46 protein-coding genes and 1 tRNA gene (2 of these 47 only partly in view) are annotated in these 57671 nt (G+C 60.9%); 29 read left to right on the top strand and 18 right to left on the bottom strand.

The window, feature by feature from the left end; all coding sequences use genetic code 11:
* The 6 genes from J3P94_RS03410 to J3P94_RS03385 form a co-directional block, all read right to left on the bottom strand.
* Nucleotides 1-150, bottom strand: the start of a protein-coding gene (locus J3P94_RS03410; RefSeq protein WP_305498415.1) for an ABC transporter permease. The gene continues 675 nt to the left of window position 1, outside the view; 150 of the gene's 825 nt are visible here — the first part of the coding sequence; the start codon lies at nucleotides 148-150; its stop codon lies beyond the left edge, outside the window.
* A gap of 12 nt (nucleotides 151-162) precedes the next feature.
* Nucleotides 163-1410, bottom strand: a complete 1248-nt coding sequence (locus J3P94_RS03405; protein WP_434571431.1) for an ABC transporter permease — start codon at nucleotides 1408-1410, stop codon at nucleotides 163-165.
* A 201-nt stretch (nucleotides 1411-1611) separates the two neighbouring features.
* Entirely contained in the window at nucleotides 1612-2655 is a 1044-nt protein-coding gene (locus J3P94_RS03400; protein ID WP_434571427.1) for an ABC transporter substrate-binding protein, read from the bottom strand.
* 49 nt (nucleotides 2656-2704) lie between these two features.
* Nucleotides 2705-3829 carry an ABC transporter ATP-binding protein gene (locus tag J3P94_RS03395; RefSeq protein ID WP_305498413.1) on the bottom strand — a complete coding sequence of 375 codons (1125 nt, stop codon included), beginning with the start codon at nucleotides 3827-3829 and terminating at the stop codon, nucleotides 2705-2707.
* Nucleotides 3830-4174: 345 nt separating this feature from the next.
* Nucleotides 4175-4804 carry a response regulator gene (locus tag J3P94_RS03390; RefSeq protein ID WP_047702279.1) on the bottom strand — a complete coding sequence of 210 codons (630 nt, stop codon included), beginning with the start codon at nucleotides 4802-4804 and terminating at the stop codon, nucleotides 4175-4177.
* Nucleotides 4805-4887: 83 nt separating this feature from the next.
* Nucleotides 4888-7281 carry a PAS domain-containing sensor histidine kinase gene (locus tag J3P94_RS03385; protein WP_434571424.1) on the bottom strand — a complete coding sequence of 798 codons (2394 nt, stop codon included), beginning with the start codon at nucleotides 7279-7281 and terminating at the stop codon, nucleotides 4888-4890.
* Nucleotides 7282-7355: 74 nt separating this feature from the next.
* On the opposite strand from J3P94_RS03385, the gene J3P94_RS03380 reads away from it, so the two are divergent.
* Complete coding sequence (locus J3P94_RS03380) at nucleotides 7356-8345, top strand: alpha/beta hydrolase family protein (RefSeq protein ID WP_434571421.1); 990 nt, start codon at nucleotides 7356-7358, stop codon at nucleotides 8343-8345.
* Nucleotides 8346-8515: 170 nt separating this feature from the next.
* On the opposite strand, the gene J3P94_RS03375 is transcribed toward J3P94_RS03380, so the two are convergent.
* From J3P94_RS03375 to J3P94_RS03365, 3 genes are read right to left on the bottom strand one after another with little or no spacing between them, the layout of a single operon-like run.
* Nucleotides 8516-9283: a DnaJ domain-containing protein gene (locus J3P94_RS03375; RefSeq protein ID WP_434571419.1), complete on the bottom strand. Its 768-nt coding sequence runs from the start codon at nucleotides 9281-9283 to the stop codon at nucleotides 8516-8518.
* A 1-nt stretch (nucleotide 9284) separates the two neighbouring features.
* Nucleotides 9285-9956 carry an N-acetylmuramate alpha-1-phosphate uridylyltransferase MurU gene (murU, locus tag J3P94_RS03370; RefSeq protein WP_434571417.1) on the bottom strand — a complete coding sequence of 224 codons (672 nt, stop codon included), beginning with the start codon at nucleotides 9954-9956 and terminating at the stop codon, nucleotides 9285-9287.
* A complete protein-coding gene (locus J3P94_RS03365; RefSeq protein WP_434571415.1) occupies nucleotides 9953-10978 on the bottom strand; it encodes an aminoglycoside phosphotransferase family protein in 1026 nt (341 codons plus the stop codon). The genes murU and J3P94_RS03365 overlap by 4 nt, the downstream gene beginning before the upstream one ends.
* A gap of 130 nt (nucleotides 10979-11108) precedes the next feature.
* On the opposite strand from J3P94_RS03365, the gene J3P94_RS03360 reads away from it, so the two are divergent.
* From J3P94_RS03360 to J3P94_RS03310, 11 genes are all read left to right on the top strand, one after another.
* On the top strand, nucleotides 11109-13907 hold the full coding sequence (locus tag J3P94_RS03360; RefSeq protein WP_434571413.1) for an LPS-assembly protein LptD: 2799 nt from the start codon (nucleotides 11109-11111) through the stop codon (nucleotides 13905-13907).
* A complete protein-coding gene (gene surA / locus J3P94_RS03355) occupies nucleotides 13888-15204 on the top strand; it encodes a peptidylprolyl isomerase SurA (protein WP_305498405.1) in 1317 nt (438 codons plus the stop codon). The genes J3P94_RS03360 and surA overlap by 20 nt, the downstream gene beginning before the upstream one ends.
* On the top strand, nucleotides 15201-16190 hold the full coding sequence (gene pdxA / locus J3P94_RS03350) for a 4-hydroxythreonine-4-phosphate dehydrogenase PdxA (RefSeq protein WP_434571411.1): 990 nt from the start codon (nucleotides 15201-15203) through the stop codon (nucleotides 16188-16190). Before surA ends, pdxA begins: the two co-directional genes overlap by 4 nt.
* Nucleotides 16187-17005, top strand: coding sequence for a 16S rRNA (adenine(1518)-N(6)/adenine(1519)-N(6))-dimethyltransferase RsmA (gene rsmA, locus J3P94_RS03345; RefSeq protein WP_434571410.1), 819 nt, complete (start codon nucleotides 16187-16189; stop codon nucleotides 17003-17005). The genes pdxA and rsmA overlap by 4 nt, the downstream gene beginning before the upstream one ends.
* A gap of 109 nt (nucleotides 17006-17114) precedes the next feature.
* A complete protein-coding gene (apaG, locus tag J3P94_RS03340; protein ID WP_305498400.1) occupies nucleotides 17115-17495 on the top strand; it encodes a Co2+/Mg2+ efflux protein ApaG in 381 nt (126 codons plus the stop codon).
* A complete protein-coding gene (locus J3P94_RS03335; RefSeq protein ID WP_434571408.1) occupies nucleotides 17495-18370 on the top strand; it encodes a symmetrical bis(5'-nucleosyl)-tetraphosphatase in 876 nt (291 codons plus the stop codon). The genes apaG and J3P94_RS03335 overlap by 1 nt, the downstream gene beginning before the upstream one ends.
* Nucleotides 18371-18403: 33 nt before the next feature.
* Nucleotides 18404-18733: a thiosulfate sulfurtransferase GlpE gene (gene glpE, locus J3P94_RS03330; RefSeq protein ID WP_434571406.1), complete on the top strand. Its 330-nt coding sequence runs from the start codon at nucleotides 18404-18406 to the stop codon at nucleotides 18731-18733.
* Nucleotides 18734-19032: 299 nt separating this feature from the next.
* Nucleotides 19033-20955: a PrkA family serine protein kinase gene (locus J3P94_RS03325; RefSeq protein WP_305498395.1), complete on the top strand. Its 1923-nt coding sequence runs from the start codon at nucleotides 19033-19035 to the stop codon at nucleotides 20953-20955.
* Between the two features lie 117 nt (nucleotides 20956-21072).
* Nucleotides 21073-22344, top strand: coding sequence for a YeaH/YhbH family protein (locus J3P94_RS03320; RefSeq protein WP_305498393.1), 1272 nt, complete (start codon nucleotides 21073-21075; stop codon nucleotides 22342-22344).
* Complete coding sequence (locus J3P94_RS03315) at nucleotides 22341-23906, top strand: SpoVR family protein (RefSeq protein ID WP_305498391.1); 1566 nt, start codon at nucleotides 22341-22343, stop codon at nucleotides 23904-23906. The genes J3P94_RS03320 and J3P94_RS03315 overlap by 4 nt, the downstream gene beginning before the upstream one ends.
* Nucleotides 23907-23970: 64 nt before the next feature.
* The gene (locus J3P94_RS03310) at nucleotides 23971-25203 is read left to right on the top strand and encodes a multifunctional CCA addition/repair protein (protein ID WP_434571404.1); all 1233 of its coding nucleotides are present in this window, start codon (nucleotides 23971-23973) and stop codon (nucleotides 25201-25203) included.
* 147 nt (nucleotides 25204-25350) lie between these two features.
* Here J3P94_RS03310 and folK read toward each other — a convergent pair whose 3' ends face one another.
* Both folK and folB read right to left on the bottom strand, forming a co-directional pair.
* Nucleotides 25351-25869 carry a 2-amino-4-hydroxy-6-hydroxymethyldihydropteridine diphosphokinase gene (gene folK, locus J3P94_RS03305; RefSeq protein WP_434571402.1) on the bottom strand — a complete coding sequence of 173 codons (519 nt, stop codon included), beginning with the start codon at nucleotides 25867-25869 and terminating at the stop codon, nucleotides 25351-25353.
* Nucleotides 25860-26213, bottom strand: a complete 354-nt coding sequence (folB, locus tag J3P94_RS03300) for a dihydroneopterin aldolase (RefSeq protein ID WP_434571400.1) — start codon at nucleotides 26211-26213, stop codon at nucleotides 25860-25862. The genes folK and folB overlap by 10 nt, the downstream gene beginning before the upstream one ends.
* A 75-nt stretch (nucleotides 26214-26288) precedes the next feature.
* Between folB and plsY the strand changes: the two genes are divergently transcribed.
* Complete coding sequence (gene plsY, locus J3P94_RS03295; RefSeq protein WP_305498384.1) at nucleotides 26289-26858, top strand: glycerol-3-phosphate 1-O-acyltransferase PlsY; 570 nt, start codon at nucleotides 26289-26291, stop codon at nucleotides 26856-26858.
* A 7-nt stretch (nucleotides 26859-26865) separates the two neighbouring features.
* Here plsY and tsaD read toward each other — a convergent pair whose 3' ends face one another.
* Nucleotides 26866-27891 (bottom strand): tRNA (adenosine(37)-N6)-threonylcarbamoyltransferase complex transferase subunit TsaD, encoded by a 1026-nt coding sequence (gene tsaD, locus J3P94_RS03290; protein WP_434574078.1) that lies wholly within the window; start codon nucleotides 27889-27891, stop codon nucleotides 26866-26868.
* 198 nt (nucleotides 27892-28089) lie between these two features.
* Between tsaD and rpsU the strand changes: the two genes are divergently transcribed.
* The 5 genes from rpsU to J3P94_RS03265 all read left to right on the top strand — a co-directional run bounded on the left by rpsU (nucleotide 28090) and on the right by J3P94_RS03265 (nucleotide 36614).
* The gene (gene rpsU / locus J3P94_RS03285; protein WP_002551877.1) at nucleotides 28090-28305 is read left to right on the top strand and encodes a 30S ribosomal protein S21; all 216 of its coding nucleotides are present in this window, start codon (nucleotides 28090-28092) and stop codon (nucleotides 28303-28305) included.
* A gap of 478 nt (nucleotides 28306-28783) precedes the next feature.
* Nucleotides 28784-30742 carry a DNA primase gene (gene dnaG, locus J3P94_RS03280; protein WP_434571398.1) on the top strand — a complete coding sequence of 653 codons (1959 nt, stop codon included), beginning with the start codon at nucleotides 28784-28786 and terminating at the stop codon, nucleotides 30740-30742.
* 67 nt (nucleotides 30743-30809) lie between these two features.
* Nucleotides 30810-32657: an RNA polymerase sigma factor RpoD gene (gene rpoD, locus J3P94_RS03275; protein ID WP_434571396.1), complete on the top strand. Its 1848-nt coding sequence runs from the start codon at nucleotides 30810-30812 to the stop codon at nucleotides 32655-32657.
* A 121-nt stretch (nucleotides 32658-32778) separates the two neighbouring features.
* Nucleotides 32779-36522, top strand: a complete 3744-nt coding sequence (locus J3P94_RS03270) for a bifunctional diguanylate cyclase/phosphodiesterase (RefSeq protein WP_434571394.1) — start codon at nucleotides 32779-32781, stop codon at nucleotides 36520-36522.
* A gap of 15 nt (nucleotides 36523-36537) precedes the next feature.
* Nucleotides 36538-36614 (top strand) — tRNA-Ile (locus J3P94_RS03265).
* Nucleotides 36615-36792: 178 nt separating this feature from the next.
* Here the strand turns inward: J3P94_RS03265 and J3P94_RS03260 are convergent.
* Nucleotides 36793-37044: a helix-turn-helix transcriptional regulator gene (locus J3P94_RS03260; protein ID WP_434571392.1), complete on the bottom strand. Its 252-nt coding sequence runs from the start codon at nucleotides 37042-37044 to the stop codon at nucleotides 36793-36795.
* A 140-nt stretch (nucleotides 37045-37184) separates the two neighbouring features.
* Between J3P94_RS03260 and J3P94_RS03255 the strand changes: the two genes are divergently transcribed.
* The 11 genes from J3P94_RS03255 (at nucleotide 37185) to J3P94_RS03205 (ending at nucleotide 50725) form a co-directional block, all read left to right on the top strand.
* Complete coding sequence (locus tag J3P94_RS03255; RefSeq protein ID WP_434574076.1) at nucleotides 37185-39620, top strand: hypothetical protein; 2436 nt, start codon at nucleotides 37185-37187, stop codon at nucleotides 39618-39620.
* A gap of 35 nt (nucleotides 39621-39655) precedes the next feature.
* Entirely contained in the window at nucleotides 39656-40117 is a 462-nt protein-coding gene (locus J3P94_RS03250) for an Lrp/AsnC family transcriptional regulator (protein WP_434571390.1), read from the top strand.
* 272 nt (nucleotides 40118-40389) lie between these two features.
* Nucleotides 40390-42072 carry a flavin monoamine oxidase family protein gene (locus tag J3P94_RS03245; RefSeq protein ID WP_434571388.1) on the top strand — a complete coding sequence of 561 codons (1683 nt, stop codon included), beginning with the start codon at nucleotides 40390-40392 and terminating at the stop codon, nucleotides 42070-42072.
* Nucleotides 42073-42084: 12 nt separating this feature from the next.
* A complete protein-coding gene (locus J3P94_RS03240; protein ID WP_434571387.1) occupies nucleotides 42085-42879 on the top strand; it encodes a carbon-nitrogen hydrolase family protein in 795 nt (264 codons plus the stop codon).
* A 48-nt stretch (nucleotides 42880-42927) separates the two neighbouring features.
* Nucleotides 42928-45366, top strand: coding sequence for a pyrroloquinoline quinone biosynthesis protein PqqF (gene pqqF / locus J3P94_RS03235; protein WP_434571385.1), 2439 nt, complete (start codon nucleotides 42928-42930; stop codon nucleotides 45364-45366).
* Between the two features lie 157 nt (nucleotides 45367-45523).
* Nucleotides 45524-45598: a pyrroloquinoline quinone precursor peptide PqqA gene (gene pqqA, locus J3P94_RS03230; protein WP_003177660.1), complete on the top strand. Its 75-nt coding sequence runs from the start codon at nucleotides 45524-45526 to the stop codon at nucleotides 45596-45598.
* 79 nt (nucleotides 45599-45677) lie between these two features.
* On the top strand, nucleotides 45678-46589 hold the full coding sequence (gene pqqB / locus J3P94_RS03225; protein WP_434571383.1) for a pyrroloquinoline quinone biosynthesis protein PqqB: 912 nt from the start codon (nucleotides 45678-45680) through the stop codon (nucleotides 46587-46589).
* A gap of 196 nt (nucleotides 46590-46785) precedes the next feature.
* Complete coding sequence (gene pqqC / locus J3P94_RS03220; protein ID WP_434571381.1) at nucleotides 46786-47538, top strand: pyrroloquinoline-quinone synthase PqqC; 753 nt, start codon at nucleotides 46786-46788, stop codon at nucleotides 47536-47538.
* A complete protein-coding gene (pqqD, locus tag J3P94_RS03215; RefSeq protein ID WP_434571379.1) occupies nucleotides 47535-47810 on the top strand; it encodes a pyrroloquinoline quinone biosynthesis peptide chaperone PqqD in 276 nt (91 codons plus the stop codon). Before pqqC ends, pqqD begins: the two co-directional genes overlap by 4 nt.
* The gene (gene pqqE / locus J3P94_RS03210) at nucleotides 47803-48933 is read left to right on the top strand and encodes a pyrroloquinoline quinone biosynthesis protein PqqE (RefSeq protein WP_434571378.1); all 1131 of its coding nucleotides are present in this window, start codon (nucleotides 47803-47805) and stop codon (nucleotides 48931-48933) included. Before pqqD ends, pqqE begins: the two co-directional genes overlap by 8 nt.
* A complete protein-coding gene (locus J3P94_RS03205) occupies nucleotides 48899-50725 on the top strand; it encodes an alpha/beta hydrolase family protein (protein ID WP_434571377.1) in 1827 nt (608 codons plus the stop codon). The genes pqqE and J3P94_RS03205 overlap by 35 nt, the downstream gene beginning before the upstream one ends.
* Nucleotides 50726-50857: 132 nt before the next feature.
* Here J3P94_RS03205 and J3P94_RS03200 read toward each other — a convergent pair whose 3' ends face one another.
* The 5 genes from J3P94_RS03200 to J3P94_RS03180 form a co-directional block, all read right to left on the bottom strand.
* Nucleotides 50858-51016: a YqaE/Pmp3 family membrane protein gene (locus tag J3P94_RS03200; protein ID WP_038436734.1), complete on the bottom strand. Its 159-nt coding sequence runs from the start codon at nucleotides 51014-51016 to the stop codon at nucleotides 50858-50860.
* A 338-nt stretch (nucleotides 51017-51354) separates the two neighbouring features.
* Nucleotides 51355-53133 (bottom strand): acyl-CoA dehydrogenase C-terminal domain-containing protein, encoded by a 1779-nt coding sequence (locus J3P94_RS03195; protein WP_434571375.1) that lies wholly within the window; start codon nucleotides 53131-53133, stop codon nucleotides 51355-51357.
* A 254-nt stretch (nucleotides 53134-53387) separates the two neighbouring features.
* Nucleotides 53388-55184, bottom strand: a complete 1797-nt coding sequence (locus J3P94_RS03190; RefSeq protein WP_434571373.1) for an acyl-CoA dehydrogenase C-terminal domain-containing protein — start codon at nucleotides 55182-55184, stop codon at nucleotides 53388-53390.
* A 91-nt stretch (nucleotides 55185-55275) separates the two neighbouring features.
* Complete coding sequence (locus tag J3P94_RS03185; RefSeq protein WP_305498358.1) at nucleotides 55276-56565, bottom strand: GGDEF domain-containing protein; 1290 nt, start codon at nucleotides 56563-56565, stop codon at nucleotides 55276-55278.
* A gap of 330 nt (nucleotides 56566-56895) precedes the next feature.
* Nucleotides 56896-57671, bottom strand: partial view of a phenylacyl-CoA dehydrogenase gene (locus J3P94_RS03180; protein WP_434571371.1) — the final stretch only. Its footprint extends 1030 nt past the window's final position; 776 of the gene's 1806 nt are visible here — the last part of the coding sequence; its start codon lies off the right edge, out of view; the stop codon is at nucleotides 56896-56898.

The following is a 57671-nucleotide window of genomic DNA, read 5'->3' as shown; positions in this document are numbered from 1 at the left end:
CAGCGGATAGACCAGGAAGCTGCCCGAGTTGAACGACAACGGAATGATCACCAGCACCGGCAGGATCAGGAACAACAGGATCAGCCCGCAGAGTATGCGCAAGCTGTAGAACCAAACCCGCTCGACGGGGGACATGTAAGGACTCAGCATTTTGATCTCCCCTTAGCTCAGGCGCAGGCGACTGGCGCCTACCAGCCAGCTGTAAATCAGATAAAGCACGATGGTCGCCAGCAACAGCAGCCCGCCGAGCGCCGTGGCCATGCCCCAGTTGATACTGGTGTTGGTGTAGAACGCGACGAAGTAGCTGACCATCTGGTCGTTCGGGCTGCCCAGCAGTGCCGGGGTGATGTAGTAGCCGATGGCGAGGATGAATACCAACAGGCACCCGGCACCTACGCCGGCGTAGGTCTGCGGGAAATACACCCGCCAGAAACTGGCGAACGGGTGGCAGCCCAGGGAGATCGCCGCCCGCATGTAGGTGGGCGAGATGCCCTTCATCACGCTGTAGATCGGCAGGATCATGAACGGCAGAAGGATGTGGACCATGGAGATGTAGACGCCGGTGCGGTTGAACACCAGCTCCAGCGGTTTATCGATGACGCCCATGGCCATCAGCGCGCTGTTGATCAATCCGCCCGACTGCAGTAGCACGATCCACGCCGCCACCCGCACCAGGATCGAGGTCCAGAACGGCAGCAGCACGAGAATCATCAACAGGTTGCTCTGGCGTGACGGCAGGTTCGCCAGCAGGTAGGCCAATGGATAGGCGAGCACCAGACAGATGGCGGTAATCACCAGGCCCATCCAGAAAGTACGGGTGAAAATATCCAGGTAGATCGCCTGGTCGGGGGTGGCCGGGGCCAGTTCACCGAGATCGTCGATGCGGTGATCGACGGCCGCCAGCAGGTAGTAAGGCGTGACATTGCTGGTGTTGCGCCGGATCACCTGCCAGTACGCGGGGTCGCCCCAGCGTTCGTCGAGGCTTTCCAGTGCTTCTTTATAAGAGGCCGGCTCGGTGGCGAACGGCAGCGCGCGAGCAGTCTTGGTCAGCAGGCTGCGGTAGCCGGCCAGTTCCATGTTCAGGCGCTTGGACAAGTCGCCCAGGGTCTGATTCTTGCGGGCTTCGGCCAGATCTTCACTGGCAGCCTTGTACACCGGCTCGCTTGGCAAACCGCGTCCGTCCCATGCTGCGACGGCAGCGACAGTGCGCGGCATCGCGCCCACCACTTCCGGGTTGCTGACGCTTTTGAACAGCAGCGCCACGATCGGCACCAGGAACACCAGCAGCAAAAACAGCACCAGCGGCGCGATCAAGGCCTGGGCCTTCCAGCGGTTGAGCCGCTCGGCGCGCTTGAGTCGCTGCTTGAGGGTGGGGCTGGTGCCCGCGTTCAGTGGAACGGCGATGGCCATGGCGAACTCCGGAAATCTCTTTGATCGTTACAAGGGCGGCGAGCCGCCTCTGTTGTGTTGGTACCCTTGGACTGTGGAGGAACCTGTGGGAGCGAGCTTGCTCGCGATAGCTTCGGCACATTCAGTATTGATGTGACTGACAGACCGCTATCGCGAGCAAGCTCGCTCCCACATGGATTTCATCCAGCTCAGACCGCCGGGTTACTTCGCCGCCCAGGAGTTGAAGCGCTGCTCCAGTTGCTCGCCGTTGTCAGCCCAGAAGCTGACGTCGATCTGCACCTGGTTGGCGATGTTTTCCGGGGTGGTCGGCATGTCTTTCAGCACATCCTTGGCCAGCAACGGCACGGCCTGGGTATTCGCAGGGCCGTAGGCGATGTTTTCCGAGTAGGTTTTCTGCTGCTGCGGCGCCACCGAGAAGGCGATGAATTTTTTCGCAGCTTCGGCGCGAGTCTTGTCCAGGCCACGCGGGATGGCCCAGGCGTCGAAGTCGTAGATGCCACCGTTCCACACCACCTTCAGGTTGCTCTCTTTCTGTACCGCGGCGATCCGGCCGTTGTACGCAGAGCTCATGACCACGTCACCGGAAGCAAGGTACTGCGGTGGCTGGGCACCGGCTTCCCACCACTGGATGTTCGGCTTGAGCTCATCGAGCTTCTTGAAGGCGCGATCCTGGCCGTCTTTGCCGGCCAGCACCTTGTAGACGTCCTTCGGCGCCACGCCGTCGGCCATCAAGGCGAATTCCAGGGTGTACTTGGCGCCTTTGCGCAGGCCGCGCTTGCCTGGGAATTGCTTGGTGTCCCAGAAGTCCGTCCAACTGGTCGGCGCGGTCTTCAGTTTGTCGGCGTTGTAGGCCAGCACGGTCGACCACACGAAGAAGCCCACGCCGCAAGGCTGGATGGCGCCTTTGACGTAGTTTTCTGCCTTGCCGAACAGGGCCGGATCGAGTTGTTCGAACATGTCTTCGTCGCAGCCACGGGACAATTCCGGCGACTCGACTTCCACCAGGTCCCACGAGACGCTCTTGGTGTCGACCATGGCCTTGACCTTGGCCATTTCGCCGTTGTATTCGCCAGCCACGATCTTGCCGTTGCCAGCCGCTTCCCACGGTGCGTAGAAGGCTTTGACCTGAGCCGCCTTGTTCGCCCCGCCGAAAGACACCACGGTCAGGTCCGGGCCCGCCGCCATCGCGCTTGCCGCACCCATCATGCCCAGTGTCAGGGCTGTGAACTTCAGGGATCTCAACATTTATTGTTCTCTCCACGTGCAGGGTTGGTGTTGGTACAGCAGGGGGCGATCAATTCGCCTCTAGAAGCGGATCGAGCGCGCGTACGTGCTCGACCTGCCAGCCAAGCGGAACCACGTCCCCGACAGCAAGCCCGGGGTCGAGCTCGGCAATCGGTTGTTTCACGAAGAAGTCGTTCTTGCCGCAGACTTCGAGGCGAACCCGGACGTGGTCGCCCAGATAGATGAATTCCGCCACCCTCCCTGAGAAGCGGTTGATACATTGTTCGCTGGCGCCGTTGAGGCTCACCCGCTCCGGGCGGATCGACAAGGTGACGGGTTCGCCGGGCTTGCCGACATTGACCGCCAGGGCCTCGACCTTTTCGCCACGTCCCAGCTCCACCACGCAACGGTCACCGGTGTGACTGTGCAGGCGGCCGTTGAGGCGGTTGTTCTCGCCGATGAAGTTGGCGACGAAGGTGTTCTTTGGCTCTTCATAGAGCGTGCGCGGCGGGGCGATCTGCTGGATCTCGCCCTGGTGGAACACCGCCACGCGGTCGGACATGGTCAGGGCTTCCCCTTGGTCGTGCGTCACGTAGACCACGGTCACGCCCAGGCGCTGGTGCAGGTGTTTGATTTCCATCTGCATGTGTTCGCGCAATTGCTTGTCCAGTGCGCCGAGAGGCTCGTCCATCAGCACCAGTTGCGGCTCGAATACCAGCGCCCGGGCCAGGGCCACGCGCTGTTGCTGGCCGCCGGACAACTGCGCCGGATAACGTTGGGCGAAGGTGTCCAACTGGACCATGCTCAAGACACGCTTGACCCGATCGCCGACGTCGCTTTTGTTCAGGCCGCGGACGGTCAGCGGGAATGCCAGGTTTTCGGCGACGGTCATGTGCGGGAACAAGGCGTAGTTCTGGAACACCATGCCGATATCGCGCTTGTGCGGCGGCACGTTGTTGATGGAGCGCCCGGCCAGCTGGATCTCGCCGGCGGTCGGGGTCTCGAAGCCTGCGAGCATCATCAGGCTGGTGGTCTTGCCGGAGCCGGAAGGCCCGAGCAGGGTCAGGAATTCGCCTTTGCGAATGTCCAGGTTGAGGTCCTTGACGATCAGGTTCTCGCCGTCGTAGCTCTTTTGCACACCACGAAAGCTGACCAGCACATCACTGGCCCCCGCGCTTGAATCCACCTGGCTCATACCCGCACCTTTTGTATTGATGACTGCTTGTGAGTCAAGCCTAGTGGAGCCCGACACCCACGCAAATCGGGCCGCAGGAGAGAATCGCCTCAGCCGGATGGAAGCGTCGGGGTAGGGATCGCCCTACAAGGATGGCGGGATTGGATAAGTGCGGCGGTGAGTTTCAAGCGGCAAGCTGCAAGCAGGGACAAAAGCGCTGTTGGGGTGTGTCGCAAATGGATATGCCAACACGAGACCCTGTGGGAGCGAGCCTGCTCGCGAATACGGTGCGGCATCCAGCATCGATGCTGAATGGTCCGACGCTTTCGCGAGCAGGCTCGCTCCTACCGGGGAATGGGGGGAGGCCTAGAGCAACTTGTGCTCCATCGCGTATTTCACCAGCTCGGCCAACGAGGTGATGTTGAGTTTCTGCATCAGCCGCGCCTTATGGGTGCTGATGGTCTTGCTGCTCAGGGCGAGTTGCTGGGCGATGTCGTTGACGTTGGCGCCTTGGGCCAGGCGTTCGAAAACCGAGAATTCACGCTCCGACAGCAACGAGTGCAGCGGTCGTGTGTCGGTCAGGCCCACTTCGAAGACCATGCGGTCGGCAAGGTCCGGGTCAATGTAGCGTCCGCCCGCCGCGACCTTGCGGATCGCCATGAGCAGCAAAGCCGGATCGCTGTCCTTGGTGGCATAGCCAGCGGCGCCGACTTTCAAGGCCCGGGCGGCCATTTGCGCCTCGTCATGCATCGACAACACCAGGATGGCCGGCGGATTGTTCAGCGCACGGATCCGTGGGATTGCCTCAAGGCCGTTGACGCCCGGCATGGAAATATCCAGCAGTACCACTTCGCAAGGCACGTGTCGCAGGGTCTCGAGCAGCTGTTCGCCATTGCTCGCCTCCCCTGCCACCACCAGATCCTTGGCCAGGCCGATCAATTGCTTGATCCCTTCGCGCACGATGGTGTGGTCTTCAGCTACCAGTACACGGATCACGGCTCTTCTCCAGATTCAGAATCTCATAACCTTGTGGGAGCGAGCCTGCTCGCGATGGCGTCAGCCCAGGCAACAGAAAACCATCAGGCCTCACCCAAAGGCACCCGCACCGACAAGGTCGTCCCCTCCCCCGGCTCACTGTCCAGGGTCAATTGCCCGCCCATGATCAGCACCCGCTCACGCATGCCGACCAGGCCAAAGGATGTTGGCCGGCCCGTATCGGCAATAAATCCTACACCGTCGTCGCTGACCGTCAGACATAAATCAGCGCCTTGTTGAGCCAACGTCAACTCCACAGTATGCGCCTGGGCATGGCGCATCACATTGGTCAGTGCTTCCTGGAGAATCCGGAACAGGCCGATGGCCTTGGCGTCGCTCAACGCCGGCAGGTTGTCTGGCACCTGCACCAGGCACGGAATCTGCGTGCGCGCCTCGAAACGGCGGGCCTGCCATTCGATGGCCGAGGCAATACCGGCATCGAGGATCGGCGGGCGCAACGCCGTCGCCACGTCCCGCACCAACTGAAACAATTGGGCGATCAGGCGCTTCATGCTGTTGAGCCGCTCTTGTAGCCCTGGGTCAAGTTGCGCGTAGGCCAGTTCGCACATGGACGTCTCGAGTTTCAGCACCGTGAGCATTTGCCCCAGTTCGTCGTGGACTTCCCGAGCAATGCGCGCTTTCTCTTCTTCCCGTACGCTTTCCAGGTGCGCCGACAGTTCACGCAACTGCTCCCGGGAACTCGCCAATTCCAGCTCGACACGTTTGCTTTCGGTGATATCCCAGACAATGCCGTCCCAGACATAGGCGCCATCTTCGAGCCGACGCGTGATCGCCTTGATCTCGGCCCAGCGCTCCTGGCCTTCGCGAGTGAGGATACGGCCTTGCCAAGACCAATCGCTGTCGCTGTCCAGCGCCTGGTCCTGGGTGCGGTGGTAATCGGTCTTGTCCTGCGGGTGCACCAGGCTACGCAGCCCGGTATCGCTGCGGGCCAGTACTGCGGGGGAGTAGCCCACCAGGCTTTCGCTGCCTTCGCTGATATAGGCGAAGTCGATCTGGCCGGTCACCGGTGCCCGCTCCAGGCGAAAGACCAGGCCCGGCACATTGGCTGCAATGCCCTGCAGCCGCGCCTCGCTTTCACGCAACGCAGCCAGCGCGCGACGACGCTCGGTCACGTCATTGAGGTAGACCACCAGGTATTCCGCGTCACGAAAACGCAGGAAACTCAAGGAAACGTCCGCCGGCAGGATACTGCCATCGGCCCGCACGCATTCGGTTTCGAAACTCTGCGGCCCGTCTTCGCTGGCACGGGCGCGCTTCCACAGGTTAAGCCAGCGGTCCATGTGCAGGCCTGGCTCGAAGTCGATCAGCGGCCGATCGATGATCGCGCCTGGCGCATAACCCAGCATGGTTTCGGCGGCGCGATTGGCGTAGCGCACATGGCTGTCCCAATTCACCCAGAGGATCCCGACCGTGCTTTGATCGATGGAAAACTGTGTCAGGCGCAAGGCTTCTTCACTGGCCGCGCGCTGGGCGATGTCCTCGCGCGCCGAGCGCAGGCGACGTTCCAGCCCGCGTTGCTGACGGCGTTGCCAGAACACGATGGAGACACTGCTCAGCAGCAAGGCAAGCATCAGCAGGGTCAGGTTCTGCCAGAAGCCAGGCGTCTCGGTCAGGCGTGGATATTTGGGCTTGATCCAGCGGTTGTGCAGTTGCTCCAGCTCCTTGGCGGGAATCGCCTGCAAGCCCTTGTCGACGATTTCGGCCAACTGCGGCCAGTCCCGACGTGTGGCGACCCTGAGCAGTTGCGGCAGGCCGATGTCACCCACCACCACCAACCCGGAAAACTCCGGCTCGACCATCAGGCGCCCCAGCTGCGCCTCGTCGATCACGGCGTAGCGTGCCTGCTGGCTCAATAGAAGCTGCAGAGCCTGGCGCTCCATCGGCACGCCTTGCAGATTCAGCATCGGGTAGTTGCTGCGCAAGTAATCGGCCGTGGCGCTGGGCATGCGTACCACCACCCGGGCCTGGGGGTCGAGCTTCTCCAACTCCACGCCTTCGGCGCCCTTCTGCTCGCCCACGATCAACTGCGGCACACGCATGTAAGGGTCGGAAAACTGCCAGAGCCGCAGGCCCGCCGGGGTCTGCGTCAAGCCCGGCGCGACATCCACTTCTCCGTTGCGCACCGCGGCTTCCAGTTGCGCGACATCTTGGAAGTTGCGCCAGGTCAGCTCGACGTTCAATGCCTTGCCCAGCCATTGCATCAATTCGACGTGAGTGCCGGACAGACGCTGCAAGCGCCGGTCGTACTGTGCGTAGGGCGCCTGCAGCACCAGGCCGACGCGCAACTGCGGATGCTCCGCCAACCATTGGCGCTGGCCCGCGCTCAACTGCACCGCCTGCGCCTGTGGCGCGGGTGCAGCCCACGCCATCAAGGGAAGCCATAGACAGCCGATAACCCACAGGCAAACACGCATCATCGAAATCTCACGCACTGACAAATACTGACCAACCCATTAGGCTGCCGGAAATACTTCTGGTCATGGAATATCCGATGTCCTTTGTTAACCGCCTGACACTGTCTGCATTGTGCCTGTCGCTGATCCTGCCGAGTGCATTTTCTGTACAGGCCGGTGAAACGACGCCCGCCGCGGGCGATCAACCCGCCGAGGCGAAACCGGCCGAGCGCCAGCCGTTGCTCGAGCGTAGCCAGGAAGAAGCGGCGGCGCTCGCACGAAAAGTCCCAGCCCAGGAACAGCAACAGCTGCAAACCGGCAGCGATGCTTTCCTTGCCCTTTGGAAGCCGGCCAACACCAGCGAGCCCAAGGGCGTGGTCATCATCATCCCTGGCGCCGGCGAAACGGCTGACTGGCCGCAAGTCATCAGCCCGCTGCGCAAAAAACTGCCGGATGCCGAATGGAGCAGCCTGAGTATTACGCTGCCGGACATGCAGAGCGACGTTATCGCACCCCGCGCGGCGGAAACACCGCCGGAGACCAAGCCGGCCGACATCGCTGCTGCAGCCCCCGACGCGACCACCGCAGCCCCGATCGAGCAGGTCGCCGGCGGCGAGGCCGACGCGGCTGAGCCGGCCTCCGCCGAAACCGGCGAAGAATCCGACAAGGCCGACGCCGAACGGATTTTCGCCCGTATCGACGCGGCATTGGCCTACGCCGAGCAACAGAGCGCCCGCAGTATCGTCCTGCTGGGCCACGGCACCGGTGCCTATTGGGCGGCGCGCTATCTTGGCGAAAGACAACCCACGCAAATCCAGCGCTTCGTGATGGTCGCGGCCCAGACACCCGTCACCGCCAAGCCCGGCCTCGCCGAGCTGACACCGAACCTGAAGCTGGCAACGGCGGACATCTTTTATATGGACAAACCGACGGACCGCAACGCAGCCCTGGAGCGCCTGCAAGCCAGCAAACGACTGAAAGGGTCGAGCTTCAGCCAGGTTTCCCTCAAGGCGTTGCCCAACGCAACGGCGCAGCAGGAGCAGCTGTTTCGACGGGTTCGGGGGTGGTTGAGTCCGCAGACAGACTGATACCTCAAGTGAACCAGTACTGTGGCGAGGGGATTTATCCCCGCTGGGCTGCGCAGCAGCCCCACAACTTGTCGACGCCAGGGCCAGCCATGCCCCGAGATTGTTTTTGGGAGCGCTTCGCACTCCAGCGGGGATAAATCCCCTCGCCACGGCAGCTGCCATCAAGTGTACTAGCGAAAATCCCTGCGCTCGCGAATCACTCGATAGGCGTTGTGCAGCTCGCGGGTCTTGTCGGTCGCTTCGCGTACCTGCAAGGCTGTCGCCCCGCTGCCAGCGATCTTGTCCGGGTGATGACGACTGATCAGGCGGCGATAAGCGCGCTTGATTTGCGACGGTTCGCTGTTGGCCGAAACCCCCAAGAGCCGCAACGCCTCCTGATACGTCAAGCCACTGCTGGGCAGCCCCGGTTTCTGCGGCTCGTAGTCCATCGCCAAGGCCTGGACCTGCTGCGGCGTCCAACCCAGCCACTTACCCCACTGAGCGAGCAACTCACGTTCGGCTACACCGGCACGGCCGTCGGCCCAGACCATCCGCCAGCAGGCCCGAAGCACGCCTTCAGCCGCATGCGGCTGGGCACTCAGGCGACGCAGGTAACCACGCAGCCGATCGTTTCCCGATTTGCCTCGATTAAAGGCCGCGATAGCCCGACGTTGCGCCGGTTCGCTCAGATCCAGCGCGCGCATTTCCAGACGCGCCTGCTGGATGTGACCATCGACCACGCGCCCGTCGATCTTCGCCAGGCGACCGAGCAACACGAACAACAGTTCATCGTTGCGCAACGCCGGGCGCCCGCCCAGGCGTTCGCGCACCTGGGCCCAGCCGTGCAGATTCAGACGCCGGTCCAGCGCCTGCCCCAACAATGCGCCGAGCATGGCCCCCGGGATGCTGGCAATGGCAAAGCCCGCCCCCGCTCCAATCAGAGTCCCTGGCCACCACATATCAACAGCTCGCTTCTATCAGTTTTTCGACTTGCGACAAACGTTCGTGAGTACCCACATCGACCCAGCGTCCTTCCAGGCGCGAACCGCTGACCTGCCCTGCGGCCATGGCGCGGCGAAACAGCGGGGCCAGCTTGAATGCGCCATCGGCGCAGCCGGCAAACAGCTGTGGATCCAGCACGGCGATACCGCTGTATGTCAGCTTATCGGCACCAGGTTCGCCGTCATTAACCTGGCCGCCAGCCAGAATGAAATCGCCCTCGGGGTGATGCTCCGGATTGTCCACCAGCACCAGGTGCGCCAACCCCGGAATCGGCCGACGCAGGGCGCTGAAATCGTAATCGGTCCAGATATCGCCGTTGACCACCAGAAACGCATCGTTACCCAGCAGCGGCAGCGCGCGGAAAATTCCGCCGCCGGTTTCCAGCGGCTCACCCTCCGGCGAATAGCGGATCTGCACGCCAAACCGCGAACCGTCGCCGAGGTGATCTTCGATCTGCTGGCCGAGCCAGGCATGGTTGATCACGATTTCGGTGAACCCGGCCGCGGCCAATGCCCGCAGGTGGTACTCGATCAACGGGATGCCGCCGACGCGAATCAACGGCTTGGGGGTAGTGAGGGTCAGGGGGCGCATGCGCTCGCCTTTGCCCGCCGCCAGGATCATCGCCTTCATGCGCTCGCTCCATCCGCTTGACGCAGGCTGCGGAGCAACTCGTCCAAGGGTGCCAGTTCCGGACGACGGGCAATGACCGCTTCTATATAGGCAAAGAAACGCGGCACGTCAGCCAGGTAACGTGGCTTGCCATCGCGGTGGCAAATGCGCGCGAAGATGCCGATCACCTTGAGGTGGCGTTGCACGCCCATCAGGTCGCTGGCACGCAGGAAATCCTCGAAATCCGGCTGGACCGGAATGCCGAGCGTGCCGGCCTGCCGCCAATAATCTTCCAGCCAGCCGCGCACGCGCGCTTGCGGCCAACTGAGGAAGGCGTCCTTGAACAGGCACGTCACGTCGTAGGTCACCGGGCCATAGACCGCGTCCTGGAAATCCAGCACGCCTGGGTTGGGTTCGCTGAGCATCAGGTTGCGCGGCATGTAGTCGCGGTGCACCAGTACTTTCGGTTGGGCCAGGGCACTGTTGATCAGCAGGTCGGATGCCTGCTGCCACAGTTGCTGCTGGGCCGTATCGAACTCGACTCCCAGCTCACGCTTGACGTACCACTCGGGAAACAACTCCAACTCGCGACGCAATAACGCGACGTCGTAGCTGGGCAGCGGCGCGACCATCGGCAACTGCTGAAAAGCCAACAAGGCTTGCAGGCCATCGCCGAACAGATCGTCGGCATTTTCGCCGTTGATCACGTCCAGATAGGTCTGGTTGCCCAGGTCATTGAGCAAAAGAAACCCGCGTTCGAGGTCTTCGGCATAAATTTTCGGCACGTTGATCCCGGATTTCGCCAGCAAAAAAGCAATATCCACGAACGGTTTGCAGTTTTCCTGGGGCGGTGGCGCGTCCATCACGATCAGGCTGCGGCCCTCCCCCTGCCAGCGGAAGTACCGCCGGAAACTCGCGTCACTGCTGGCCGCGGTCAATGTGGCCGGGGGTACGGCGCCCCAGCCTTGCTGGGTGAAGAGGATTGGTAGCTGCTCATCGAGCCAAACTTTCAGGTGTTGCAAGCGTACATCTTGGTCAGGCATTGCAAGGGTCTCCGACGGCGCTAGCCGTCAAGCGGGTCATGCTTTATTATCCAGCATCTTTTTCAGACCATCGAGAGGCGTGCGGCCCACACCGCGGGCAGATGGCACGCAGGAAGCCCGGACTAATAAGATGGCATTGAAATCCCCCGCGTTTCGTAAAAAATTTCCGTTGCTGGTCACCGGCAGTCTGCTGGCTCTGCAACCCCTGGCCTCTTCATTCGTCGTCGCGGCGCAGCAGTATGACTGTTCCGTCTCCGCTTCGGGTGCCTGGGACTGTTCACCCAAAGCGCCGGCCGCTGCATTGCCGCCGCGCCCGGTGCATGAAGGCAGTGCGATTGCCGACAGCGGCAGCGCTCCGGCCGACAGCGATTCGGGCGAGGTAGCCGGCGATAAGCCGATGCTCGTTACCGAATCCAAGGGCCGCGGCTTGAAGTCGCGCAGTGCAGACTACAGTCACCTGGACTGGGTTCCGCGCGAGAACCTCACGCCCGCGCAACTGGCTGAAACCGGCCCGTACTGCGCGGGCGCGTACATCGAGCCGTCTCGCCCAGGCATGAACGACAAGACCGCCAAGAGTGACGCTCCGACGTTCCTCGGCGCCAAGGCTTCACGCTACGAGCAGGAACAGCAAGTGGCGACCCTGGCCGGTGACGTGGTCATGCGTCAGGGCAGCATGCAGGTCGAGGCCGACGAGGCCAGCCTGTACCAGGCCGAGAACCGCGGCGAGCTGAGCGGCAACGTGCGAGTCCGCGACAACGGTGCGCTGATTGTCGGCGACCACGCCGATGTGCAGCTGGACACCGGTGAAGCCAAGGTCGACAACGCCGAATACGTGATGCACAAGTCGCGCATCCGCGGTAACGCGCTGTACGCCAAGCGCGCCGAGAACGCGATCATCCGCCTCAAGGACGGTACGTACACCACGTGCGAGCCGGGCAGCAACGCCTGGACCCTCAAGGGCAACAACATCACCCTGAACCCGGCCACCGGCTTCGGCACCGCTACCAACGTGACGCTGCGGGTCAAGGACTTCCCGGTCCTGTATACGCCGTACATCTACTTCCCGATCGACGACCGTCGCCAGTCCGGCTTCCTGCCACCGACCATCGGCAGCGGCAGCGACACCGGCTTCCTGCTGGTCACCCCGTACTACTTCAACCTGGCGCCGAACTACGACGCCACGTTGTACCCACGCTACATGAGCAAGCGCGGCCTGTTGATGGAAGGCGAGTTCCGCTACCTGACCAAGTCCAGCGAAGGCCAGTTCGGCGCGGCGTACCTCAACGACGAAGAAGACGAGCGCGCCAAGCAGACCGACTACAGCAAGACTCGCTACATGTACAACTGGCAGCACAAGGGTGGGCTGGACTCGCGTGTACTGACGGAAGTCGACTACACCAAGATCAGCGATCCGTATTATTTCCAGGATCTGCAGACCGACCAGATCGGTGTTGAGTCCCGGGAGTACGTGAACCAGCAAGGTGCGGTCAGCTATCGCGGTGATACCTATACCGCACGGTTGAATGCTCAGGCATTCCAGATGGCCACGATTTCGGACATCACGCCTTATGACCGCTTGCCGCAGATTACCTTCAACGGTTTTCTGCCACAGCATCCGTATGGACTGGATTTCGCCTATAACACTGAATTCGTGCGGTTTGACAGGGACTTGAGGAACGGCAACTACACGGATGAAAACGGTAATACCGAGCTGTTTCTGGATGAGAACGTTCGCGGCCTGGCCCGCGCTACTGGCGACCGGATAAATCTGGCCCCGGTTGTCAGCCTGCCAATGACTGCAAGCTATGGCTTCATCAAGCCCTCGCTCAAGTACCAGTACACTCAATACGATCTTGACCTGGATAGCCAGGGCAAACAGGACATCGCCGCCCAGACCGCTGAAGGTGATCGCCTGAACGGTACCTACAGTGGCAGCCAGAACCGCGGCGTGCCAATTGCCAGCATCGACAGCGGCCTGTACTTCGACCGTGATACCCAGTGGTTCGGCAAGAATTATCGCCAGACACTGGAGCCGCGCCTGTTCTATCTCTACGTGCCGGAGAAAGATCAGAGTGACATTCCTGTCTTCGACACCAGCGAAAGCACCTTCAACTACGCCTCGCTGTTCCGGGACAATCGCTTCACCGGTTCCGACCGCGTCGGCGACGAGAACAAGCTGTCCCTGGGTGTGACCAACCGCTGGATCCAGGAAGACGGCTTCGAACGCCAACGCATCAGCGTCGGCCAGGCCTTCTATTTCAAGGACCGCGAAGTTCAACTGCCAGGTATCGACGCCAGGACTCGTGAAGACGCGCACTCGAGCGTTTCGCCTTATGCACTGGAATACGAATACCGCTGGAACCGCGACTGGCGCACCACGGCCGACTACAACTGGGACCCGGACACTCATAGCCCGCGCTCGGGTAGTGCCATGTTCCACTACCAGCCAGAGGACAACCCGAACAAGGTTATCAACGCCGGTTATCGTTATCGCAACGACCTCGTGCGCTATGACCAGACTACCGGTCAATGGCAAGTGGGCGGCGGCGACTACGGCACCCCGGGCCAACCTGGCTACGTGAAGGACTACTACAAGATCAAACAGCACGACTTCTCGGTCATCTGGCCGATCGTGCCGCAGTGGAACGCAATCAGCCGCTGGCAGTATGACTACAACCGCAACCGTACCCTGGAAGCCTTCGGTGGTTTCGAATACGACAACTGCTGCTGGAAACTGCGCCTGATCAACCGTTACTGGGTCGACTATGAAGAATTCAGTCAAGCCGCCCCGGAAAACGAAAAAGGCGACCACGGCGTCTTCCTCCAAATTGTTCTGAAGGGACTCGGCGGCCTCACCGGCGCCAAGGTAGAGAGCTTCCTCGACAAAGGCATTCAAGGTTATCGTGAACGTGAAGACCAAGCTTTCTGATTGTCTGCGCCCGCTGATGCTGGGCGCGCTGTTCCTGGGTACCGCGGCGAACGCCGCAGTACAGTCCATCGACAAGGTCGTGGCCATCGTCGACAACGACGTGGTCATGCAGAGCCAGCTGGACCAGCGGGTCCATGAAGTTCAGCAAACCATCGCCAAGCGTGGCGGTGGCTTGCCACCACCGGGTGTGCTGGACCAACAGGTGCTCGAGCGCCTGATCGTCGAAAACCTGCAGTTGCAGATTGGCGAGCGTTCCGGCATCCGCATCACCGATGAAGAACTGAACCAGGCCGTCGGCACCATTGCCCAGCGCAATAACATGACTGTCGACCAGTTTCGCGCTGCCCTGGCGCGCGATGGCCTGTCGTTTGACGACGCCCGCGACCAGATCCGTCGCGAGATGGTCATCAGCCGTGTGCGTCAGCGCCGTGTCGCCGAACGCATCCAGGTTTCCGAGCAGGAAGTGAAGAACTTCCTCGCCTCCGACTTGGGCAAGATGCAGCTTTCGGAAGAACTGCACCTGGCAAACATCCTGATTCCTACGCCGGAAAGCGCCAATTCGGAAGCGATCCAGAGCGCTTATCGCCAGGCAATGGACATTTACCAGCAGCTCAAGCAAGGCGCTGACTTCAGCCAGATGGCGGTAGCCCGTTCGGCCAGTGAAAACGCTCTGGAAGGCGGCGACATGGGCTGGCGCAAGGCCGCCCAGCTGCCGCCTCCGTTCGATCGCGAGCTGAGCACCATGGCCGTGGGCGACATCACCCAGCCAGCCCGCACGCCTGGCGGCTTCATTATCCTGAAGCTGCTGGAAAAACGCGGTGGCGGTACCCAGGTGCGTGACGAAGTACATGTTCGTCATATCCTGATCAAGCCAAGCGAGATCCGCAGCGAAGCCGAGACCAAGCGTCTGGCCGAGAAACTGTACGAACGCATCACCTCCGGCGAAGACTTCGCCGAGCTGGCGAAGAGCTTCTCGGAAGACCCGGGCTCGGCCCTGAACGGCGGCGACTTGAACTGGGTCGACCCGAACGCGCTGGTTCCCGAGTTCCGCCAGGTCATGGCCGAAACACCGCAAGGCCAACTGTCGAAGCCGTTCAAGAGCCCTTATGGCTGGCATGTCCTGGAAGTCCTTGGCCGTCGCGCCACCGACAGCACCACCCAGGCGCGCGAACAACAGGCGTTGACGGTATTGCGTAACCGCAAGTACGACGAAGAGCTGCAAACCTGGCTGCGCCAGATTCGCGACGAAGCCTACGTCGAGATCAAACTCCCTGGTGCAGACCAGGCAGCGCAGTGAAACCCAAGCGTTTCGCGCTGACTCCCGGCGAGCCTGCCGGCATCGGTCCCGACCTGTGCCTGCTGCTCGCCTCGCAAGTCCAACCACACCCCCTGATTGCCATCACCAGCCGCGACCTGCTCCTTGAGCGGGCCGCGCAGTTGGGGGTGGCCGTCGACCTGTTGCCGGTAACGCCGGACGCTTGGCCGGATGCCCCCGCTCCCGCCGGTAGCCTGTATGTATGGGATACACCACTGGGCGCACCTGTCACCGCAGGCCAGTTGGACAAGGCCAACGCAGCATTCGTGCTGCAGACCCTGACCCGCGCCGGTCAAGGCTGCCTGGATGGGGCTTTCGCCGGCATGATCACGGCGCCGGTACACAAGGGTGTGATCAATGAATCCGGCATTCATTTTTCCGGACACACCGAATTCCTGGCCGACCTGACCCATACCCCGCAAGTGGTGATGATGCTCGCCACCCGTGGCCTGCGCGTGGCTCTGGTCACCACTCACCTGCCCCTGCGAGACATCGCCGACGCCATTACCCCGGAACGCCTCGAACGCGTTACGCGGATATTGCACGCCGACCTCCAGGAAAAATTCGGCATCGCCCGGCCCCGCATCCTGGTGTGCGGGCTGAATCCGCATGCCGGCGAAGGCGGGCATCTGGGCCATGAAGAAATCGACATCATCGAACCCACACTGGAGCGCTTGCGCAGCGAGGGCATGGACCTGCGTGGCCCGCTGCCTGCCGACACTCTGTTTACCCCCAAATATCTGGAGCACTGCGACGCGGTGCTGGCGATGTACCACGACCAGGGCCTGCCCGTGCTGAAATACAAAGGTTTCGGTGCGGCGGTCAACGTGACCCTGGGCCTGCCGATCATCCGCACATCCGTGGATCACGGCACCGCCCTGGATTTGGCCGGCAGCGGCAGGATCGACACCGGGAGCCTGCAAGTCGCGCTGGAAACCGCCTACCAGATGGCCGAGACCCATTTATGACCGAGCAATACCAACACCGCGCGCGCAAGCGCTTCGGCCAGAACTTCCTGCATGACGCCGGCGTTATCGACCGTATCCTGCGCTCCATCAATGCCAAGCCTGATGACCGTATGCTCGAGATCGGGCCGGGCCAGGGCGCACTGACCGAAGGGTTGCTTGGCAGCGGCGCGCAACTGGACGTGGTGGAGCTGGACAAGGACCTGGTGCCGATTCTCAACCAGCAGTTCGCCGGCAAGAGCAATTTCAACCTGCATCAGGGCGATGCGCTGAAATTCGACTTCAACAGCCTGAATGCCGCACCGGGCAGCCTTCGAGTCGTGGGCAACCTGCCGTACAACATCTCGACGCCGCTGATTTTTCACCTGCTGAACAATGCCGGCCTGATCCGCGACATGCACTTCATGCTGCAGAAAGAAGTGGTCGAGCGTCTTGCCGCCGGGCCTGGTGGAGGTGACTGGGGTCGTTTGTCGATCATGGTCCAATATCATTGCCGGGTTGATCACCTGTTCAATGTAGGCCCCGGTGCGTTCAACCCGCCGCCGAAAGTCGACTCCGCCATCGTCCGGCTTGTGCCCCATGCGGTCCTGCCGCATCCCGCCAAGGACCATCGCCTGCTGGAGCGTCTGGTACGCGAAGCGTTCAACCAGCGCCGTAAAACCCTGCGCAACACGCTGAAACTGTTGCTCAGCAGCGCCGAAATCGAAGCCGCCGGCGTCGATGGCAGCCTGCGTCCGGAGCAACTGGACCTCGCAGCCTTCGTCCGCCTGGCCGACAAGCTCAGCGAACAGGTCGCACCAAATACCGACGCCATCTGACGTTCAATGGTCGCTATCGGGCAGTACGCCAGTCTGGTCTACTACCCGATACTTGGCCTAGACTGATTCCCTCAGTTACGCCCGCGTCCCGCTTCCAAGGCCCTTTTGCATGTCCGATCCCCGTTACCAGGTCGACGTCAGCGTCGCCACCCGCTTTCTCGCTGAACAGTCGCAACCCGAGCACAACCGCTTCGCCTTTGCCTACACCATCACTGTGCGCAACAACGGCTCGTTGCCAGCCCGACTGCTGTCACGGCACTGGATCATCACCGACGGCGACGGGCACGTCGAAGAAGTCCGTGGCGAGGGTGTAGTCGGTCAGCAACCGTTGATCGACGCAGGCCAAAGCCACAGCTACAGCAGCGGCACCGTGATGACGACCAAGGTCGGCACCATGCAGGGCACCTACCAGATGCTGGCCGAGGACGGCAAACGCTTCGACGCGGTCATCAAGCCCTTTCGCCTGGCGGTGCCAGGAGCGTTGCACTGATGGCCACGTACGCGGTCGGCGACCTGCAAGGCTGCCTCGACCCGCTCAAGTGCCTGCTGGAGCGGGTCGCCTTTGACCCACGCGAAGACACCCTGTGGCTCGTGGGCGACCTGGTCAACCGGGGGCCGCAATCGCTTGAAACCTTGCGCTTCCTCTACGGCATCCGCGATTCGCTGGTTTGCGTGCTGGGTAACCATGACCTGCACCTGCTGGCGGCCTGGCAGAACATCGAGCGCTTGAAGAAGTCCGATACCCTGAAGGAAATTCTCGACGCGCCTGATTGCGTCGAGCTGCTCGAATGGCTGCGCCAGCAGAAGCTCATGCACTACGACGAGGCGCGCAATCTGGCGCTGGTCCATGCCGGCATTCCGCCCCAATGGTCCTTGCGCAAGGCGCTCAAGTGCGCAGGCGAAGTGGAGCAGGCGTTGCGCGATGACAACCTGTTCGGCCCCTACCTGGATGGCATGTACGGCAACGAACCGGTGAAGTGGGACAACGACCTCACCGGCGCCGCCCGACTCAGGGTCATTACCAATTATTTCACCCGGATGCGCTTCTGCACCCGTGATGGCAAGCTTGATCTCAAGGGCAAGGAAGGCATCGAAACCGCTCCGCCCGGCTATGCGCCCTGGTTCAAGCACAAGGAGCGCAAGACCCGCAATCTGAAGATCATCTTCGGCCATTGGGCCGCGCTTGAAGGCCAAAGCGACGAGCCAGGGGTCTTTGCCCTCGATACCGGCTGTGTCTGGGGCAGCGCGCTGACACTGATGAACGTCGACAGCGGCGAGTTGCTGCGCTGCGATTGCGACGAGAAGGGGCATGCCAAACCCCATCAACCGACCACCGCATCATTGCCGGCCGGCACTGCCATTTGATCGGCTTTGCACTCAAGGCCACAGGAGTCCCGTATGACCGAATTCAAACGCATCTCTCCCGAACAAGCCCAGGCCCTGCGTGAACAGGGTGCCGTCGTCGTCGATGTGCGCGACCCAGCCACCTTTGCAGCTTTGCATATCAGCGGCTCCAAGCATCTGGACAACCATTCGCTGGCCGACTTCATCCGTGCCGCCGACCTCGATGCGCCTACCGTTGTGGTCTGCTACCACGGCAACTCCAGCCAGAGCGCAGCGGGTTACCTGGTCAGCCAGGGCTTCAGCAATGTCTACAGCCTGGACGGCGGCTTTGAGCTGTGGCGCACGACTTATCCTGACGAAACAGCGCAAAGCACTCACGAATAATTTTTTATGACAGCCAAGCCCACGAGAACCGCGGGCTTGGGCGATGGCAGACGAACGGTCTGCCATAACTAATTACGTATTCCACCTTTACCTCTCGGATTCCGAACTATCCTTAGCCTCAGGCCATCCAAAACAGGGGAGAGCCGGTACACCGGCGCGCGGGTCATCGGGAGTCAGCTTTCAGGAGCCAGTGTTCTTGAGAGCATTCTGGGGGGTAAACGGCAACTGGGTTCCCAGCGGCTGTCCAGCATCGACTGATTGATCCGACACCGGCTCCACGTATCGAGCGAGGTGACGTCATGAGTATTTTTAGCCACTTCCAGCAACGTTTCGAGTCCACGCGGCAGGAGGAGTACTCGCTGCAGGAATACCTCGAACTCTGCAAGCAGGACCGTAGTGCCTACGCATCGGCCGCGGAGCGTCTGTTGCTGGCAATCGGAGAACCGGAACTGCTGGATACCTCGACCAACTCGAGGCTCTCGCGGATCTTTTCCAACAAGGTAATTCGCCGCTATCCGGCCTTTGCGGACTTCCACGGGATGGAAGAATGCATCGAACAGATCGTTTCCTATTTCCGCCATGCCGCCCAAGGCCTGGAGGAGAAAAAACAAATCCTCTATCTGCTCGGCCCCGTCGGTGGCGGTAAATCGTCCCTGGCCGAGAAGCTCAAGCAACTGATCGAAAAAGTGCCCTTCTATGCTATCAAGGGTTCGCCGGTGTTCGAGTCCCCACTGGGGCTGTTCAACGCTACCGAAGACGGCGCGATTCTCGAGGAAGACTTTGGTATTCCCCGGCGCTATCTCAATACCATCATGTCGCCATGGGCTACCAAGCGCCTGGCCGAGTTCGGCGGCGACATCAGCCAGTTCCGGGTGGTCAAGCTCTACCCCTCGATACTTAACCAGATCGCCGTGGCCAAGACCGAGCCCGGGGATGAGAACAACCAGGATATCTCTGCCCTGGTGGGTAAGGTCGATATTCGCAAACTGGAGGAATTCCCTCAGAACGACGCCGACGCCTATAGCTATTCGGGCGCGCTGTGCCGGGCCAACCAGGGCCTGATGGAATTCGTCGAGATGTTCAAGGCGCCCATCAAGGTGCTGCACCCACTCCTGACTGCCACCCAGGAAGGCAACTACAACAGTACCGAAGGGCTGGGGGCGATTCCGTTCAGCGGCATCCTGCTGGCCCACTCCAACGAGTCGGAATGGCATACCTTCCGCAACAACAAGAACAACGAAGCCTTCATCGACCGGATCTACATCGTCAAGGTGCCGTACTGCCTGCGGGTGACCGATGAGATCAAAATCTACGACAAGCTGTTGTTCAACAGTTCGCTGTCCAAGGCCCATTGCGCCCCCGATACGCTGAAGATGCTGGCCCAGTTCACCGTGCTGTCGCGTCTCAAGGAGCCGGAAAACTCCAACATCTATTCGAAAATGCGCGTCTACGACGGTGAAAACCTCAAGGACACCGATCCGAAGGCCAAGTCGATCCAGGAATACCGCGACAATGCGGGCGTGGACGAAGGCATGAATGGTCTTTCCACGCGGTTCGCATTCAAGATCCTGTCCAAGGTCTTCAACTTCGACCCTCACGAAATTGCCGCCAACCCGGTCCATCTGCTTTATGTACTTGAACAGCAGATCGAGCAGGAACAGTTCCAGGCTGAAACCCGTGAGCGGTACCTGCGCTTCCTCAAGGAATACCTGGCTCCCCGTTATATCGAGTTCATCGGCAAGGAGATCCAGACGGCCTACCTGGAGTCCTACAGCGAGTACGGTCAGAACATCTTCGATCGTTATGTGCTGTATGCGGATTTCTGGATCCAGGACCAGGAATACCGCGACCCGGAAACCGGCGAAATCCTCAATCGCGTGGCACTGAACGAGGAACTGGAAAAAATCGAAAAACCGGCGGGCATCAGCAATCCGAAGGATTTCCGCAACGAAATCGTCAACTTCGTGCTGCGCGCCCGGGCCAACAACAACGGCAAGAACCCGACCTGGCTCAGCTACGAGAAGCTGCGGGTGGTTATCGAGAAAAAAATGTTCTCCAACACCGAAGACCTGCTGCCAGTCATCAGCTTCAATGCCAAGGCCAGCAAGGAGGACCAGCAAAAACACAACGACTTCGTTACACGCATGGTCGAACGTGGCTACACCGACAAACAGGTACGCCTGCTTTCCGAGTGGTACCTGCGGGTCCGTAAATCACAATAGCCAGCAACAAGCCGCAAGCGACAAGCTGCAAGAGGAAAGCGCGTGAACCCTGGAGCAGGGTTACTGCTTCTACTTGCAGCTTGCAGCTCACCACTTGAAGCTGCCCGGAGGGCACCCATGAGCTATGTGATCGACCGACGCCTGAATGGCAAAAACAAGAGCACGGTGAACCGCCAGCGTTTCTTGCGGCGGTACCGTGACCACATCAAGAAAGCCGTCGAAGAGGCGGTCAGCCGTCGCTCCATTACGGACATGGAGCATGGCGAGCAGATCAGCATCCCTGGCCGCGACATCGACGAGCCGGTGCTTCACCACGGCCGTGGTGGCAAGCAGACCGTCGTGCACCCGGGGAACAAGGAATTCACCACTGGCGAGCACATCCCGCGTCCACAGGGGGGAGGCGGCGGCAAGGGGCCCGGCAAGGCCGGCAATTCCGGCGAAGGCATGGACGAGTTCGTATTCCAGATCACCCAGGAGGAATTCCTCGAATTCATGTTCGAGGACCTGGAACTGCCGAACCTGGTCAAGCGCAACCTGACCGGTACCGACACCTTCAAGACCGTACGCGCCGGCATCAGCAACGAGGGTAATCCGTCACGCATCAATATTATTCGCACCCTGCGTTCGGCCCATGCCCGACGCATCGCGCTGTCAGGCAGCAGCCGGGCAAAACTGCGCGAAGCCAAGGAAGAGCTGGCTCGCCTGAAACGTGAAGAGCCCGACAATTTTGGCGATATCCAGGACCTGGAAGCGGAAATCGAGAAACTCAGCGCGCGTATCCATCGTGTGCCGTTCCTCGACACGTTCGACCTCAAATACAACCTCCTGGTGAAACAACCGAATCCCAGTTCGAAGGCCGTGATGTTCTGCCTGATGGACGTTTCCGGCTCCATGACCCAAGCCACCAAGGACATCGCCAAGCGTTTCTTTATCCTGCTGTACCTGTTCCTGAAGAGGAACTACGACAAGATCGATGTGGTGTTCATCCGCCACCACACCAGCGCCAGGGAAGTCGACGAGGAAGAGTTTTTCTATTCCAGGGAAACCGGCGGCACGATCGTGTCGAGCGCGCTGAAACTGATGCAGGAGATCATGGCCGAACGTTACCCCGCCAATGAATGGAACATCTATGCGGCCCAGGCGTCCGACGGCGATAACTGGAACGACGACTCGCCAATCTGTCGTGACATCCTGATCAACCAGATCATGCCGTTCGTCCAGTACTACACCTACGTGGAAATTACTCCACGCGAACACCAGGCCCTGTGGTACGAATACGAACGCATCGCCGAAGCCTTCTCCGACACATTTGCCCAACAGCAACTGGTCTCGGCCGGGGATATCTACCCGGTCTTCCGTGAACTCTTCCAGCGCAGGTTAGTGACATGACCGCCAAAAAAGAGCAGAAGCGCCAGCCCATTTCCACCGGTTCCGAATGGACATTCGAGCTGATCCAGGCCTACGACCGCGAAATCAGCCGTATCGCGGACCGTTACGCCCTGGACACGTACCCCAACCAGATCGAAGTGATCACCGCCGAGCAGATGATGGACGCCTATGCATCCGTAGGGATGCCACTGGGCTACCACCATTGGTCCTACGGCAAGCATTTCCTCAGTACGGAGAAATCCTACAGCCGCGGCCAGATGGGGCTGGCCTATGAGATCGTGATCAACTCCGATCCCTGCATCGCCTACCTGATGGAAGAAAACACCATCTGCATGCAGGCGCTGGTGGTGGCGCATGCCTGCTATGGCCACAACAGTTTCTTCAAGGGCAACTATCTGTTCCGCACCTGGACCGACGCCAGCTCGATCATCGATTACCTGGTGTTCGCCAAGCAGTACATCATGCAGTGCGAGGAACGCCACGGCATTGATGCGGTGGAGGACCTGCTGGATTCCTGCCACGCCCTGATGAACTATGGTGTGGACCGCTACAAGCGGCCGTATCCGATTTCCGCGGAGGAAGAGCGCCGGCGCCAGAAGGACCGTGAAGAACACCTGCAAAAGCAGATCAACGATCTTTGGCGGACCATTCCCAAAGGCGCGGACAAGTACAGCGAGAAAGACAACGCGCGGTTCCCTGCCGAGCCCCAGGAGAACATCCTTTATTTCATCGAGAAACACGCGCCGCTGCTGGAACCCTGGCAGCGTGAAATCGTACGCATCGTGCGCAAGATCGCCCAGTATTTCTACCCTCAGCGCCAGACCCAGGTGATGAACGAGGGCTGGGCAACATTCTGGCACTACACGTTGATGAACGACCTGTACGACGAGGGCCTGGTCACCGATGGCTTCATGATGGAGTTCCTGACCTCCCATACCAGCGTGGTATTCCAGCCAGGGTTCGATAGTCCCTACTACAGCGGTATCAACCCATATGCCCTGGGCTTTGCCATGTACCGCGACATTCGCCGCATGTGTGAAGACCCTACCGAAGAGGATCGCCGCTGGTTTCCGGAAATCGCCGGCTCGGACTGGCTTTCCACGATCAAATTCGCCATGAGCAGCTTCAAGGACGAGAGTTTCATCCTGCAGTACCTTTCGCCCAAGGTGATCCGCGACCTCAAGCTGTTCAGCATCATGGACGATGATCAGAAGGATGACCTGCTGGTGCCCGCCATCCACGACGAGAGCGGTTACCGGGTCATCCGTGAAACCCTGGCAGCGCAATACAATCTCGGTAATCGCGAGCCCAACGTGCAGATCTACAGCATCGACCGTCGGGGTGATCGTTCCCTGACCCTGCGTCACCAGCAGCACAACCGCAAACCGCTGGGCGATTCCACCGACGAGGTCCTCAAGCACCTGCATCGGCTTTGGGGGTTCGACATCCACCTGGAAACCCTGCAGGGCGACCAGGTGATGAAAACCCACCATGTGCCGCCGCGCGGCGAACAAGGCGAAGGAGATTACGGGCGCCTGGACTTGGCCGTCATTCATCTTTGATAGCGTTTTCGCCTCCGAAGGGCCGGCTTAAAGGTTTATCCTGTCGGCCCAACGGAGGTTTTTTATGCAGATCTACAAAGTCGGCGGCGCTGTTCGTGATCGCCTGCTCGGCATCCCCGTCACCGACATCGACCGGGTGGTCGTGGGCGCCACCGCCGAGGAAATGCTGGCCAAGGGATTCCGTCCCGTGGGGGCTGATTTTCCGGTATTCCTTGACCCGAAGACTGGCGAGGAATACGCCCTCGCTCGCACCGAACGCAAGAGCGGCAGGGGTTACGGTGGCTTCGTATTCCATGCCAGCCCCGAGGTGACGCTCGAAGAAGACCTCATCCGCAGGGACCTGACAATCAACGCCATGGCCGAAGACGACCATGGCAACCTCACCGATCCCTACCACGGCCAGCGCGATCTCGAAGATCGCCTGCTGCGGCACGTTTCCCCGGCGTTTGCCGAGGATCCACTGCGAGTTCTGCGAGTTGCCCGCTTTGCCGCACGTTATGCCCCGCTGGGTTTCAAGGTGGCGGACGAAACCCTCGCGTTGATGCGCAAGCTCAGTGAATCTGGCGAGCTGGAAGCTTTGACTGCCGAACGCAGCTGGAAAGAGATCTCCCGCGCCCTGATGGAAGATCAGCCACAAGTATTTATCCAGGTACTGCGCGACTGCGATGCCCTCAAGGTATTGATGCCCGAGGTCAATGCGCTGTTCGGGGTCCCGCAGCCTGAAGCTCATCACCCGGAAATCGACAGCGGCGTCCATACCTTGAGCGTGCTGGAACAGTCGGCGCTGCACAAACAGCCACTGACGGTCCGCTGGGCTTGCCTGTTGCATGACCTCGGCAAAGGTCTGACACCCGAGCATGAATGGCCAAGACACATCGCCCATGAGCACAAGGGCCTGAAGCTGATCAAAGCAGTCAACGAACGCTTCAAAGCGCCCCGTGACTGCCAGGAACTGGCACTTCTGGTGGGTCAATACCACACCCATGGACATCGCGCGCTGGAGCTCCGGGCAACCACTTTGCTTGAGCTGCTGCAGAGCTTTGATGTGTACCGGCGCCCCCAGCGTTTCGAGGAGTTCATTGCCGCATGCGAGATGGATGCGCGAGGGCGCAAGGGGCTTGAGAAACGAAGTTACCCACAGGCTGATTACCTGCGGGGCGCTGCGTCAGCGGCCCGCGGCGTGGCGGTGCAACCTTTGCTGGAGAAGGGTTTCAAGGGGCCGGAACTGGGTGAAGCGATCAAGCGAGAGCGCCTCAGGGCGTTGAAGGCTTACAAGGAGGCGGCGAGCGGACAGTAATTTTTCCGGTCAGCTTACATCTTTGGCGGTTGTACCTCCGCCATCGCGAGCAAGCTCGCTCCCACATTGGTATCTCAGCAGGCACATATTTTGTGTTCAGCCCAGATCACTGTGGGAGCGAGCTTGCTCGCGATGACGGCAGGCGCGTCACAGCAGATCTAGTGGCGTAAGCGGCTGACCTCGCCACTCGAAAGCCACCGGCGCCAGCACCTGATCAATCTGTGCTTCTTCCCACAACGTGGAAAAGCTCTTGCCCACGCCTGGATGAATCCGGTCCGGCGCAATCAACGATAAAGGCCACAAGACAAAAGCATTCTTGAGAATTTCCGCGCGCGGCAGGATCAACCCATCGAAGTTGCCGACCTGCTCGCCATACAGCAGCACGTCGATATCCAACGGCAAACCCTTGCGGTCCGGCGCGTAGCGGCCATTATCGGCCTCGATGAACTTGAGGCGGCGGTCCAGCTCCATCAGTGGAAGATCGGTGAACGCCGACACGACGAAATTGAAGAACGGCCCGCTCTTGATACCCACCGGCTGACTTTCGAATACGGCCGAACAGCGCATATCCACCAGGAAACCGGCCAGAGCCTCAAGCCCCGCGCACAAATGGATTTCGCGCTCGATATTGCTTCCGAGCCCGAGAAAAACCTGAGTCAGCGACATCCGCGCTCGATCTCCACGCCAACGCCGGTAGCGGCCGGCACGGCCCCGGGCTTGGTCACTTTCAGGCGCAGCCAGGTGATCCTGAACTCATCCATGAGCTCTTGGGCCAGTCGCTCGGCAAAGGTTTCGACCAATTGGAACTGCGCCTGCTCGGCAAATGCCTGGATGCGGGCCGATACGCTGGCGTAGTCGAGGGCCAGGTTCAGGTCGTCGCCCGCAGCCGCCGGACGATTATCCCAGGCAAAACTCAGATCAAGCCGCAGGCACTGTCGGATGCCTCGCTCCCAGTCGTAGGCACCAATCACCGTGTCGACTTCCAGGCCTTCGATAAATACTCTGTCCAAGCTCTCTTCTCCGCAGCACGACAAGGGCGCGTTGCGCCGTTAGAATCAGGGGCTTCCTCGCCCGGAATAGCTAGCATGTTTTGGTCATTGGCGATCCTCGCCTACCTGCTCGGCTCACTGTCCTTTGCCATTTTGCTCAGCCGCCTGACCGGTCGCCCGGATCCGCGAATGAGTGGCTCAGGCAATGCCGGCGCCACCAACATGCTGCGCCTGGCCGGACGCAAGCTTGCCGTCCTGACCCTGCTTGGCGACCTCTGCAAAGGCCTCGTGCCGGTTCTGCTCGCCAGCCTCGCAGGGCTTTCGTTGCAGCAACAGGCCTGGGTCGGCGTCTGCGCGGTCATCGGCCATCTGTTCCCGCTGTACTTCCGCTTTCGCGGCGGCAAGGGTGTCGCCACCGCCGCCGGCATGCTGCTGGGCCTGTACCCGCCTGCCGCCCTGCTTGCCGTGTGCGCCTGGCTGCTGACCTTCTACCTGACCCGCACCAGCTCCCTGGCCGCATTGATCGCCACGCCACTGACCCTGCCTTTGCTGGCCTGGCAGGAACCGGCGGCGTTGCTGCCGATGACGACACTCGTTGCGCTGATCGTCTGGCGCCACCGGGGCAATCTACGCGACCTGTTCGCCGGGCGCGAACGGCACTTCTGATAACGCCTCACAGCGGTGAAAGTTGCTCCATGGGCCAGCGCGCCTGAACGCTGATCGCCAGGCTTTCCTGCTGCCCCGCTTGCAGGCGCTGGCAACCGGCAAAAGCGATCATCGCGCCGTTATCTGTACAGAACTCCGGCCGAGCGTAGTAAACGTCGCCCTTCATATCGCCGAGCATTTTCTCCAGGGATACCCGCAAGGCCTTGTTCGCGCTCACCCCGCCGGCAATCACCAGGCGCTTGAGCCCAGCTTGTTTCAGCGCGCGCTTGCACTTGATCGTCAAAGTCTCCACCACGGCCTGCTGGAACGCCAGGGAGATGTCGCAACGGGCTTGCTCACTGTCGTCCCCGGCATTGACGCATTGTTGCCAGGTATTCAGCGCGAAGGTTTTCAGGCCGCTGAAGCTGAAATCCAGTCCAGGCCGGTCGCACATCGGACGCGGGAATAGGAAACGCCCTTCAATGCCTTGAGCGGCAAGTCGTGCGATTTCCGGTCCGCCAGGATAATTGAGCCCCATCATCTTGGCGGTTTTATCAAAAGCCTCGCCCGCGGCGTCGTCGAGCGACTCGCCCATGAGTTGGTATTGGCCGATTCCATCGACCCGCACGAGCTGCGTATGGCCTCCGGATACCAACAAAGCGACGAACGGAAACTCCGGCGGCTGCGGCTCCAGCATCGGCGCCAGCAGGTGGCCCTCCATGTGGTGCACGCCCAAGGCCGGAATGCCCCAGGCAAAGGCCAGCGCCTGGGCACAGGAGGCACCGACCAACAGTGCGCCCACCAGACCCGGCCCGGCCGTGTAGGCGATGGCGTCGATCTCGGTCGGCACGCAGCCGCCTTCGGCCAGGACCTGGCGGATCAAGGGCAGCATGCGCTTGACGTGATCGCGTGACGCAAGCTCCGGCACCACGCCGCCGTACGCGCGGTGCAGGTCGATCTGGCTGAACAGCGCGTCGGCCAGCAGGCCACGTTCACTGTCGTAGAGGGCGACGCCGGTTTCGTCGCAGGACGTTTCTAATCCCAGTACTAGCATGGGTTGCGCCTTGTAGAGGCTGAATTCGAAGGCGCGCATAATAGTCGTCGCGTTGTGCCCCGACCAGCGGTTTTCGATCAGAGGCTTTGCATTCCGAGCGTTGAGGGGTTAACATCCGCAACCCTTAAAAACCGACGTCTTCAAGTGCTCTTTTGCCGCGAGGATGTTGACCCCGGTAATGAATGAAGGTAGCTCTGGATGCCAGCCGTCAAAGTAAAAGAGAACGAACCCTTCGACGTAGCTCTGCGTCGTTTCAAGCGCTCCTGCGAAAAAGCCGGTGTTCTGGCTGAAGTTCGTAGCCGCGAATTCTACGAGAAGCCGACTTCCGAGCGTAAGCGCAAAGCAGCAGCCGCTGTTAAGCGTCACGCCAAGAAAGTTCAGCGCGAACAGCGCCGCGCCGTACGTCTGTACTAATACACAGACGCCCGTCGCAAGCTTCTTGCCAAGCCCGGCCTCCAAGCCGGGCTTATGGCATTTGCGGAACAACGCTTGATGCTTCACCGTCAAAGTCGCAGACGCGACCAAGACGATCTGCTTTATCGCGTCAGACCTGGCTCTTTTGCCAGCGGTGCACGTCTCTTCTGACGAGCCTTCCAAGGCTACTGACGAGCACACCCTGATTCCTCTAACGACGATCAGCCCAAGGCACCGCTGCGTGCCCGCTTCATGAGCTATCCGAGGCCTGACCGGCCGTTACCGGACTCAGCGCAACACATTTCGTACAGTCGAATACTGATAGCCATTAACGTCAGTGGATAATCGGCAGATACACTTCCCGACAGCAATGATGCAGACGACCCGGTCGAGCCACCATTTTCCGTGCCTCAGGACCAGGAACCGACTCCGCAGCTGATTTTGGGCTCCTATTTCGCGCAGTGATGATGAGAACGCCATGGCCGGGCTAATTCCCCAGAGCTTTATTGACGACCTCCTGAACCGCACCGACATCGTCGACGTGGTCAGCTCTCGCCTGCAAATGAAGAAAGCGGGCAAGAACTACACAGCCTGCTGCCCGTTTCACAAAGAAAAAACCCCCTCCTTCAGCGTCAGCCCCGACAAGCAGTTCTACTATTGCTTCGGCTGCGGCGCTGGCGGCAATGCCCTCGGCTTCATCATGGACCACGACAACCTGGATTTCCCCCAGGCCGTCGAGGAACTGGCCAAAGCCGCCGGCATGGAAATTCCTCGCGAGGAAAGCGGACGACAACACAAGCCTCGCCAACCCACCGATTCGCCGCTGTACCCGCTGCTCACGGCAGCAGCCGACTTTTATCGCCAGGCACTAAAAAGCCATCCGGCCCGCAAGGCGGCGGTGGACTATCTCAAGGGCCGCGGCCTGACCGGTGAGATTGCTCGCGACTTCGGCTTGGGCTTCGCCCCGCCGGGCTGGGACAACCTGTACAAACATCTGAGCAGCGATACGCTGCAGCAACGCGCCATGATCGACGCCGGCCTGCTGATCGAGAACGCCGAGACGGGCAAGCGCTACGACCGCTTCCGTGACCGGGTGATGTTCCCGATCCGCGATACCCGCGGGCGGATCATCGCCTTTGGCGGCCGGGTGCTGGGGGACGACAAGCCCAAGTACCTGAACTCCCCGGAGACCCCGGTTTTCCATAAGGGTCAGGAACTCTACGGCCTGTACGAGGCGCGCAAGAACAATCGCAACCTCGATGAAATCATCGTTGTCGAAGGCTACATGGACGTCATCGCCCTGGCCCAGCAAGGCTTGCGCAACGCCGTTGCGACCCTGGGCACGGCCACCAGCGAAGAACACATGAAGCGCCTGTTTCGCGTCGTGCCGAGCGTGCTGTTCTGCTTCGACGGCGACCAGGCCGGACGCAACGCCGCCTGGCGCGCGCTTGAAGCGACGCTGCCCTGCCTGCAGGACGGGCGGCGCGCACGTTTTCTGTTCCTGCCCGAGGGCGAGGACCCGGACACCCTGGTGCGCTCCGAGGGCACCGATGCGTTCCGTGCGCGGATCAACCAGCACGCACAGCCGCTGGCCGACTACTTTTTCCAGCAATTGACCGAAGAAGCCGATCCGCGCTCCCTCGAAGGCAAGGCCCATATGGCCACGCTCGCGGCACCGCTGATCGACAAGGTGCCCGGCGCCAACCTGCGGACCTTGATGCGTCAACGCCTGACGGAAATTACCGGGCTGAACAGCGAAGCGGTCAGCCAGCTGGCCCACAGTGCCCCCCAGGAGGCACCGCCGGCTTACGACCCGGGCATCGACTACGACGCGATACCCGACTTCGCCGACTATCATCAAACCCAGCAGGACTACGCGCCGCAGCAGGAATGGACACCGAAGAAACCCGGTGCCGGCGGCAAGAAATGGGACAAGAAACCCTGGGACAAGACCGGCAAGCGCGGCGATCGCGACCAGCCACGTGCCCCGCGCGTGCCGGCCGCCGTCGAACCACCAACACTGGCTGCCCTGCGCACCCTGCTGCACCACCCGCAGTTGGCTGAAAAGGTAGAGGATGCCGGGCACTTCGCCGCCGAGGACCACAGCAATACACAATTGCTGGTCGCGCTCCTTGAAGCTGTGCAGAAGAACCCCAAGCTAAACTCATTCCAGTTGATCGCGCGGTGGCACGGCACCGAGCAGGGGCGCCTTTTGAAGGCATTGGCCGAGAAGGAATGGCTGATAGAGGGAGATAACCTTGAACAACAGTTTTTCGACACCATTACTAGCTTGTCCGCCCGCCAACGCGAGCGAAACCTGGAACAACTTCTGCGCAAAGCTCGCCAGAGCGAGTTGACCAGCGAAGAGAAAAACCAATTGCGTGACTTACTCAGCCGCAATGTTTGCGCATCAAACCCGACCTCAACTGGCGCGTGAGGTCACAGCTCAGGTATAATCCTCGGCTTGTTTTTTGCCCGCCAAGACCTTCAGTGGATAGGGTGTTATGTCCGGAAAAGCGCAACAGCAGTCTCGTATCAAAGAGTTGATCCTATTGGGTCGTGAGCAGGGCTACCTGACTTACGCGGAGGTCAACGACCACCTGCCGGAGGATATTTCAGATCCGGAACAGGTGGAAGACATCATCCGCATGATCAACGACATGGGGATCAACGTATTCGAGGTTGCTCCAGATAAGGATGCCCTTATGCTGGCCGACGCCGATACCGACGAGGCGGCCGCTGAAGAAGCGGCCGCAGCGTTGGCAGCGGTCGAGACCGACATTGGTCGCACCACCGATCCCGTGCGCATGTACATGCGTGAGATGGGTACGGTAGAGCTCCTCACGCGTGAAGGCGAAATTGAAATCGCCAAGCGTATTGAAGAAGGCATCCGTGAAGTGATGGGCGCAATCGCGCACTTCCCTGGCACGGTCGACCATATTCTCTCCGAATACACCCGCGTCACCACCGAAGGTGGGCGCCTGTCTGACGTCCTGAGCGGTTACATCGACCCGGACGACGGCATCGCGCCGCCTGCCGCCGAGGTGCCGCCGCTGGTCGACCCGAAAGCCGTCAAGGCCGACGATGAGACCGACGATGACGACGCCGAAGCCAGCGACGACGAAGAAGAAGCCGAAAGCGGTCCGGACCCGGTCATCGCCGCCCAGCGTTTTGGCGCCGTGGCCGACCAGATGGAGATCACCCGCAAGGCGCTGAAAAAGCATGGTCGCAACAACAAGCAGGCAATTGCCGAACTGTTGGCGCTGGCTGAGCTGTTCATGCCGATCAAGCTGGTGCCCAAGCAGTTCGAAGGCCTGGTCGAGCGTGTTCGCAGTGCCCTGGATCGTCTGCGTCAGCAAGAGCGCGCGATCATGCAACTGTGTGTGCGTGACGCCCGCATGCCGCGTGCAGATTTCCTGCGCCAGTTCCCTGGCCATGAAGTCGACGAAAGCTGGACCGATGCACTGGCCAAAGGCAAGAGCAAATACGCCGAAGCGATTGGCCGCCTGCAACCGGACATCATTCGTTGCCAGCAGAAGCTGAGCGCGCTGGAGGCCGAGACTGGCCTGAGCATCGCTGAAATCAAGGACATCAACCGTCGCATGTCGATCGGCGAGGCCAAGGCCCGTCGCGCGAAGAAAGAGATGGTCGAAGCGAACTTGCGCCTGGTGATCTCGATTGCCAAGAAGTACACCAACCGTGGCCTGCAATTCCTCGATCTGATCCAGGAAGGCAACATCGGCCTGATGAAGGCGGTGGACAAGTTCGAATACCGTCGCGGCTACAAGTTCTCGACTTATGCAACCTGGTGGATTCGTCAGGCGATCACTCGCTCGATCGCGGACCAGGCCCGCACCATCCGTATCCCGGTGCACATGATCGAGACGATCAACAAGCTCAACCGTATTTCCCGGCAGATGTTGCAGGAAATGGGTCGCGAACCGACGCCGGAAGAGCTGGGCGAACGCATGGAAATGCCTGAGGACAAGATCCGCAAGGTATTGAAGATCGCCAAAGAGCCGATCTCCATGGAAACCCCGATCGGTGATGACGAAGACTCTCATCTGGGTGACTTCATCGAAGACTCCACCATGCAGTCGCCGATTGATGTCGCCACCGTTGAGAGCCTCAAGGAAGCGACTCGCGAAGTCCTTTCCGGCCTCACTGCCCGTGAAGCCAAGGTACTGCGGATGCGCTTCGGCATCGACATGAACACCGACCACACCCTCGAGGAAGTCGGTAAACAGTTCGATGTGACTCGTGAGCGGATTCGTCAGATCGAAGCCAAGGCGTTGCGCAAACTGCGCCACCCGACGCGAAGCGAGCATCTGCGTTCGTTCCTCGACGAGTGACCTTCAAACCCCCGGCCCTGCCGGGGGTTTTGTTATGTGCAGATAACTCTTCCTTCTTGCTCCCCCGCCCTGTTGTCCGTCTACACTCGAATCATCCTTTCCCAGCCATGACGAGACCGTGATGCCCAGACTGACGGCCGTGCTTTTGCTGTCACTGATGACCTGGACCGCAACGGCCGGCGCGTTGACGCTCACGGAGGAAGAACGCCGTTGGCTCAAGGACCACCCCGACCTGCGCCTGGGTGTCGATGCGTCATGGCCGCCGTTCGAATTTCGCGACGACAACGGCCGCTACCAAGGCCTGGCCGCCGACTATGTCGACATCATCCGCGAGAAACTGGCCGTCACGCTCACCCCCATCGAACCCGTCAGTTGGACGGAGGTGCTGGAACAGGTCGTGCAGGGCAAGATCGACCTTCTACCGGGCATCATGTCCACCCCCGAACGCCAGAACTACCTGTCGTTCACTCGCCCCTACCTCGATTTTCCGATTGTCATCCTGGCCCATAAAGGCGGGCCCCGACCCCATAAGCTCGAAGACCTTTACGGGCTGAAAATTGCCGTGGTGGAGAACTATGCCCCCCACGAACTGTTGCGCAACCACCACCCCGACCTGAACCTGGTCGCGCTGCCCAACGTCAGTTCGGCGCTACAGGCCTTGGCGACCGATGAAGTCGATGCGGTGGTGGGCGATCTTGCTTCCAGCGTGTGGAGCTTGCGCCAGCTCAAGCTTGACGGGCTCTACGTCAGCGGAGAAACGCCTTATCGCTATCAGTTGGCGATGGCCGTCCCACGGGAAAACAAGATATTGGTGGGCATCCTCGACAAGGTCCTGGCGGACATGACGCCGATGGAGATCAGCGAAATCCAGGAAAAATGGGTTGGCAACGTGCGGGACCATCGCCAGCTCTGGTCAGACCTGCTGCTTTACGGCCTGCCCGGGCTGCTGCTGTTGATCGCCATCCTGGCGGTGGTGATTCGCATCAACCGTCGCCTGAGTTCGGAAATAGCCCGACGCGTCGACCTGGAACAGGAGTTGCGCAGCAGCGAGTACCATTATCGCGGGCTGGTAGAGAGCCTTTCGGCGATTGCCTGGGAGGCCAGGGTCAGCGACTTTACCTACAGCTATGTATCGCCTCACGCCGAAGAATTGCTCGGCTACCCCCTCGCCCATTGGCTCATCCCCGGATTCTGGCGCAACATCATTCACCCGGCGGACCTGATCCGCGCGCAGACATATTGTGATCACGAAGTCCTTGCCGGCCGCGACCATTGCATCGATTACCGGGTGATCACCGCCGACGGTCGCTGCCTGTGGGTGCGGGACATCGTCAGCCTGATCAAGCATGGCCATGAACCGTTGATGCGCGGACTGATGATCGACATCAGTGAAGCCAAGCACACTGAGGAAGCGCTGCGCCTTTCCGAACAGAAGTTCGGCTCGGTGTTTCGCCAGTGCCCGGACATCCTGGTGATTGCCCGCCTGCTGGACGGTTGCCTGCTGGAGGTCAACAAAGCCTTCGAAGAGCAGATCGGCCTCAGCGCCGCGGAGGTGGTCGGCAAAAGCGCTACCGACCTGGATATCTGGGGCATACAGGGCGTCGGCCCGAGCCTGCTCCAGCGGTTGCAGGCCGGGAGCATTCGCAATCTGGAAATGCCTTTCCAACGCAGCAACGGCGAAGTGTTCACCGGGCTGATATCTGCCGAACCCTTTGATCTGGACACCACGCCCGCGCTGGTCGTGGTGGTGCGGGACATCAGCCAGCTCAAGGAGACCCAGCAACAATTGCAGACCTCCGAAGAAAAGTTCGCCAAGGCTTTTCATGCCTCGCCCGACGGCTTGCTGCTATCCAGGCAGAGCGATGGTTTGCTGATTGAAGTCAACGACGGTTTCAGCCGCATTACCGGTTTCAACAGCGCCCTGTCGGTTGATCGTTCGACTCTGGACCTGGGAATCTGGGTCAATCTCAACGAGCGCAAGCAGATGCTCGACCTGCTGCAGCGGGACGGTTTCGTAAAGGACTTCAGCTGCCATATCCGCCGTAACGACGGGCAGATACGGCTCTGCGAGGTGTCCAGCCGTCCGCTGCCCATCGGCAACGAGGACTGCATGCTGACTATCGCCCGGGACATCACCGAACGCCACTTCATGCAGGAGAAACTGCAGCAGGCCGCCACCGTATTCGAAAGCACCGCCGAAGGCGTACTGATCACCGATACGCAACAGCACATCAGCGCCGTGAACCGAGCCTTTACCGAAATCACCGGCTATAGCGAAACCGAAGCCCTGGGCCATACGCCTCGGCTGCTTGCTTCCGGGCTGCACGACAGCGCGTTTTATGCCGCGATGTGGCATCAGTTGACGGCGGAGGGCCACTGGCAGGGTGAGATCTCCAACCGACGCAAGAATGGCGAGCTGTATCCCAGTTGGCTGACCATCAGCGCCGTGCGCAACCAGGAACAACAGACCACCCATTTCGTCGCGGTCTTTGCCGACATTTCAAGCCTCAAGCACGCCCAGGCCCGACTCGACTACCAGGCGCATCACGACCCGCTCACGGGCCTGCCGAATCGCACCCTGTTCGAAAGCCGTTTGCTCTCGGCGCTCAATAGTCAGCAAGAAAATGGCGGCCAAGGCGCGGTGTTGTTCCTGGACCTGGACCGTTTCAAACACATCAACGACAGCCTCGGGCACCCGGTCGGCGATCTGCTGCTCAAGGGCATTGCCGTGCGCCTGCGCGAGCAACTGCGTGATATCGACACCGTGGCGCGCCTGGGCGGTGACGAATTCATCATCCTGCTGCCCGGCCTGCAGCAGCCCAGCGATGCCGAGCACATTGCGCAGAAGCTATTGAACTGTTTCTGCGCGCCGTTCCAGGCCGGCGAGCATGAGTTTTTCATCAGTGCCAGCATCGGCACCAGCCTCTATCCGCAGGATGGCTGCGATGTCGCCACGCTGGTCAAAAACGCCGACGCGGCGATGTACCGCTCCAAGGCCAAGGGCCGCAACCGGGTGGAAAGCTACACTCGCGACCTCACGGCCCAGGCCAGCGAGCGCGTGGCACTGGAACACGAGCTGCGTCGGGCGATCGAACGCAACGAACTGTCGTTGTCGTTCCAGCCGAAAATCAGCCTCATCGACAACCGGCTGGTGGGCGCCGAGGCATTGATTCGCTGGACCCATCCGACCTTTGGCGACGTACCACCGGAGCATTTCATCCCCCTGGCCGAAGAAAACGGCATGATCCTGCAAATCGGCGATTGGGTACTGGAAAACGCCTGCCGGCAACTGCACGCATGGAACAGCTGTCACGAAAGCCTCGGGCCATTGTCAGTCAACCTGGCCGGCGCCCAACTGCGTCAGCCCAACCTGCTGAATCGGATCGAACAATTGCTGCGGGAAAACCACCTTGAGCCTGGTTTGTTGCAACTGGAGATTACCGAAAACTTCATCATGAGCCAGGCCGAAGAGGCCCTGACGGTACTGTATCAACTGAAAAAACTCGGCGTGCAACTGGCCATCGACGACTTCGGCACCGGCTATTCCTCGCTGAGCTACCTCAAGCGCCTGCCGCTGGACATCCTGAAAATCGACCAGTCTTTCGTCCGCGGCCTGCCCGACGACCCCCACGATGTGGCCATCGTGCGGGCAATCATCGCCCTGGGCCGGAGCATGCAATTCAGCATCATCGCCGAGGGCGTCGAAACCCTCGCCCAACAGCAATTTCTCGCCGAGGAAGGCTGCGAGCAGATCCAGGGCTACATCGTCAGCCTGCCCCTGTGCGCCGAAGAATTTGCCGCGACGTTTCTGCATGTGACCGTATCGGATTTTTCGGATAGCACAGCCGAGAAACCGTCGCTATAATCCGCGGCCTACTGAGGGCCTATAGCTCAGTTGGTTAGAGCAGAGGACTCATAATCCTTTGGTCCACGGTTCGAGTCCGTGTGGGCCCACCAAATTGAAAGCCGCGCATTGCGCGGCTTTTGTGTTTCTTGGCGCAAGCGCTGCACCTATCCAAAGGTTCTCAAGAACGGCTCCGCACACTGCTTGATCGACGCCACCACATGCGGGGCCTGCTCACCAAGCCCGGTTGAGCGAGCCACTACTCGTTCCAGCGCTTGCAAACAGCTGCCATCAGTCGAATACCCCTTCAATTTCATCCAGTGTCGGCATCGCGGCCGGTATCACGGCCAACTCGCAATCCAGTGCTCCCAGGACTCGCGCATAAGCGGCCATGCTTACCGACACGTCACCCTTCTCGATCGCAATCACCTTCTGCCGGGGGATGCCGGCCAAGGCGGCCAGACTAGCTTGGGTCAGCCCGCGATTTGAACGGCGTTGCCTGATCTGTACGCCGAGGCGGGTAGTAATGAGGGAGTAATCCATGTCTCGTATACGCGACAAAATGATTGAGATGTAACGTATACCAAACACGCCAAATAATCAAAACAACGAGCGGCGGGACTTTGTCTTTTTTAACGTCCGCTCACTTACAATCAGATTTCCAATACCCCGCCGAGACGCCCATCATCGCCAGCCCCAGCCTTCCCCGCCTGTTCCTCGAACTCTTCTGGCAACTCGGCATCCTGGTGGTGCCAGCCTTTTTCATCACCATACTGCCGCCGCCGCTGGCCTTGCTGGCGGTGGTATTGCTTGGTTTGCTGATGGGTCTTGCCGCGCGGTTGGGCTTTTTGGGGGTGGGCCGGGGTATCGCCCGGCTGACTGTCGGCGCGGTGTTTGGCCTGGGTTTCAGTCTGGGGCGGGCATTGCCTGAGTGGTGGGGTATTCTGGTGGCGATCGTCGCCATTGGCGGCGGGCTCGCCTGCGTGAGCAAGTGGGAGCGCCGCCTTGGGTTGGCGCCGGCCCCCGCCCAGGGCCAGGGGCCGAGTGCGTGGGGCACAAACGAGCCGCTGCTGACGCCCGAGGGCGAGCCGATCCGGGTGTTCAACCACAGCGAAATTGCCATGGGCGGCCCCGTTCATTGCGATTATCTGTTTCCTGATGGCGTGCTCTTGCAAGGCCTTGGCTCCTCGGCGGTGTTCTCCAGCGACGGTCGCTATTTCGCCGCGCCGGTACCGTCCCGCCAGGAATGGGGACTGGTCGTTCTCGACCGGGAGCAACGCAAGCTGTACCGCTGTGCCGAAAGCGAGTTCTGGGAGCTGGATGCCCTGGACCTGGATCAACTGAGCGGCCGCCATAGCCCCTTGGTTGACAACAGCGTTCGTCAGGCCCGACTGGATGAACTGTTGCAGGCCGCCGAAGTAGCCGAGCTGATCCCGTTTGCGGACCTTTGGCTGGAGCCTGGCTGGAATCCTGACAGTGTTGCGCGCAGCTTCGAACGGACTTCCATTGATGGGGGGCAAATCCTGCAGGGCGACATCTTGTTGCCCAAGACCTTTCGCGATCTGGCCCAGCCATTGGAGCCACTGTATTCGCCGCGCTACGCCATCAGCCTCAATGGTCAACCATCGGGCCTGGTCATGGCAGCCGATGCGCCACTGGTCTGGAGCGGCGATAACCGCGCCCTGGTCTGTCTGGCCCGGGAGCAGGCCAACGAGGCGGATGGCAATCAGTACTGGTTGTGGCAAGTGGATCATGGCTGGCGAGCCCTGCCCTCGCCGTGGGTGAGGAGCGACGCGGAGCCGTCCTTTTATTGGCACGAATTATTGAGCCTTGATGCGAGCCATGTCCGTATCGGCTCGTATCTCGATTATCCGCGACCAGGCGCCGGCCGTTATGGCTACCGCCTGGAGAGTATCCACGGCGATACCGAGACCCAAACCGGTCATGACGCTCAAGGTCGCGTGCAGGTCGGTGAGTTCAAGCTGACCCGCATGGCGATCATGCTGCCGCTGGACAGCACGGGTCGGCGAGGCGACTCGTGCATCGAGACGCAACCATTGCAAGGCGATGTGCGCGCTGTCCTGACCTGGCTCGGTGACAATCGCCAAGGCCTGGGTGGCTATCGCTGCCGGATCGGCGACTGGTCGTTGCCGGGGGCTTGGCTGCTGGACCATCGGGTTTCCGATTGTGGACGCTATCTGGCGCTGCTGCCCTTTGAAAACTCAACGACAGTCACCAGCCATGCGCTGGTGGCGGATGTGCAGGAGCAACGCCTGCTGGAAGGGCCGCCCATGTGGGTGGAACGGATACTGGATTTGCGCGATGGTCGATTGAATCTGGCAGTGATCCAGGGCCGCCTTGATCAAGATAGGGAAAGCAGCCCGTTGCAACGTTTCAACATCGCCGCGCCAGAGGTTGGCGGCGACGCGTCGTTCTTCCGTCCCAACGAGCAATCCCGGCTGTTCTACAACACTGTGCAGTTGCAGCCGACAGACTCGCAGCTCAAAGCCGTCCCGCCTTGGCGTCTGGTGGCTGGCCCGCAAGCGGCCACTGCCGAGGGAGATTTCATCCAGCCCGCGCCGAATGATCAGGATGCCGCCTGGCTGTTCGGCAGTGAGACGGAATACGCCGACAGCTGGGTGCGTACCGGTACGCCCCGTCTCGGCGGGCATTTGCTGACAGCCTCAGGCTGCGCGTTGGTTGATCTGGCGCCCTCGATGATCTGGTCGGCAGACAGCCGCTACCTGGCCCTGACCTGCATGGCGATCGATGTCACGGAACTGTGTGGCAGTTACCGCGGTTGGCAACTGCAGCTCCTTGATGTTGAGGCGCGTACGCTGCGTATACATCCGCAATGGCTGGGCAATCGGCCGCTATTTGAAAGCTTCGAAGAAGAGCAACTACGCCTGCGAAGCTTCCAGCGCGACTGGGAGACCGAAGCCGACGAGGATCAGGGTTCGGCGCAGTCGTTCTCACTGGACGCTCTGCTGCAGTTGCCCACTGAGCAACTGATCTGCCAGGAAGGCGTCTGGCTCAGGTCTTCCCAGGCGCACCTGGCAGCCGCCTGGCGGGCGTTGGCTTTACCTGCCACTGGCTATTTCGAGCGAGGGAACCTGTAACATGCCCGCCATTGATGCCCGCGCCGGAGCCAACCTTGACTGAGATCCGCCCTCCCGTCCTCGACGAAATCGACCGCCAGTTGATCGCGGCCCTGCAAATCAACGCGCGGGAAAGCGTCGCCATGCTTGCCCGACAACTGGGGATTGCCCGCACCACCGTGACCTCGCGCCTGGCTCGGCTGGAGAAAGCCAAGGTGATCACCGGGTACGGCGTGCGTCTCGGCCAGCGGGTGATCGATGGCGGCCTGCAGGCCTATGTCGGCATCAAGGTGCAGCCACGCTCCGGTAAAGAGGTACTGCGACGCTTGAGCGCCATGGCCCAGGTCCAGCAGTTGTGCGCGGTCAGCGGCGAATTTGATTATGTGGCGTGGCTGCGCACCGATTCGCCGGAGCAGCTGGATCAGCTGCTCGACCAGATCGGCAGCGTGGACGGGGTGGAGAAAACGACTACGTCGATCATTCTCAGCAGCAAGATCGATCGGGGCCAGCCGGTCTGAAGCCTTGCACCTTATCCTGTGGGAGCGAGCCTGCTCGCGAATGCGGAGGGCCAGTTGGGGTAGTTCTTTCTGACAACCGCTTCGCGAGCAGGCTCGCTCCCACAGGATCATACTTCGTCATTACGACTCGACCAGATTACAAAATGACTTGTAACCACGCAAAACGACGACACATTGCGTCTTATTAACGTGTTTCACCCTCTCTAGAATGGCTGGCATCTTTCCTATACTCAGACGCGAACGCCGCGTCGAGTCGCCCACCAAGGTCAGCCATGAACAAGCACAATCGCCACCCAGCAGACGGTAAGAAGCCCATCACCATTTTCGGGCCGGACTTTCCTTTCGCCTTTGACGACTGGATCGAGCACCCGGCCGGCCTGGGGGTCATTCCCGAGCACAACCACGGGGCTGAAGTGGCGATCGTCGGCGCGGGGATCGCCGGTCTCGTAGCCGCCTACGAATTGATGAAGCTGGGCCTCAAACCGGTGGTGTACGAGGCGTCGAAGATGGGCGGACGTCTGCGCTCCCAAGCGTTCAACGGCGCCGAAGGCATCGTTGCCGAGCTCGGTGGCATGCGTTTTCCGGTGTCGTCCACGGCGTTCTACCACTACGTCGACAAACTGGGCCTGGAGACCAAACCGTTCCCCAACCCACTGACCTCGGCCTCGGGCAGCACCGTCATCGACCTGGAAGGGCAGACTTACTACGCCGAAAAAATGGCCGACCTCCCTGCGCTGTTCCAGGAAGTCGCTGACGCCTGGGCCGATGCCCTGGAGGATGGCTCGCGTTTCAGCGAGATCCAGCAGGCGATCCGCGAGCGCGACGTGCCGCGACTCAAGTCGCTGTGGAACACCCTGGTACCGCTGTGGGATGACCGCACGTTCTACGATTTCGTCGCCACCTCCAAGGCGTTCGCCAAGCTGTCTTTCCAGCACCGCGAAGTGTTCGGCCAGGTCGGCTTCGGCACGGGCGGCTGGGACTCGGACTTCCCCAACTCGATGCTGGAAATCTTTCGCGTGGTGATGACCAATTGCGACGACCATCAGCATTTGGTGGTCGGCGGCGTGGAACAGGTACCGCAGGGAATCTGGAGACACGTGCCGGAGCGTTGTGTGCATTGGCCGGAGGGCACCAGCCTGAATTCATTGCACCTGGGCGCGCCACGCAGCGGGGTGAAGCGTATCGCTCGCGCCGACGACGGCCGATTCAGCGTGACCGACGTCTGGGGCGACACGCGCGAATACGCCGCCGTGCTGGTCACCTGCCAGACCTGGCTGCTGACCACCCAGATCGAGTGTGAAGAAGCGCTGTTCTCGCAAAAAATGTGGATGGCCCTGGATCGCACCCGCTACATGCAATCGTCAAAGACCTTCGTGATGGTCGACCGGCCGTTCTGGAAGGATAAGGACCCGGAAACCGGCCGCGACCTGATGAGCATGACCCTCACCGATCGCCTGACCCGAGGCACCTACCTGTTCGACAATGGCGACAACAAGCCGGGGGTCATCTGCCTGTCGTATTCCTGGATGAGCGATGCACTGAAAATGCTCCCGTACCCGGTGGAAAAACGCGTCAAGCTGGCCCTGGATGCCCTGAAAAAAATCTACCCGAAGGTGGACATCGCCGCGCGGATCATTGGCGAACCGATCACCGTGTCCTGGGAAGCCGACCCGTATTTCCTCGGTGCCTTCAAGGGCGCGCTACCCGGCCACTATCGTTACAACCAGCGCATGTACGCGCATTTCATGCAGGACGACATGCCGGCCGAACAAAAAGGGATCTTTATCGCCGGCGACGACGTCTCATGGACACCCGCCTGGGTTGAAGGCGCGGTGCAGACCTCGCTCAATGCCGTGTGGGGAATCATGAAACACTTCGGCGGTAAAACCCATGCCGAGAACCCGGGTCCAGGGGATGTGTTCGACGAAATCGGTCCGATCGCCCTGCCCGAATAAAAGGAGTTGTCGATGCGCGTAGCCCTCTACCAATGTCCACCGCTGCCAATGGATCCGGCCGGCAACCTGCAGCGCCTGCACCAAGTCGCGCTGGAGGCCCGAGGCGCTGACATATTGGTGCTGCCGGAGATGTTCCTGACCGGCTATAACATCGGCGTCGATGCGGTGAATGTACTGGCCGAGGTCTACAACGGCGAATGGGCCCAGCAGATTGGCCGCATCGCCAAGGCGGCCGGCCTGGCGATTCTCTATGGCTACCCCGAACGCAGCGAAGACGGACAGATCTACAACGCCGTGCAACTGATCGATGCCCAAGGCGAACGCCTCGCCAACTATCGCAAGAGCCACCTGTTCGGCGACCTCGACCATACGATGTTCAGCGCCGGGAATGCGACGCTGCCCATTGTCGAGCTCAACGGCTGGAAGCTCGGTTTCCTGATCTGCTATGACCTGGAATTCCCGGAAAACGCCCGGCGGCTGGCCTTGGCCGGTGCCGAGCTGATCCTGGTGCCGACCGCCAACATGCAGCCCTACGAGTTCATCGCCGACGTCACCGTGCGGGCACGAGCCATTGAAAACCAGTGTTTCGTGGCCTACGCCAACTACTGTGGCCACGAAGGTGAATTGCGCTATTGCGGCCAGAGCAGCATCGCCGCGCCGGACGGCAGCCGCCCGGCCCTGGCGGGGCTGGACGAGGCGTTGATCGTCGGCGAACTGGATCGACAGTTGATGAATGACTCACGCGCGGCCTACAACTACCTGCATGACCGTCGCCCGGCGTTATACGGCGACTTGCATAAACACTGATCCGGGCTAATCCGCTAGCATGAGCACATCCTTGTCCTGGAAGCGCTCATGCCGGCCCCCGATTCCCTCCGCCCCCATACCGAAACCCTGGCCAACGGCCTGCAAGTGACGTTGCGCCATGCACCCGGCCTCAAGCGCAGCGCTGCGGTGTTGCGGGTGGCGGCCGGCAGCCATGATGCGCCCGAGGCCTGGCCGGGCCTCGCGCATTTTCTCGAACATCTTTTCTTCCTCGGGACAGAACGTTTTCCCAGCGGGCAGAACCTGATGGCCTACGTCCGGGACCACGGTGGGCAAGTCAACGCGCGTACCAGCGAGCGCACCACGGACTTTTTCATCGAGCTGCCGCCTGCCGCCCTGGCCGACGGGTTGGAGCGTCTGGCAGACATGCTCGCTCATCCCCGACTGGATGAAGCCGACCAGTTACGCGAGCGGGAAGTGCTGCACGCCGAATTCATCGCCTGGTCCCGGGACACCGCCGCCCAGCGCCAGGTTGCCCTGTATGACGGATTATCGGCGGCTCATCCGCTGCGAGGTTTTCACGCCGGCAACCGCGACAGCCTCGGCGTATCACAACCTGAATTTCAAACGGCGCTGCGCGGTTTTCATCAGCGTTTCTACCAGAGCGGTGAGATGACCTTGAGCCTCGCCGGCCCGCAAAGCCTCGAAACAATGAAGGCGCTGGCCGATCAATTCGCTACAAGCATGCCCATCGGAAAAGCGGCGACCAGGCAATCGCCGCCGAGGCTAATGACGTCGCCAAGCATCGCTTATCAACAGGTCCGGGAAGGCTGCCTCGACTTGCTCTTCGCCCTCGAACACTTGCCTGGCGCCTCGCCTCAAGCATTGGCCTTCCTGTGTCACTGGCTGAACTCCAGCAAACCGGGCGGCTTGCTTGCGACGTTGCGCCAACGCGGTCTCGCCGACAGCCTCAAGGCTTCGCCGCTGTATGAATTTGCCGGTCAGGCACTGCTGCACATCGAGCTCAAGCTCGACAGCGGCCAGGTACCTTCGGCTATCGAGCCGTTGCTGCGCGACTGGCTGGGGTTCTTTGCCGCCCATGACGACTGGGCTCCCTTGCGCCAGGAATTCAACGCGCTACTGCAGCGCCGTCAGGAAACGGCAACCGCCCTGCAACTGGCGCGTTGGGACGGCGATGGATGTGCCGGGGCTCTAGCGGAAAACGACTTGATGCGGGTTCGAGAAATCCTCAAACAATTGCACCCTGCGAATCAGGTCGCCGAACAATGGCAACTGCCCTCGCCCAACCCGTTCCTGCAAGCGCCAAGCGAGCCGCCCCGCGCCGGTTTGATACGCGGCCAGACCAGCGCCCACCGTGGTCTGCGCACGTTCGCACAAGACCGCAGCCGGGGCCGGCGGGAACGCTCGCCCATGCAGTTCAGCCAGGCATTGCCGGACTCCCGGGAAAGTGCGGTGTATGTGCGCTGGCAACTGGAGACCCGGGTACCGCTCGATTTTCAACCCAGACTCGATCGGCACCTGGCGGATGTGCGCGAGGACGCCCGGCAGGCAGGCGTGGACATCACTTTCGAAGCCTGTAGTGATCGATGGCTGTTGAAGCTGGTCGGTTTGCAAGCACCGATGCCGTTGGTGCTTGAGCACCTGCTGACGAAGCTGGAGGAGCCGCTGCCACCCGTTCAGGCCAGGAGCGAAACGCCCCTGATGCCGATTCGACATTTGCTGCGGGAATTGCCGGATTACTATCAGCAAAACCTGCGGCATGCAGAGCTGCCACCGCCCGACAGCGAACAAGACGTCTGGGCAAGCGCCCGCTGGGACGGCCTGGCCATCGGTCTGTCGGCTGCTTCCCAAGCGGCTGTGGGCCCGTTGTTGGCCCGAATTCCTGGCGTGGCCCGCGAGGCGACGGCGCCAGCGGTGACGCCTTCACCAGGACGGATCTGGCGCACCCTCGAGACCCATGGCGACGAGCACGCCGTGTTGCTGTTTTGCCCCTCGCCCACGTTGGACTTGCCCGACGAAGCTGCCTGGCGATTGCTGGCTCATTTGTGCCAGACCCCGTATTACCAGCGCTTGAGGGTCGAGCTGCAGTTAGGTTATGCGGTGTTCAGTGGTTTGAAACAAATCGATGGGTGGACCGGCTTGTTGCTGGGTGCGCAATCGCCCGAGACGTCGGCCGCACAGTTGGTCAGCCATATGGAGCAGTTCCTGACCGAGCTCCCCGCAGTGGTCGAGAAAACCGACGATGCAACCCTGGCCAGCCAACAACAAGCCCTGGCCAGCCAGATGCAAATCGCGGCGTTGCCCTGCGCCCAGGCGGCCGAGCTACTCTGGCAAGGAAAACTGGCCGGCCACCCGGCGGACTTCCCTGAGCGACTGGCCGATGCCATCCTGGGCATGCAGCGCATAGACCTGGTGAATGCCGCCCGCCGCTTGATCGATGCGCAGGGAGGACGTTATTGCCTCAGCAACGCGCCGAGCCCGGGCGCCCCTTGGCGAGCGGCCGAATGATCATTACAGGCGCTGCAATGAGCTTTCTCAGAGAATCGCAGCGAACCAAATTGTCAGATTTAGTAACATAGTCACCTGAGCATCTGAACATCTCCGGACGGAGGTGGACTATATGTATAGCTTTAAACCGATCCACCCCAACCAAAGGAGTATTCCCATGTCCTGGTCCAAACCCGCATATATCGACCTGCGTATCGGCTTCGAAGTCACCATGTACTTCGCCAGCCGTTGATGATTGCAGGCAGTTAGTACGCGACACAACGCCTCGGCCATCCGGGGCGTTTTTATTTCGGTTTGCAGATGGAGCGAGCATGTTCGTCCAGATTCTAGGTTCCGCCGCCGGCGGGGGCTTTCCCCAGTGGAACTGCAACTGCGCCAATTGCGCGGGTTTTCGCGACGGCAGTCTCCGAGCGCAGGCGCGCACCCAGTCGTCCATTGCAATTTCCGATGATGGCGTGAGCTGGGTCCTGTGCAACGCCTCGCCGGACATCCGCGCGCAACTCCAGGGTTTCGCCCCGATGCAGCCTGGCCGGGCGCTACGGGACACTGGCATCGGCGCGATCATCCTGATGGACAGCCAGATCGATCACACCACCGGCTTGCTCAGCCTGCGCGAAGGCTGCCCGCATCAGGTCTGGTGCACCGACATGGTCCATGAAGACCTGAGCACCGGTTTCCCGCTATTCAACATGCTGACCCACTGGAACGGCGGCCTGAGCTGGAACCGCATCGAGCTGGACCAGAGCTTCACCGTCCCGGCCTGCCCGAACCTGCGCTTCACCCCGCTGCCGTTGCGCAGCGCCGCGCCGCCCTATTCACCGCACCGCTTCGATCCGCACCCGGGCGACAACATCGGGCTGATCGTTGAAGACCTGCGCAGCGGCGGCAAACTGTTCTATGCGCCGGGCCTGGGCAAGGTCGACGAACCGTTGCTGCAGATCATGGCCGACAGCGACTGCCTGCTGGTGGACGGCACGATGTGGGACGACGACGAAATGCAACGCCGTGGCGTCGGCACTCGCACCGGTCGGGAAATGGGCCACCTGGCGCAGAATGGCCCTGGCGGCATGCTGGAGGTGCTGGAGCAATTGCCCGAGCAGCGCAAGGTGCTTATCCATATCAACAACACCAACCCGATCCTGGACGAAGACTCGCCCGAGCGGGCCGAGCTGGTGCGACGCAAGATTGAAGTGGCTTACGATGGCATGAGCATCGAACTGTAGGAAGGTCTGATAACCGGGAGCGAGCCAGTGCTTGTATCGGCTGACAGGCCGTCTTCGCGAGCAAGCTCGCTCCCACAGTGGCCTGAGTGGTATCGGATATCTGATCCGCAGCAAAACCAGTGTGGGAGCGAGCTTGCTCGCGATAGGGCCAGCCCCGACGCCACGGAACCCAACGGTTATTCTCCGGAGAACCGAAATGACTGACACCCCCCTGTCCATCGCCGAGTTCGAGGCGGCCCTGCGTGCCAAAGGCGCGTACTACCACATTCATCATCCCTATCACGTGGCGATGTATGAAGGCCGTGCCACGCGCGAGCAGATCCAGGGCTGGGTCGCGAACCGCTTCTACTACCAAGTGAATATTCCGCTCAAGGACGCCGCGATCCTGGCCAACTGCCCGGACCGGGAAATCCGTCGTGAGTGGATCCAGCGCCTGCTCGACCATGACGGCGCCCCCGGCGAAGACGGCGGCATCGAAGCCTGGCTGCGACTGGGCCAGGCAGTGGGCCTGGACCCCGATCAGCTGCGCTCACAAGAGTTGGTGCTACCCGGCGTACGCTTCGCCGTGGATGCCTACGTCAACTTCGCCCGCCGGGCCTCCTGGCAGGAAGCCGCCAGCAGCTCATTGACCGAACTGTTCGCCCCGCAGATCCACCAGTCGCGCCTGGACAGCTGGCCGCAGCACTACCCCTGGATCGACCCGGCCGGCTATGAATATTTCCGCACCCGCCTGGGCCAGGCTCGGCGTGATGTGGAGCATGGTCTCGCGATCACCTTGCAGCACTACACCACCCGCGCAGGCCAGGAGCGCATGCTGGAAATTCTCCAGTTCAAATTGGACATTCTCTGGAGCATGCTCGACGCCATGAGCATGGCTTACGAACTAAAACGCCCGCCCTATCACAGCGTGACCGATCAACGGGTGTGGCATAAAGGGATTACCTTATGAGCTTCGACCGCAGCAAAACCCCTCAGTGGCGTCCCGGCTATCGCTTCCAATACGAACCGGCCCAGAAAGGCCATGTGCTGCTTTATCCTGAAGGCATGATCAAGCTCAACGACAGCGCTTCGCTGATCGGCGGCCTGATCGATGGTGAACGGGATGTCGCGGCGATCATCGGCGAGCTGGAGAAGCAATTCCCGGACGTGCCGGAACTCGGTGACGACATCGAGCAATTCATGGAGGTCGCCCGTGCACAGCACTGGATCACCCTTGCCTGAGAAGCCCGCCGTCGGCTTGCCGCTGTGGCTGCTGGCCGAGCTGACCTATCGCTGCCCGTTGCAATGCCCGTACTGCTCCAACCCGCTGGACTTTGCCGAGCAAGGCAAGGAGCTGAGCACCGAGCAGTGGTTCAAGGTCTTTCGCGAGGCCCGGGAAATGGGCGCCGCGCAACTGGGCTTTTCCGGTGGCGAGCCGTTGGTGCGCCAGGACCTCGCCGAGCTGATCGGCGAGGCGCGCAAGCTAGGCTTCTACACCAATCTGATCACCTCGGGCATCGGCTTGACCGAACAGAAAATCAGCGATTTCAAGAAGGCCGGCCTCGACCACATCCAGATCAGTTTCCAGGCCAGCGACGAGCAGGTGAACAATCTGCTGGCCGGTTCGAAAAAAGCTTTCGCGCAAAAACTGGAGATGGCCCGAGCGGTGAAAGCCCATGGTTATCCGATGGTGCTGAACTTCGTCACCCATCGGCACAACATCGACAAGATCGACCGCATCATCGAGCTGTGCATCGCCCTGGAAGCCGACTTTGTCGAACTCGCCACGTGCCAGTTCTATGGCTGGGCACACCTCAACCGCGTCGGCCTGCTGCCCACGCGGGAACAACTGGTGCGTGCCGAGCGCATCACCAATGAATACCGGGCCAGGCTCGAGGCCGAAGGTAACCCGTGCAAGTTGATCTTCGTGACCCCGGATTACTACGAAGAACGTCCCAAGGCCTGCATGAACGGCTGGGGCAGCATCTTCCTGACCGTTACCCCGGATGGCACGGCATTGCCTTGCCATGGCGCCCGGCAGATGCCGGTGCAGTTCCCGAATGTGCGTGACCACAGCATGCAACACATCTGGTACGACTCTTTCGGCTTCAACCGTTTTCGAGGTTATGACTGGATGCCCGAGCCCTGCCGCTCGTGCGATGAAAAAGAAAAGGACTTTGGCGGCTGTCGTTGCCAGGCGTTCATGCTCACCGGTGACGCCAGCAATGCCGATCCGGTGTGCAGCAAATCCGCGCACCACGGGATGATTCTCCAGGCTCGCGAAGACGCCGAGCATGCCACGCAAACCATTGGACAACTGGCCTTCCGCAATGAACGAAACTCGCGCCTCATCGTTAAAGGCTGAACCTTTCAGCGCCGCCCAGGCCGTCGCGGCAGGCGTCGACTTTGCCGAGCTGCAACTCGGCCCCCAGGGTCTTTTCTGGAACGAATACCGCCCCGAAGATGGCGCTTGCCGGATCTGGCATTGGCGAGACGGCAAGGCGCGTTGCCTGACCCCGGACGGTTTCAGTGTGCGCAGCCGGGTGTATGAATACGGCGGCGGGTCGTTCTGCCTGAGCGACGACGGCGTGCTGTTCGTCAACGAAAGCGACCAACAGCTGTATCACCAATCGCTGGGCGACCAGTGCCCGGTAGCGCTGACCGCAGGCGATTGTCGATACGGCGATCTGCACTTCGCCACAGGGCACGTGCTGGCCGTGGAGGAACAGGCCGACCAGCATCGATTGGTATCGATCGGACTGGCGGATCACCAGCGGCGCGTATTGGCCGAAGGCGCGGACTTCTATGCCGCGCCGATCTTGAGCCCCGACGGAAAACGTCTCGCCTGGATTGAATGGAGTCGCCCCCACCAGCCATGGACAGCGACGCGGCTGATGCTCGCCGAACGCAACGATTCAACCTGGGCAGCGCCATGCTGCGTGGCCGGCGATGATGGCGAAGAATCCATCCAGCAACCTCGCTTCGATGCTTGCAGTCGCCTTTATTGCCTGACCGACCGAGACGGTTACTGGCAGCCCTGGAGTGAACGGGCCGGCGTCCTGAAGCCAATGGACGCCGCCGAAGCCGATCACGCCCCGGCGCCTTGGCAACTGGGGGGGTGTACATGGTTGCCGGTGGATCAAAGCACTTACCTGGCAAGCTGGACCGAGGCCGGCTTCGGGCGGTTGGGGCTGCGCAGCGGCGGCGTGCTCGAAGATTTCACCGGCACTTACAGCCGCTTCCGCAGCCTCGCGCTGGATGAGCAATTCATCTATGCCATTGCCGCCTCGCCAGCCAGCCCCTCGGCGGTCATTGCGATCGAGCGGCGCAGTCATGAAGCGCTGGTGCTGGCCGGAGGCATCGCGCCGTTGCCTCCCGAGCAAATCAGCCGCCCCCGGACTCTGCGCTATCCCTCTGCTTCCAGCGAAGCCCACGGTTTTTTTTATCCAGCCATGAACACCGACGCGAAACCGCCGCTGGTGGTGTTCATCCACGGCGGGCCCACTTCGGCTTGCTACCCGATGTTCGACCCGCGCATCCAGTATTGGACCCAGCGCGGCTTCGCCGTTGCCGACCTCAACTACCGTGGCAGCAGCGGCTATGGCCGCGCCTATCGGCAAGCGCTGCATTTGAGTTGGGGCGTGGTGGATGTCGAGGATGCCTGCGCCGTGGTTGCTTACCTGGATGAGCAAGGCTTGGTCGATGGCCGCTGCGCCTTCATCCGTGGCGGCAGCGCGGGAGGCTATACCAGCCTCTGCGCCCTGGCGTTCCGGGACGTGTTCCGCGCTGGCGCCAGCCTCTACGGCGTCAGTGATCCCGTTGCCCTGGCCCGCGCTACGCACAAATTCGAAGGTGACTATCTGGACTGGCTGATCGGCGACCCGCAACTGGACGCCGAACGCTACCGGGCCCGCACCCCGTTACTGCATGCCGAGAGGATTCGCGCGCCGGTGATTTTTTTCCAAGGGGAACTGGACGCCGTGGTCGTGCCTCAGCAGACCCGCGACATGGTCAAGGCGCTGGAAGACAACGGTGTTGCGGTCGAGGCTCATTACTACCCTGATGAGCGCCATGGCTTTCGCAAGGCTGCGAACCAGGCACACGCGCTGGAGCATGAGTGGTTGTTCTATCGCAGGGTGATGGATGCTCGCCTCTAGAAACGGCAAGTACTTGTGGCGAGGGAGCTTGCTCCCGCTGGGTCGCGGAGCGGCCCCAGGCTTTTGCGATTGCTGCGCAATCGAGCGGGAGCAAGCTCCCTCGCCACAGAGGTCGTAGTCATTACATTAACTTCAGCGCTTGGCGATGATGTACACCGCATGCACGATGCCGGGGATATAACCCAACAGCGTCAGCAGAATGTTCAGCCAGAAAGCCCCGCCGAACCCGACTTGCAGGAACACACCCAGCGGTGGCAACAGAATGGCGATGATGATTCGAATGATATCCATGGACAGCTCCTGATGGTCGATGGCCACATTGCCATATAGCTCATGGACAGCTGACCGCTCGTCAGGGTTCAGTGCGCGTCCAAAGAGGCGGGCCGCAGGGAGAAGATACGCAGGCAAAAACGCGGGCAAAAGAAAACCCCGCCGAAGCGGGGCTTTGCAGACTGTTTCCCTGACATCCATTTCACTCCGCCTTCCTGGCAGAATCCTACGTGTCCGTGTTGTAACTTTGCGCGTCCTGCGCTACGTCCATGGAAGCTAGATTAGCCGTGGATCCAATCGGCCGATAGAGGGAAATCGCCAGCACGTCATGTAAGCATTTTCCTACATGACGTCTTCCATCAGAACTGGCCGGGGTCCAGCAGGAACAGCGACTCGCTGCCCGCCCTTACCGAAGCGCTCAAGGAATGGATTCGTGGCAACAGGCGGGCGAAATAGAAACGTGCCGTGCCCAGTTTGCTCGCGTAGAAATCGTCCTGCTTTTCCTTGCCCAGGGCCGCCCGGGCCATGAGCGCCCACATGTAGGCATATGCGGTGTAGCCGAACGCCTGCAGGTACTCCACCGAAGCCGCGCCAATTTCATGGGGATTGTTTTTCGCCCGGTCCAGCAGCCACTCGGTCAGCTCGTCCAGCGTGCCGACGGCATCGTTCAACGGCTGGGTGAACTCTGCCAGGTCGCTGCCAGCGGTAGCGGTGAAATGACGAATCTCGTCGGCGAACAGTTTGTAGAACGCCCCGCCGTTGCCGACGATCTTGCGCCCCACCAGGTCCAGTGCCTGGATGCCGTTGGTGCCTTCGTAGATCTGGGTGATGCGCACGTCGCGCACCAACTGCTCCTGGCCCCATTCTCGAATGTAGCCGTGGCCGCCGAAAACCTGCTGGCCGTGAATGGTGGTTTCCAGGCCCAGGTCGGTCAGGAAAGCTTTCGCTACTGGCGTCAGCAACGCCACCAAGTCTTCGGCGCGCTTGCGAGTCGTCGGGTCTTCGCTGAACTTGGCGGTGTCCAGTTGCATCGCCACGTAGGTGGAGAATGCCCGGCCACCTTCGTTCGACGCTTTCATGGTCAGCAACATCCGGCGCACATCCGGGTGGACGATGATCGGGTCGGCGATCTTGTCCTTGTTCTGCGCGCCGGTTGGCGAACGGCTTTGCAGGCGATCACGGGCGTACTCGACAGCGTTCTGGTACGAACGCTCGCCGGAGGCCAGGCCCTGGATCCCCACGCCCAGGCGTTCGTAATTCATCATAGTGAACATCGCCGCCAGGCCTTTGTTCGGCTCGCCGACCAGGTAACCCACTGCTTCGTCGAAGTTCATCACGCAGGTGGCGGACGCCTGGATGCCCATCTTGTGCTCGATCGAACCGCAGTTGGCCGCGTTGCGTGCGCCCAGGCTGCCGTCGGCGTTGACCATGAATTTCGGCACCAGGAACAGCGAAATGCCTTTCGGGCCCGCCGGTGCGTCGGGGAGCTTCGCCAGCACCAGGTGAATGATGTTTTCGGTGAGGTCGTGTTCGCCACCGGTAATGAAAATCTTCGTGCCGCTGACCTTGTAGGTGCCGTCAGCCTGGGGCTCAGCCTTGGTCCGGATAATCCCCAGGTCGGTGCCGGCATGGGGTTCGGTCAGGCACATGGAGCCGGCCCAGACGCCGGCGTACATGTTTGGCAGGTACGCGGCTTTCAATTCGTCGCTGGCGTGGGCGTTGATCGACAGGCAGGCTCCTGCGGTAAGCATCGGGTACAGACCGAAAGACAGGCTGGCGGAGTTGACCATTTCCTCGACCTGGGCCGAAACCGCCTTGGGCATGCCCATGCCACCGTACGTTGGATCACCGCCGACGCCGACCCAACCGCCTTCAGCGAAGGTCCTGTAGGCTTCAGGGAAACCCGCCGGGGTGGTCACGGCGCCGTCAGCCCAGTGGCAACCCTCTTCGTCAGCTGCACGGCTGAGGGGCGCGATGCTTTTACCGGTGACCTTGCCCGCCTCTTCGAGGATCGCTTCGACGGTTTCAGCGTCTACGGTTTCGGCCAACGCCGGCAGTTGAGCCCAGAGTTTCGCGACCTCGAACACTTCATTGAGGACGAAGCGCATATCGCGCAGGGGCGCTTTGTAGTCAGCCATGGCAAACCTCGCAGGATCTAAACAATTGGTTCGTAGGAAAGCGGTTCTCGCAATGGCCCAGAGTGTACCTCAACAACTTTTGAGACACATAGGGTCAACCTGTGACTGTTTTGTTGTTTTTAGTCAAACCCAAAGCTCTGTTTTTCCGTGGCGAGGGAGCTTGCTCCCGCTTGAGTGCGCAGCGCTCACTAGAAGGGCTGCTGCACACCCCAGCGGGAGCGAGCTCCCTCGCCACTGAGAAATGTTTCAGCCTGTCAGAGCGCAAACAACTCCGCCGGCAACCTCATCAGGCAATCGCTCCCGGCCTCTATAGCAGCCCGATGGGCGGCCGTACGCGGCAGCAGGCGCTTGAAGTAAAACTCGCACGTCACCAGCTTGGCCCGGCAGAAGTCGCTATCTCCAGTGCCGCTGTCGAGTTGCGCCTGGGCCACCAACGCCATGCGCAACCACAGATAGGCCAGAATGATATAGCCGCTGTACATCAGGTAATCCACCGAAGCGGCGCCCACCTCATCCGGATTTTTCATGGCGGCCATGCCGACCTGCGTCGTCAGTTCGCCCCATTGCTGGTTGAGCCCGTCCAGTTGCGCAATGAAAGCCTGGAGCTGCGGATGCCCGGCATTGGCAGCGCAGAATTTGTGAACGATTCTGGTGAAACCGCGCAGCAACTTGCCCTGGCTACCCAGCACTTTGCGCCCCAGCAGGTCCAGGGCCTGGATGCCGTTGGTGCCTTCATAGATCGGCGCGATCCGGCAATCACGTACTAGCTGCTCCATGCCCCACTCGCGAATGAAACCATGACCGCCAAAGACCTGCATGCCGTGGTTGGTCACTTCCAGACCCGTGTCGGTCATGAAGGCCTTGCAGATCGGGGTGAGGAAGGCCAGCAGGTCTTCGGCTTCCTGGCGGGCGTTTTCGTCGCGGCTCAAATGCGCGGTATCGAGCAGTTGCGCAGTGAAATACGTCAGCGCCCGGTTGCCTTCGTTGAAGGCTTTCATGGTCAGCAGCATCCGGCGTACATCGGGATGGACAATGATCGGATCGGCGACTTTTTCCGGCGCCTTGGGGCCGGTCAAAGAGCGCATCTGCAGGCGATCGTTGGCGTATTTGATCGCACCCTGGAAGCTCGCTTCGCCGAGGCAGAGGCCCTGCATACCGGTGCCGAGGCGGGCATGGTTCATCATGGTGAACATGCAGTTGAGGCCCTTGTTCGGTTCACCGATCAGGAAACCCTTGGCCCCATCGAAGTTCAGCACGCATGTGGCCGACGCCTTGATGCCCATCTTGTGCTCGATCGAACCGCAGGAAACACCATTACGCTCACCGGCCTCGCCCGCTGCATCGGGCAGGAACTTGGGCACGATGAACAACGAGATGCCCTTGGTCCCGGCGGGAGCATCCGGCAATTTGGCGAGCACCAAGTGAATGATGTTGTCGCTCATGTCGTGCTCGCCGGCACTGATGAAGATTTTGCTGCCGGTCACCGCGTAGCTGCCATCAGCCTGAGGCACGGCGCGGGTCTTGATGATGCCCAGGTCAGTGCCGCAGTGGGCTTCGGTCAGGCACATGGTGCCGGTCCACTGGCCGGCGGTGAGTTTGTTGAGGTAGGTCTGTTTCTGCTGTTCGGTGCCGTGAGCGTGGATGGCCGACATGGCGCCGTGGGTCAGGCCGGGGTACATGCCCCAGGAGGTATTGCTCGACCCGATCATCTCGCTGATCACCAGCCCCAGCGAGCTGGGCAGGCCTTGGCCACCATAAGCCGGATCCGCTGCCAGGCCGTGCCAGCCGCCTTCCACATACTGTGCGAAAGCTTGCTTGAAGCCCGTAGGTGTAGTGACCACGCCGTTATCGAAATGGCAGCCCTCTTCGTCACCCGGACGATTAAGCGGAGCCAGCACGTTCTCACAGAATCGGGCACCTTCTTCGAGGATGGCGCTGACCATGTCCGGACTGGCGTCGCTGGCCCCCAACTCGGCATAGCGACCGTGGAAATCAAAGACGTTGTCGATCAGGAAACGCATATCGCGCAGCGGGGCTTTGTACTCGGGCATGGTGGTTTTCTCCGGTAGCAGATCATCCCAACCTACTGCCGGCCGCCAAGGCCCACAATCAATCTCCAGACGCTGAATGCGCCGTCATCACTCAACCCGCGGCGGCTTCCATGCGCACTGCGCCGCGACGATTCTGGCCGAAGGCAATCACACAATTGCGCCCTGCCCCCTTGGCGTTGTAGAGCGCCTGGTCGGCGGACTTGAGCACTTCCTCGGGCGTGCGCTGGTCCACGCGTTCGGCCACGCCGATGCTGACGGTCACCGATACGCTGGTGGCGCCGCTGCCGGAGCGACGCTGGCGCCCTTGCTGATCGTCCTGGGGGCGATTGTCGGGATTACGCAGTTGAATGGCGTACGTCTCGATGGACTGGCGGATGACTTCCAGATGAGGCATGCATTCATCAATGGTCTTGCCGGCAAACACCAGAGCAAACTCCTCGCCGCCGTAACGATAAGCCCTGCCGCCACCACCGATTTTCGACAGCTTGCTGGCCACCAGGCGCAGCACCTGATCGCCGACATCGTGACCGTGGGTGTCGTTGAATTTCTTGAAGTGATCCACGTCGCTCATCGCCAGCACGTAGTTGCGACCCAGGCGCTGCATGCGTTCATTCAGCGCCCGGCGCCCCGGCAGGCCGGTGAGCTCATCGCGGAAGGCCATCTGGTAGGCCTCGTGAGCAACCGCGGCGGCGATCATCAGCATCACCTGGCTGCACATGATGTTCAGGGTGAACGGCAAGATGAACGTCTTCGGCAGCATCCAGAACAACCCGACCAACCCCACCAGCTGCGCCGCATGCAAGGGCCGCGGGTTACGCCAGTATTGCCAGGCCAGCAGCACGAACGCAGCGGCAAACACCGGGTATGACAATTGGATCAGGCTCATCCAGGCACCATGCAGCGCCGGCCAGCGTATTTCCGAAAGCCACAGCAGCAGGGCCTGGGGAAAGCTTTGCTCCAGGGCCAGGGCCACGCCACCGAAGGCCAGCAGCACCGCGAAACGCGCCACCATGTCCTGGAACAGATGCGTGCGCTCCTGCCATGCCGCGAACAGCCCGAACAACAGCGGCAGCAGCAGGCAGACCAGATGGAAAACCACCGCCGCGTCTTCGCGCACCTTGCCGTTATCGCGATAGAAGTCGGTCTGGGTATCCAGCAGGAAATAAGCGATGTACACCGTGACCATCAGAAACAGTTCGCGCTGACGTCGATAAACGGAGCAGTACGCCCCGCCCAACAACAACACCAGCGTAGGAAGCACGTTGAACAATGATGTGAAGAAGACGTTCAGGTCCTTGACGTAAGCAGCCGCGAGCCCCGCCAGTAAAAGCACTGTCGACGGTAGGAAATGGCTGAAGCGCATTACGGAAAGACGCGGCAAGGGTAAAGCTCCGACCCGGCTGATCAAAGATGGCATTGTGCCTGCAACTGGAGCAGTAAGGCACGCGAGAGGTGACAGATGTCACACTGCCATCGCTGTAACGGCAGGGCAGGAAGTTTTCTTAGGGTCCGGTTCGATGAATATTGTTTCAGGATCGCCATCGATCCTTGTGGGAGCGAGCTTGCTCGCGATAGCGGTGTGTCAGCCATGACAGTGCTGACTGAACCAACGCCATCGCGAGCAAGCTCGCTCCCACAAAGGAATGGTGACAAACATGAAAAAGCCGCTGCTCCCGAAGAAGCAGCGGCTTTTTGAAGAAACGCTTAAGGCTTAGTAGCCCAGCGCGAAGTCTTCTTCTTTCATGTCCATCAGGTTGTTGGCGCCCGACAACATGGTCGCCACATGGGTGCGGGTACGCGGCAGGATGCGCTGGAAGTAGAAGCGCGCGGTCTGCAGCTTGGCGGTGTAGAACGCTTCTTCGGTCGTGCCGGCCGCCAGTTTTTCCGCAGCCAGGCGCGCCATGTCGGCCCAGAAGTAAGCCAGGCAGGCGTAACCGGAGTACATCAGGTAGTCCACCGAGGCCGCGCCGACTTCTTCGCGATCCTTCATGGCGGCCATGCCGACCTTCATGGTCAGTTCGCCCCATTCCTTGTTCAGTGCAGCCAACGGCTCGACGAATTCCTTGACGGCTTCGTTGCCTTCGTTGCCCTGGCAGAACTTGTGGACAATCTTGGTGAAGCCCTTGAGCGCCTCGCCCTGGGTCATCAGCACTTTACGGCCCAGCAGGTCGAGCGCCTGGATGCCCGTGGTACCTTCGTAAAGCATCGAGATGCGGCTGTCACGCACGTTCTGCTCCATGCCCCACTCGGCGATAAAGCCGTGGCCGCCGTAGATCTGCACGCCGTGGTTGGCCGATTCGAAGCCGACTTCGGTCATGAACGCCTTGGCGATCGGGGTCATGAACGCCAGCAGGGCGTCAGCCTTCTTCTTCTCTTCTTCATCCACGCCGTACTTGACGATGTCGACCTGCTTGGCGGTGAAGTACACCATCGCCCGGTTGCCCTCGGCGAAGGCTTTCATGGTCAGCAACATGCGACGCACGTCAG

This window comes from Pseudomonas sp. Z3-8 (assembly GCF_051131975.1).
Lineage (GTDB): Bacteria > Pseudomonadota > Gammaproteobacteria > Pseudomonadales > Pseudomonadaceae > Aquipseudomonas.
The sequence above is the reverse complement of the archived record's forward strand: the minus strand, read 5'-3'. Positions and strand labels throughout refer to the sequence as shown.

Coding starts and splice junctions, on each gene's coding strand:
- J3P94_RS03240 (WP_434571387.1), top strand. CDS start 42,085: ATGCGCGTAGCCCTCTACCAATGTCCACCGCTGCCAATGGATCCGGCC.
- pqqF (WP_434571385.1), top strand. CDS start 42,928: ATGCCGGCCCCCGATTCCCTCCGCCCCCATACCGAAACCCTGGCCAAC.
- J3P94_RS03380 (WP_434571421.1), top strand. CDS start 7,356: ATGTCCTTTGTTAACCGCCTGACACTGTCTGCATTGTGCCTGTCGCTG.
- J3P94_RS03320 (WP_305498393.1), top strand. CDS start 21,073: ATGAGCTATGTGATCGACCGACGCCTGAATGGCAAAAACAAGAGCACG.
- plsY (WP_305498384.1), top strand. CDS start 26,289: ATGTTTTGGTCATTGGCGATCCTCGCCTACCTGCTCGGCTCACTGTCC.
- J3P94_RS03400 (WP_434571427.1), bottom strand. CDS start 2,655: ATGTTGAGATCCCTGAAGTTCACAGCCCTGACACTGGGCATGATGGGT.
- folK (WP_434571402.1), bottom strand. CDS start 25,869: ATGTCGCTGACTCAGGTTTTTCTCGGGCTCGGAAGCAATATCGAGCGC.
- pqqB (WP_434571383.1), top strand. CDS start 45,678: ATGTTCGTCCAGATTCTAGGTTCCGCCGCCGGCGGGGGCTTTCCCCAG.
- rpsU (WP_002551877.1), top strand. CDS start 28,090: ATGCCAGCCGTCAAAGTAAAAGAGAACGAACCCTTCGACGTAGCTCTG.
- J3P94_RS03405 (WP_434571431.1), bottom strand. CDS start 1,410: ATGGCCATCGCCGTTCCACTGAACGCGGGCACCAGCCCCACCCTCAAG.
- J3P94_RS03195 (WP_434571375.1), bottom strand. CDS start 53,133: ATGGCTGACTACAAAGCGCCCCTGCGCGATATGCGCTTCGTCCTCAAT.
- J3P94_RS03360 (WP_434571413.1), top strand. CDS start 11,109: ATGGCATTGAAATCCCCCGCGTTTCGTAAAAAATTTCCGTTGCTGGTC.
- pqqC (WP_434571381.1), top strand. CDS start 46,786: ATGACTGACACCCCCCTGTCCATCGCCGAGTTCGAGGCGGCCCTGCGT.
- J3P94_RS03260 (WP_434571392.1), bottom strand. CDS start 37,044: ATGGATTACTCCCTCATTACTACCCGCCTCGGCGTACAGATCAGGCAA.
- J3P94_RS03335 (WP_434571408.1), top strand. CDS start 17,495: ATGGCCACGTACGCGGTCGGCGACCTGCAAGGCTGCCTCGACCCGCTC.
- J3P94_RS03270 (WP_434571394.1), top strand. CDS start 32,779: ATGCCCAGACTGACGGCCGTGCTTTTGCTGTCACTGATGACCTGGACC.
- J3P94_RS03190 (WP_434571373.1), bottom strand. CDS start 55,184: ATGCCCGAGTACAAAGCCCCGCTGCGCGATATGCGTTTCCTGATCGAC.
- J3P94_RS03365 (WP_434571415.1), bottom strand. CDS start 10,978: ATGCCTGACCAAGATGTACGCTTGCAACACCTGAAAGTTTGGCTCGAT.
- J3P94_RS03245 (WP_434571388.1), top strand. CDS start 40,390: ATGAACAAGCACAATCGCCACCCAGCAGACGGTAAGAAGCCCATCACC.
- J3P94_RS03200 (WP_038436734.1), bottom strand. CDS start 51,016: ATGGATATCATTCGAATCATCATCGCCATTCTGTTGCCACCGCTGGGT.
- murU (WP_434571417.1), bottom strand. CDS start 9,956: ATGAAGGCGATGATCCTGGCGGCGGGCAAAGGCGAGCGCATGCGCCCC.
- J3P94_RS03385 (WP_434571424.1), bottom strand. CDS start 7,281: ATGATGCGTGTTTGCCTGTGGGTTATCGGCTGTCTATGGCTTCCCTTG.
- rsmA (WP_434571410.1), top strand. CDS start 16,187: ATGACCGAGCAATACCAACACCGCGCGCGCAAGCGCTTCGGCCAGAAC.
- J3P94_RS03310 (WP_434571404.1), top strand. CDS start 23,971: ATGCAGATCTACAAAGTCGGCGGCGCTGTTCGTGATCGCCTGCTCGGC.
- pqqD (WP_434571379.1), top strand. CDS start 47,535: ATGAGCTTCGACCGCAGCAAAACCCCTCAGTGGCGTCCCGGCTATCGC.
- apaG (WP_305498400.1), top strand. CDS start 17,115: ATGTCCGATCCCCGTTACCAGGTCGACGTCAGCGTCGCCACCCGCTTT.
- J3P94_RS03205 (WP_434571377.1), top strand. CDS start 48,899: ATGAACGAAACTCGCGCCTCATCGTTAAAGGCTGAACCTTTCAGCGCC.
- J3P94_RS03395 (WP_305498413.1), bottom strand. CDS start 3,829: ATGAGCCAGGTGGATTCAAGCGCGGGGGCCAGTGATGTGCTGGTCAGC.
- glpE (WP_434571406.1), top strand. CDS start 18,404: ATGACCGAATTCAAACGCATCTCTCCCGAACAAGCCCAGGCCCTGCGT.
- J3P94_RS03375 (WP_434571419.1), bottom strand. CDS start 9,283: ATGTGGTGGCCAGGGACTCTGATTGGAGCGGGGGCGGGCTTTGCCATT.
- tsaD (WP_434574078.1), bottom strand. CDS start 27,891: ATGCTAGTACTGGGATTAGAAACGTCCTGCGACGAAACCGGCGTCGCC.
- J3P94_RS03315 (WP_305498391.1), top strand. CDS start 22,341: ATGACCGCCAAAAAAGAGCAGAAGCGCCAGCCCATTTCCACCGGTTCC.
- rpoD (WP_434571396.1), top strand. CDS start 30,810: ATGTCCGGAAAAGCGCAACAGCAGTCTCGTATCAAAGAGTTGATCCTA.
- J3P94_RS03325 (WP_305498395.1), top strand. CDS start 19,033: ATGAGTATTTTTAGCCACTTCCAGCAACGTTTCGAGTCCACGCGGCAG.
- dnaG (WP_434571398.1), top strand. CDS start 28,784: ATGGCCGGGCTAATTCCCCAGAGCTTTATTGACGACCTCCTGAACCGC.